Annotated in this window: 49 protein-coding genes and 1 tRNA gene (1 of these 50 running past the window's edge); 29 read left to right on the top strand and 21 right to left on the bottom strand. The window is 68.0% G+C overall.

Going from position 1 to position 49,123, the window contains the following annotated elements:
* The 3 genes from AC1RU4_RS18125 to AC1RU4_RS18135 all read left to right on the top strand — a co-directional run.
* A protein-coding gene (locus AC1RU4_RS18125; protein WP_492892510.1) for an MFS transporter crosses the window boundary here: on the top strand, nt 1-861 show its 3' portion. It extends 519 nt beyond the left edge of the window; 861 of the gene's 1,380 nt are visible here — the last part of the coding sequence; its start codon lies beyond the left edge, outside the window; the stop codon is at nt 859-861.
* 116 nt (nt 862-977) lie between these two features.
* Entirely contained in the window at nt 978-1,157 is a 180-nt protein-coding gene (locus tag AC1RU4_RS18130) for a DUF1328 domain-containing protein (RefSeq protein ID WP_492892511.1), read from the top strand.
* A gap of 78 nt (nt 1,158-1,235) precedes the next feature.
* Nucleotides 1,236-1,367, top strand: coding sequence for a hypothetical protein (locus AC1RU4_RS18135; protein WP_492892512.1), 132 nt, complete (start codon nt 1,236-1,238; stop codon nt 1,365-1,367).
* A gap of 47 nt (nt 1,368-1,414) precedes the next feature.
* Here the strand turns inward: AC1RU4_RS18135 and mbfA are convergent, their stop codons facing one another.
* The gene (gene mbfA, locus AC1RU4_RS18140) at nt 1,415-2,392 is read right to left on the bottom strand and encodes an iron exporter MbfA (protein WP_492892513.1); all 978 of its coding nucleotides are present in this window, start codon (nt 2,390-2,392) and stop codon (nt 1,415-1,417) included.
* A gap of 230 nt (nt 2,393-2,622) precedes the next feature.
* Between mbfA and AC1RU4_RS18145 the strand changes: the two genes are divergently transcribed.
* Nucleotides 2,623-2,967 carry an ArsR/SmtB family transcription factor gene (locus AC1RU4_RS18145; protein WP_492892514.1) on the top strand — a complete coding sequence of 115 codons (345 nt, stop codon included), beginning with the start codon at nt 2,623-2,625 and terminating at the stop codon, nt 2,965-2,967.
* Complete coding sequence (locus AC1RU4_RS18150) at nt 2,964-3,446, top strand: SRPBCC family protein (RefSeq protein WP_492892515.1); 483 nt, start codon at nt 2,964-2,966, stop codon at nt 3,444-3,446. The genes AC1RU4_RS18145 and AC1RU4_RS18150 overlap by 4 nt, the downstream gene beginning before the upstream one ends.
* A 109-nt stretch (nt 3,447-3,555) precedes the next feature.
* Here the strand turns inward: AC1RU4_RS18150 and AC1RU4_RS18155 are convergent, their stop codons facing one another.
* Together AC1RU4_RS18155 and AC1RU4_RS18160 are read right to left on the bottom strand one after the other, a co-directional pair.
* The gene (locus AC1RU4_RS18155) at nt 3,556-4,167 is read right to left on the bottom strand and encodes a LysE family translocator (RefSeq protein ID WP_492892516.1); all 612 of its coding nucleotides are present in this window, start codon (nt 4,165-4,167) and stop codon (nt 3,556-3,558) included.
* Nucleotides 4,168-4,278: 111 nt separating this feature from the next.
* Entirely contained in the window at nt 4,279-4,728 is a 450-nt protein-coding gene (locus tag AC1RU4_RS18160) for a hypothetical protein (RefSeq protein ID WP_492892517.1), read from the bottom strand.
* Between the two features lie 319 nt (nt 4,729-5,047).
* Here AC1RU4_RS18160 and AC1RU4_RS18165 point away from each other — a divergent pair, with 319 nt between their 5' ends.
* A complete protein-coding gene (locus tag AC1RU4_RS18165; protein WP_492892518.1) occupies nt 5,048-5,755 on the top strand; it encodes an NlpC/P60 family protein in 708 nt (235 codons plus the stop codon).
* A gap of 74 nt (nt 5,756-5,829) precedes the next feature.
* Here the strand turns inward: AC1RU4_RS18165 and rpoD are convergent, their stop codons facing one another.
* The 4 genes from rpoD to AC1RU4_RS18185 form a co-directional block, all read right to left on the bottom strand.
* On the bottom strand, nt 5,830-7,830 hold the full coding sequence (gene rpoD / locus AC1RU4_RS18170; protein WP_492892519.1) for an RNA polymerase sigma factor RpoD: 2,001 nt from the start codon (nt 7,828-7,830) through the stop codon (nt 5,830-5,832).
* A gap of 247 nt (nt 7,831-8,077) precedes the next feature.
* Complete coding sequence (gene dnaG, locus AC1RU4_RS18175) at nt 8,078-10,024, bottom strand: DNA primase (protein WP_492892520.1); 1,947 nt, start codon at nt 10,022-10,024, stop codon at nt 8,078-8,080.
* Between the two features lie 248 nt (nt 10,025-10,272).
* Nucleotides 10,273-11,028, bottom strand: a complete 756-nt coding sequence (locus AC1RU4_RS18180; RefSeq protein WP_492892521.1) for a transporter substrate-binding domain-containing protein — start codon at nt 11,026-11,028, stop codon at nt 10,273-10,275.
* An 89-nt stretch (nt 11,029-11,117) separates the two neighbouring features.
* Nucleotides 11,118-11,573 carry a GatB/YqeY domain-containing protein gene (locus AC1RU4_RS18185; RefSeq protein WP_492892522.1) on the bottom strand — a complete coding sequence of 152 codons (456 nt, stop codon included), beginning with the start codon at nt 11,571-11,573 and terminating at the stop codon, nt 11,118-11,120.
* A 234-nt stretch (nt 11,574-11,807) separates the two neighbouring features.
* Between AC1RU4_RS18185 and carA the strand changes: the two genes are divergently transcribed.
* Nucleotides 11,808-13,037, top strand: coding sequence for a glutamine-hydrolyzing carbamoyl-phosphate synthase small subunit (carA, locus tag AC1RU4_RS18190; RefSeq protein ID WP_492892523.1), 1,230 nt, complete (start codon nt 11,808-11,810; stop codon nt 13,035-13,037).
* A 58-nt stretch (nt 13,038-13,095) separates the two neighbouring features.
* Here carA and AC1RU4_RS18195 read toward each other — a convergent pair whose 3' ends face one another.
* Complete coding sequence (locus AC1RU4_RS18195; protein WP_492892524.1) at nt 13,096-13,851, bottom strand: SDR family oxidoreductase; 756 nt, start codon at nt 13,849-13,851, stop codon at nt 13,096-13,098.
* 135 nt (nt 13,852-13,986) lie between these two features.
* Here AC1RU4_RS18195 and AC1RU4_RS18200 point away from each other — a divergent pair, with 135 nt between their 5' ends.
* The 5 genes from AC1RU4_RS18200 (at nt 13,987) to AC1RU4_RS18220 (ending at nt 20,203) form a co-directional block, all read left to right on the top strand.
* Complete coding sequence (locus tag AC1RU4_RS18200) at nt 13,987-14,394, top strand: winged helix-turn-helix transcriptional regulator (RefSeq protein WP_492892566.1); 408 nt, start codon at nt 13,987-13,989, stop codon at nt 14,392-14,394.
* 55 nt (nt 14,395-14,449) lie between these two features.
* Nucleotides 14,450-14,947 carry a cupin domain-containing protein gene (locus AC1RU4_RS18205; RefSeq protein WP_492892525.1) on the top strand — a complete coding sequence of 166 codons (498 nt, stop codon included), beginning with the start codon at nt 14,450-14,452 and terminating at the stop codon, nt 14,945-14,947.
* A 203-nt stretch (nt 14,948-15,150) separates the two neighbouring features.
* Nucleotides 15,151-18,486, top strand: coding sequence for a carbamoyl-phosphate synthase large subunit (carB, locus tag AC1RU4_RS18210; RefSeq protein ID WP_492892526.1), 3,336 nt, complete (start codon nt 15,151-15,153; stop codon nt 18,484-18,486).
* Between the two features lie 135 nt (nt 18,487-18,621).
* Nucleotides 18,622-19,095, top strand: a complete 474-nt coding sequence (gene greA, locus AC1RU4_RS18215; protein WP_492892527.1) for a transcription elongation factor GreA — start codon at nt 18,622-18,624, stop codon at nt 19,093-19,095.
* A gap of 13 nt (nt 19,096-19,108) precedes the next feature.
* Nucleotides 19,109-20,203: a glycosyltransferase family 4 protein gene (locus AC1RU4_RS18220; protein ID WP_492892528.1), complete on the top strand. Its 1,095-nt coding sequence runs from the start codon at nt 19,109-19,111 to the stop codon at nt 20,201-20,203.
* Here AC1RU4_RS18220 and AC1RU4_RS18225 read toward each other — a convergent pair.
* Genes AC1RU4_RS18225 through AC1RU4_RS18240 form a run of 4 tightly spaced genes read right to left on the bottom strand, consistent with a single transcriptional unit; the run spans nt 20,179 to nt 23,448 of the window.
* A complete protein-coding gene (locus AC1RU4_RS18225) occupies nt 20,179-21,006 on the bottom strand; it encodes a hypothetical protein (RefSeq protein WP_492892529.1) in 828 nt (275 codons plus the stop codon). The two genes, AC1RU4_RS18220 and AC1RU4_RS18225, sit on opposite strands and share 25 nt — an antisense overlap.
* Nucleotides 21,006-22,055, bottom strand: a complete 1,050-nt coding sequence (locus tag AC1RU4_RS18230) for an ELM1/GtrOC1 family putative glycosyltransferase (protein WP_492892530.1) — start codon at nt 22,053-22,055, stop codon at nt 21,006-21,008. The genes AC1RU4_RS18225 and AC1RU4_RS18230 overlap by 1 nt, the downstream gene beginning before the upstream one ends.
* Nucleotides 22,052-22,960 carry a glycosyltransferase family 8 protein gene (locus AC1RU4_RS18235; RefSeq protein ID WP_492892531.1) on the bottom strand — a complete coding sequence of 303 codons (909 nt, stop codon included), beginning with the start codon at nt 22,958-22,960 and terminating at the stop codon, nt 22,052-22,054. The genes AC1RU4_RS18230 and AC1RU4_RS18235 overlap by 4 nt, the downstream gene beginning before the upstream one ends.
* The gene (locus tag AC1RU4_RS18240; RefSeq protein WP_492892532.1) at nt 22,957-23,448 is read right to left on the bottom strand and encodes an Lrp/AsnC family transcriptional regulator; all 492 of its coding nucleotides are present in this window, start codon (nt 23,446-23,448) and stop codon (nt 22,957-22,959) included. Before AC1RU4_RS18240 ends, AC1RU4_RS18235 begins: the two co-directional genes overlap by 4 nt.
* 268 nt (nt 23,449-23,716) lie before the next feature.
* Here AC1RU4_RS18240 and trxB point away from each other — a divergent pair, with 268 nt between their 5' ends.
* Together trxB and AC1RU4_RS18250 are read left to right on the top strand one after the other, a co-directional pair.
* On the top strand, nt 23,717-24,706 hold the full coding sequence (gene trxB / locus AC1RU4_RS18245; protein WP_492892533.1) for a thioredoxin-disulfide reductase: 990 nt from the start codon (nt 23,717-23,719) through the stop codon (nt 24,704-24,706).
* A gap of 32 nt (nt 24,707-24,738) precedes the next feature.
* Entirely contained in the window at nt 24,739-25,632 is an 894-nt protein-coding gene (locus AC1RU4_RS18250) for a LysR family transcriptional regulator (protein WP_492892567.1), read from the top strand.
* 330 nt (nt 25,633-25,962) lie between these two features.
* Here AC1RU4_RS18250 and AC1RU4_RS18255 read toward each other — a convergent pair whose 3' ends face one another.
* From AC1RU4_RS18255 to AC1RU4_RS18270, 4 genes are all read right to left on the bottom strand, one after another.
* On the bottom strand, nt 25,963-27,618 hold the full coding sequence (locus tag AC1RU4_RS18255) for a cation:proton antiporter domain-containing protein (RefSeq protein WP_492892534.1): 1,656 nt from the start codon (nt 27,616-27,618) through the stop codon (nt 25,963-25,965).
* Between the two features lie 191 nt (nt 27,619-27,809).
* Nucleotides 27,810-28,796 carry a protein-methionine-sulfoxide reductase catalytic subunit MsrP gene (gene msrP / locus AC1RU4_RS18260; RefSeq protein WP_492892535.1) on the bottom strand — a complete coding sequence of 329 codons (987 nt, stop codon included), beginning with the start codon at nt 28,794-28,796 and terminating at the stop codon, nt 27,810-27,812.
* Between the two features lie 173 nt (nt 28,797-28,969).
* Nucleotides 28,970-29,461, bottom strand: a complete 492-nt coding sequence (locus AC1RU4_RS18265; RefSeq protein ID WP_492892536.1) for a DUF992 domain-containing protein — start codon at nt 29,459-29,461, stop codon at nt 28,970-28,972.
* Between the two features lie 90 nt (nt 29,462-29,551).
* A complete protein-coding gene (locus AC1RU4_RS18270; protein WP_492892537.1) occupies nt 29,552-30,754 on the bottom strand; it encodes a pyridoxal phosphate-dependent aminotransferase in 1,203 nt (400 codons plus the stop codon).
* A gap of 147 nt (nt 30,755-30,901) precedes the next feature.
* Between AC1RU4_RS18270 and AC1RU4_RS18275 the strand changes: the two genes are divergently transcribed.
* The 3 genes from AC1RU4_RS18275 (at nt 30,902) to AC1RU4_RS18285 (ending at nt 33,269) form a co-directional block, all read left to right on the top strand.
* Nucleotides 30,902-31,546, top strand: a complete 645-nt coding sequence (locus tag AC1RU4_RS18275; protein ID WP_492892538.1) for a glutathione S-transferase family protein — start codon at nt 30,902-30,904, stop codon at nt 31,544-31,546.
* A gap of 142 nt (nt 31,547-31,688) precedes the next feature.
* Nucleotides 31,689-32,000, top strand: coding sequence for a hypothetical protein (locus AC1RU4_RS18280; protein ID WP_492892539.1), 312 nt, complete (start codon nt 31,689-31,691; stop codon nt 31,998-32,000).
* A gap of 114 nt (nt 32,001-32,114) precedes the next feature.
* Nucleotides 32,115-33,269: a PQQ-dependent sugar dehydrogenase gene (locus tag AC1RU4_RS18285; protein WP_492892540.1), complete on the top strand. Its 1,155-nt coding sequence runs from the start codon at nt 32,115-32,117 to the stop codon at nt 33,267-33,269.
* A gap of 15 nt (nt 33,270-33,284) precedes the next feature.
* On the opposite strand, the gene AC1RU4_RS18290 is transcribed toward AC1RU4_RS18285, so the two are convergent.
* From AC1RU4_RS18290 to AC1RU4_RS18300, 3 genes are all read right to left on the bottom strand, one after another.
* On the bottom strand, nt 33,285-33,647 hold the full coding sequence (locus AC1RU4_RS18290; protein WP_492892541.1) for a DMT family protein: 363 nt from the start codon (nt 33,645-33,647) through the stop codon (nt 33,285-33,287).
* Between the two features lie 98 nt (nt 33,648-33,745).
* Nucleotides 33,746-34,429, bottom strand: a complete 684-nt coding sequence (locus AC1RU4_RS18295; protein WP_492892542.1) for a Fe2+-dependent dioxygenase — start codon at nt 34,427-34,429, stop codon at nt 33,746-33,748.
* 109 nt (nt 34,430-34,538) lie between these two features.
* Nucleotides 34,539-36,776, bottom strand: coding sequence for a TonB-dependent receptor (locus AC1RU4_RS18300; RefSeq protein ID WP_492892543.1), 2,238 nt, complete (start codon nt 36,774-36,776; stop codon nt 34,539-34,541).
* A gap of 273 nt (nt 36,777-37,049) precedes the next feature.
* On the opposite strand from AC1RU4_RS18300, the gene AC1RU4_RS18305 reads away from it, so the two are divergent.
* Together AC1RU4_RS18305 and AC1RU4_RS18310 are read left to right on the top strand one after the other, a co-directional pair.
* The gene (locus AC1RU4_RS18305) at nt 37,050-38,042 is read left to right on the top strand and encodes a tetratricopeptide repeat protein (protein WP_492892544.1); all 993 of its coding nucleotides are present in this window, start codon (nt 37,050-37,052) and stop codon (nt 38,040-38,042) included.
* 208 nt (nt 38,043-38,250) lie between these two features.
* A complete protein-coding gene (locus AC1RU4_RS18310) occupies nt 38,251-39,396 on the top strand; it encodes a hypothetical protein (protein ID WP_492892545.1) in 1,146 nt (381 codons plus the stop codon).
* A 105-nt stretch (nt 39,397-39,501) separates the two neighbouring features.
* On the opposite strand, the gene AC1RU4_RS18315 is transcribed toward AC1RU4_RS18310, so the two are convergent.
* Nucleotides 39,502-39,894 (bottom strand): hypothetical protein, encoded by a 393-nt coding sequence (locus AC1RU4_RS18315; RefSeq protein ID WP_492892546.1) that lies wholly within the window; start codon nt 39,892-39,894, stop codon nt 39,502-39,504.
* A 271-nt stretch (nt 39,895-40,165) separates the two neighbouring features.
* Between AC1RU4_RS18315 and AC1RU4_RS18320 the strand changes: the two genes are divergently transcribed.
* Nucleotides 40,166-41,155, top strand: a complete 990-nt coding sequence (locus AC1RU4_RS18320) for a diacylglycerol/lipid kinase family protein (protein ID WP_492892547.1) — start codon at nt 40,166-40,168, stop codon at nt 41,153-41,155.
* Here AC1RU4_RS18320 and AC1RU4_RS18325 read toward each other — a convergent pair.
* Entirely contained in the window at nt 41,134-41,856 is a 723-nt protein-coding gene (locus tag AC1RU4_RS18325) for an SIMPL domain-containing protein (protein ID WP_492892548.1), read from the bottom strand. The genes AC1RU4_RS18320 and AC1RU4_RS18325 overlap by 22 nt on opposite strands.
* A 187-nt stretch (nt 41,857-42,043) precedes the next feature.
* Between AC1RU4_RS18325 and AC1RU4_RS18330 the strand changes: the two genes are divergently transcribed.
* The 9 genes from AC1RU4_RS18330 to AC1RU4_RS18370 form a co-directional block, all read left to right on the top strand.
* Nucleotides 42,044-42,119 (top strand) — tRNA-Ile (locus AC1RU4_RS18330).
* Between the two features lie 105 nt (nt 42,120-42,224).
* Nucleotides 42,225-43,511: a tyrosine-type recombinase/integrase gene (locus tag AC1RU4_RS18335; RefSeq protein WP_492892549.1), complete on the top strand. Its 1,287-nt coding sequence runs from the start codon at nt 42,225-42,227 to the stop codon at nt 43,509-43,511.
* A 52-nt stretch (nt 43,512-43,563) separates the two neighbouring features.
* Nucleotides 43,564-44,217 carry a hypothetical protein gene (locus AC1RU4_RS18340; protein WP_492892550.1) on the top strand — a complete coding sequence of 218 codons (654 nt, stop codon included), beginning with the start codon at nt 43,564-43,566 and terminating at the stop codon, nt 44,215-44,217.
* Nucleotides 44,218-44,307: 90 nt separating this feature from the next.
* Nucleotides 44,308-44,517 carry a helix-turn-helix domain-containing protein gene (locus AC1RU4_RS18345; protein ID WP_492892551.1) on the top strand — a complete coding sequence of 70 codons (210 nt, stop codon included), beginning with the start codon at nt 44,308-44,310 and terminating at the stop codon, nt 44,515-44,517.
* Nucleotides 44,518-44,528: 11 nt separating this feature from the next.
* Nucleotides 44,529-44,681 carry a hypothetical protein gene (locus AC1RU4_RS18350; protein WP_492892552.1) on the top strand — a complete coding sequence of 51 codons (153 nt, stop codon included), beginning with the start codon at nt 44,529-44,531 and terminating at the stop codon, nt 44,679-44,681.
* A 107-nt stretch (nt 44,682-44,788) separates the two neighbouring features.
* Nucleotides 44,789-45,463, top strand: coding sequence for a hypothetical protein (locus AC1RU4_RS18355; RefSeq protein WP_492892553.1), 675 nt, complete (start codon nt 44,789-44,791; stop codon nt 45,461-45,463).
* Nucleotides 45,464-45,465: 2 nt separating this feature from the next.
* Complete coding sequence (locus AC1RU4_RS18360) at nt 45,466-45,918, top strand: hypothetical protein (protein WP_492892554.1); 453 nt, start codon at nt 45,466-45,468, stop codon at nt 45,916-45,918.
* A complete protein-coding gene (locus AC1RU4_RS18365) occupies nt 45,918-48,863 on the top strand; it encodes a M15 family metallopeptidase (protein ID WP_492892555.1) in 2,946 nt (981 codons plus the stop codon). Before AC1RU4_RS18360 ends, AC1RU4_RS18365 begins: the two co-directional genes overlap by 1 nt.
* Nucleotides 48,860-49,123 (top strand): hypothetical protein (locus AC1RU4_RS18370; protein WP_492892556.1); only part of this gene is annotated, 264 nt, incomplete at its 3' end. The genes AC1RU4_RS18365 and AC1RU4_RS18370, both read left to right, overlap by 4 nt.

Raw genomic sequence — 49,123 nt, forward strand, 5'->3', positions numbered from 1 at the left:
CCGGTGGCGATGACCAGCGCCGGCCAGCCGGCACCGATCGAGACCGCGCGCATCCGCCCGATCCGGCTGATGCGCGCCGCGCCGGTGGGGGTGGTCGGCTGCTTCGTGGTCGGGCTGACCAACGGCTCGCTGTGGTCGCTCGGGCCGATCTTCGGCATCGGGCGCGGGCTCACCGCCGACGGCGCCGCGACCTTCATGAGCGCCGTGGTGGTGGCGGGCGCCGTGGCGCAATGGCCGGTCGGCTTCCTGTCCGACCGCATGGACCGGCGGCGCATCCTCGCCTGGATCCTCGCCGGCGCCATGGTGGCCGGCATCGTGCTGGGGGCGATGCCGCTCGGGCTGATCGGCCTCAGCGGCCTCGGGCTGCTCTACGGGGCGCTCGCCCTGCCGGCCTATTCGCTGGCCGCCGCCCATGCCTATGACCGCACGCCGCCGGCCGAGGCGGTGGAGACGGCGGCGGGGCTGCTGCTCGCCTATGGCGTCGGCTCGGTGGTCGGCCCCTCGCTCGCCTCGGTCGGGATGATGCATTACGGGCCGGGGGCGCTGTTCTTCTTCACCGCCGCCAGCCACCTGCTGCTGCTGCTCTTCGTGCAGTGGCGCATCGCCTGGCGGCCGGAGACGCCGCTCGCCGCCAAGACCAGCGAGACGGTCGCCTGCTCGCCGACCGGCATGGTGCCGACGCCGGAGGCGCCGGCCGCCGCGCGGGCGGAGATGGCGACGCAGGGCACGGGTGCACATGGCACGGGTGTGCATGCGGGCGATGCCGAGGACACGGGCGAGGAGGAGCTGGCGGCGCCCTCCCCGGCCGTGGCGGACGATCCGGTGCTGGCGGCGCAGGACGGGCGATCGGACGGCGCGTGAACGGAACCTCCGCGCCGGCGCGGGGTTACCTCCCGGCGGGCTTTGCGCTTGAAACCTTGCAGCCGGACGCCTTGCGTGCGGCGGGCTTGTACCCGGCGGGGGTGGGAAGGATTCCGATGCTGAAATACGCCGTGATCTTCCTGGTGATATCGCTGCTCGCCGGCGGCGTCGGGCTCACCGGCATCTCGACGCTGGCGCAGCGGATCGCCTTGGTGCTGTTCGGCCTGTTCTTCCTCGGCTTCCTGCTGCTGGTCGGGCTTGCCGTGGTGGTCGACAACGCGATGACGGTACCTTGAGGCACGATTGACGCAGCGCAAGGAAACCGCGGCGATGCGGGGCTAGCCTTGCTCCATCACAAGGAGATGGAGGACGCCATGCCCCTCGAGACCATCCTGTTCCTCGCTTTGACGCTGACCGTGTTTTCCGGCTTCGCCGGCACCCTCGCCTATGTCGAGGTCTCGACCCGCGCGGTGCGCCGGGCCAACCACCGGATTCCGGGCGAGTGAACCCTGCGACCTTGCCGGCCGGATGAATCCGTCCGGCCGGAGAGGGCCTAACTGCCGCCGATGAGGATGCCGGCGGCGAGCACCAGCGCGCCGCCGACCACCACCTGCACCACCGCCCGCCAGAACGGCGTTTCCATGAAGCGGTTCTGGATCCAGGCGATGGCCCAGAGCTCGACGAACACCACGCCCACCGCGATGGCGGTCGCGGTCCAGAAATCCGGGATCAGATAGGGCAGCGCGTGGCCGAGGCCGCCGATGGCGGTCATCACCCCCGAGGCGAGGCCGCGCTTGAGCGGTGAGCCGCGCCCGGAAATCACGCCGTCATCATGCGCCGCCTCGGTGAAGCCCATGGAGATGCCGGCGCCGATGGCGGCGGCGAGGCCGACCAGCAGCGTGGTGGTCGAATTCTGGGTGGCGAAGGCGGTGGCGAAGATCGGCGCCAACGTCGAGACCGAGCCGTCCATCAGCCCGGCAAGGCCCGGCTGCACCCAGGTGAGCACGAATTGCCGGCGGGCGCGGTCGTCCTCCTCGGCGCGGGCGTCGCTCGTCCTGTGGCTCGCCTCCATGTGCTCGGCGAGGTCGTAATGCCGGCGCTCCTCCATGGCGAGGTCGCCGAGCAGCTTGCGGGTGGCCGGATCGGTGCTCGCCTGCGCGGCGCTGGTGTAGAAATCCGCCGCGTCGTCCTCCATGCGGGCGGCCTCCTGGCGGATGCGCTCGATGCCGAGATTCTCCACCAGCCAGACCGGCCGGCGTGAATAATAGCCGGCTACATGTTCCCGGCGGATCAGCGGGATGACCTTGCCGAAACGGGACTGGAACATCTCGATCAGGCGGCCGCGATGCACGTCCTCCTCGCCGGCCAGGGCGTCGAACGTGGCGGCGGTGTCGGGATAATCGTGGCGCAGCTTCTCGGCATAGGTGGCGTAGATGCGCCCGTCATCCTCCTCCGAGGAGATCGCCAGCGCGAGCACTTCCGCCTCCGACAGATCGGAAAAGCGGCGGCGATTGGCGAAGGAGGAGAACATGGCTCACCTTATTAGAATTATTCTAAACATTGAATAACGCAGGAATAGCGTAGGATCCGCGGGACTGCAACAGGCCGGCGCATGACCGGCCTCGCCGCCTGCCGCGGGGCGGCAGGGCGGAGTCGCCGTCCGTCGTGATCTCCCGTATCGCGCATGAATCCAGGGCTGGACTTCCCGCCATTCATCACTTAGGTATCTACCTAAGTATTTCGCTGATCCCAGGGAAGACCATGACTGCCACGCCCGCGGCCCTCGACGGCACGTTCCGCGCCCTTTCCGATCCGACCCGGCGTGCCGTGCTGGAGACGCTGGGACGCGGGCCGGCCTCGGTCAGCGACCTGGCCCGGCCGTTCGCGATGGCGCTGCCGAGCTTCCTCCAGCATCTGAAAGTGCTGGAGGACAGCGGGCTCGTCGCCACGCGCAAGGTGGGGCGGGTGCGCACCTGCAGCCTGCGGACGGAGCCGCTGACCGCCGCCGGCACATGGCTGGACAGCCAGCGCACGCTCTGGACCCGGCGGCTCGACCAGTTGGACGGGCTGCTCCTGCAACTCAACAACCGCGAGGAACCATCATGACCCTTCTGCCGACGACCGTGTTCGACCCGGAGCTCGACCTGGAGCTGAAGCGCGAGGTGGATGTGCCGCCGCATCTGGTCTGGCGCGCCTGGACGGAGCCGGAACTGCTGAAGCAGTGGTTCACCCCGGCGCCGTGGAGGACCACGGAATGCGAGCTGGACCTGCACCCCGGCGGCAAGTTCCGCACGGTGATGCGCGGCCCGGCGGGCGAGGAGCACGACAGCACCGGCTGCGTGCTGGCCGTGGTACCGCAGACGCTGCTGGTGTTCACCGACGCGCTCGGCCCCGGCTATCGTCCGCTCGCCACCGGATTCATGACCGCGTCGGTCTCCATCGCTCCGACGGCCACCGGCACGCTCTATATCGCCCGCGCCGTCCACAAGGACGCGGCGGGAAAGAAGCAGCATGAAGAGATGGGCTTCCACCAGGGCTGGGCCACCGCCCTCGACCAGCTGGTGGCGCTGGCCAGGACGCTCTGACGCCCCGCCAACCGGGACCGGCGAGGCGGCACGGCCCCGCCTCCTTCGGTTCCCCCCTGCCGGGCAGGCCGGCGGGACGATGCGTCGGGGGCGGCGCACGCCGCTCCCCTCACCGCTCGGTGAGCGCCAGCCGGGCGCCGAGCACGAGGAAGGCGGCGGCGAAACTGCGGCGCAGCCATGCCATCACCGCCGGGCGGGCGATCACCCGGTCGCGCACCGAGGCGGCGAACAGCCCATAGGCGGCAAAGACCACGAAGGTCATCGCCATGAACACGCCGGACAGTTCCATGAGGCGCGCGAGCGGATGCGCCTCGTCGGCCGCGATGAATTGCGGCAGGAACGACACGAAGAAGATCGACAGCTTCGGGTTGAGCAGATTGAGGAGGATGCCGTCGGCGATGATGCGCAGCGGCCGGCGGCGGCGGGTGTCGCCCTCCACCCGCAGCGGCCCGTCGGCCTTCAGGCTCCGCCACGCCATGTAGAGCAGATAGGCGACGCCGGCATATTTCACGCTTTCATAGGCAAGCGCGCTGGCATGGAGCAGCGCCGCGAGCCCCATCATCGCCGCGGCGAGATGCGGCACGATGCCGAGCGTGCAGGCGAAGGCGGCGAGCACGCTGGCGCGCCCGCCCTGCCCCAGCCCCGTCGACAGTGTGTAGACGGCGCCGATGCCCGGCGAGGCGACGACGATCAGCGTGACGAGCAGGAATTCGACGGACATGGGTGCGCTCCCGGTCGGCTATGCGCACACTATCGGCGGGAACAGGCGGATGCGACACCCGATAGCGCCGGCGATGGCCGGGGACGCCCCGCGGCTTCCGCCGCGAGCGGCTCAGGTGTCCGGGTCTTCGGTCTCGACATGGAAGGCGTGCAGCACATGGTGGATGATCGGCGCCATCACCACGCCGGTCGCCAGCACCACGACAAGGCCGGAGAAGATCGCGTAGCAGCCGGCGAATATCTTGCCTTGCGTCGTGGCCAGCGGCGCGAGCGGCCCCATGCCGGACAGGATCATCGCCGCATTGGCGAAGGCGTCCACCAGGTCCATGCCCTCGAAGCCGCGATAGCCGGCCATGCCGATGGCGAGACCGCCCAGCATGATGCCGAACCAGATGAGGATCGACCATGCCATGCGCCGCAGGAAGATGCGGCGCGAGATCAGCGGCTGGGTGATGCGCTCGAAGGGAAAGAAGCTCAGGCGCGACGCGGACCGGCTTTCCGGCGGAGCGGCTGAGACGGGACCGGCCTTGCGGCCGTTGCGTGCCATGCTCTTGCGCGCCATGAGGTTTTGCCTGCCAGAACGTTTGCCCGACGGTGCCGCCGACGGTGCAGCCGGCCCGATTCAGCTATAGCACGTCGGCGGCGGCGCGGGCGCAGGCACAGGCACAGGCGCACCGGGCCGGTGGCGTCTCCTATCCGGCAGCAGGTTCGGGCCGGCCCGCCGGCGCCGGCGCCGACGGAAGACGGCCACGTAGCTGCCTTTCCCAGGATGGCCGCCTTTTCCAGACAGCCGACGCCGCACACGCTGGCGTTGCAATTCTTGCTGACAACACCCTCATATGTTGCAATTATTAACAATACAACCAAAACGGGAGGGTGGCATGTCGAGTGAAAATACCAAGCGCATCCAGCAGGCCCTGAAGAATCTCGGCTTCAATCCCGGCGAGATCGACGGGATCTGGGGCCGGACGACCATCGGCGCGGTGAAGCGGTTTCAGGCCAAGGCCGGGCTCGAAGTGGACGGCGTGGTGGGACCGGCCACCAAGGCGGCGCTGTTCGGATCTCCCGCGCTGGCTCCGGTCGAGACCGACATGTCCGACCTCGTCTGGTTCCAGGAGGCGCTGAACCTTATCGGCACCGCCGAGGATCCCGGCCCCGGCAGCAACAAGAAGATCATCAAATGGGCCAAGGGCCTCGATATCGACTATGCCAGCGATGACATTCCCTGGTGCGGCCTGTTCGTCGCCCATTGCGTGGGGGCCACCCTGTCGGACGAGCCGCTGCCGGCGGCCCCGCTCGGGGCGCAGAACTGGAAACGCTTCGGCGATCGCTGCGACCCGACCGTCGGCGCCATCCTGGTGTTCTGGCGCGGCTCCCCGAGCAGCTCCCTCGGGCATGTGGGCTTCTATCGCGGCGAGGACGCCAGCGCCTACCACGTGCTGGGCGGCAACCAGTCCGACATGGTCAACACCACGCGCGTCGCCAAGAGCCGGCTGCTGGACGCGCGCTGGCCGAAGACCGGCCGCTTGCTGAAGAGCGAGATCCTCCTCGCCGATGCCGAGGGCGACCTGAGCCACAACGAGCAGTAGCCGCGTCGCAGCCCGCAACGACAAAGGCCGCGCGGTTTCCTGCGCGGCCTTTCATCATGTCGGAACAGCCGGCCTCAATTGTCGAGGAAGGACCGGAGCTTGCGGCTGCGCGAGGGGTGCTTGAGCTTGCGCAGCGCCTTGGCCTCGATCTGGCGGATGCGCTCGCGGGTGACCGAGAACTGCTGGCCGACCTCTTCCAGCGTGTGGTCGGTGTTCATGCCGATGCCGAAGCGCATGCGCAGCACGCGCTCCTCGCGCGGGGTGAGCGAGGCGAGCACGCGCGTCGTGGTCTCGCGCAGGTTGCTCTGGATCGCCGCGTCGATCGGCAGGATGGCGTTCTTGTCCTCGATGAAGTCGCCGAGATGGCTGTCCTCCTCGTCGCCGATCGGGGTTTCGAGCGAGATCGGCTCCTTGGCGATCTTCAGGACCTTGCGGACCTTTTCCAGCGGCATGCCGAGCTTCTCGGCCAGCTCTTCCGGGGTCGGCTCGCGGCCGATCTCGTGCAGCATCTGGCGCGAGGTGCGCACGATCTTGTTGATCGTCTCGATCATGTGCACCGGGATGCGGATGGTGCGGGCCTGATCGGCGATCGAGCGGGTGATCGCCTGCCGGATCCACCAGGTCGCGTAGGTCGAGAACTTGTAGCCGCGGCGATACTCGAACTTGTCGACCGCCTTCATCAGGCCGATATTGCCTTCCTGGATGAGGTCGAGGAACTGCAGGCCGCGATTGGTGTATTTCTTGGCGATGGAGATGACGAGGCGAAGGTTCGCCTCCACCATTTCCTTCTTGGCCTGGCGGGCTTCCTTCTCGCCCTTCTGCACCATCTGCACGATCTTGCGGAACTCGAGGATTTCGAGCCCGGTCTCGGTCGCCAGCGCATGGATTTCCGAGCGCAGGTCCTTGATGCCGTCCAGCTCCTGGCCGACGAAGCCCTTCCAGCCGCGCGAGGTGAGGTTCTTCACCCGGTTGATCCACTTGGGATCGAGCTCGTAGCCCTGGTACTGCTTGAGGAAGTCCTCACGCACAACGCCGAAGCTCTCGGCGAGGCGCATCAGCCGGCCTTCCAGCGACACAAGGCGCTTGTTGATGTCGTAGAGCTGCTCGACGAGGTTGTCGATGCGGGCCTGGTTCAGCGACAGCGACTTCACGTCGCCGATCAGCTGGTCCTTCAGCGTCTTGTACTTGCGGTCCTGCGAGGGCGAGAGGCTCTCGTTCTTGAGCTTCGACTCGACGTTCTGGTCCTGCAGGCGGCGCAGCTTCTTGTAGGCGTCGGCGATGCTGTCGAAGGTCTCCAGCACCTTCGGCTTGATCTCCGCTTCCATGGCGGCGAGGGAGAGCGAATTCTCCATGTCGTCGTCGTCATCGGCGGCGATGGTCTCGCCGAGAGTCGGCTCGCGGCCCTCGTCGGCGTCGGGCGCGATGGAGCCGCCCTCGACGATCGGGCCGTTCTTCGCCTCGGGACCGGCATAGGTCGCTTCGAGGTCGATGATGTCGCGCAGCAGGATCTTGCCTTCGACGAGTTCGTCGCGCCAGATGATGATGGCCTGGAAGGTGAGCGGGCTCTCGCACAGGCCGGCGATCATCGCCTCGCGGCCGGCCTCGATGCGCTTGGCGATGGCGATCTCGCCCTCGCGGGACAGCAGCTCGACCGAGCCCATCTCGCGCAGATACATGCGCACCGGATCGTCGGTGCGCTCGCCGGGCTCGGACTTGGTCTCGGAACGGATGACCGCGCGGGGCGCCGCCTCGGCGATCTCGCCGCCGCTGCTCTCCTCGTCGTCCTCGCCGCCGCCGCTCTCGCCCTCTTCCTCGCCATCCGCCTCGGCCTCCTCGGCCTCGACGACGTTGATGCCCATCTCGTTGAGCATCGCGTAGATGTCCTCGATCTGGTCCGAGGTGTTCTGCTCCGAGGGGAGGACCTCGTTCAGTTCGTCATAGGTGACATAGCCGCGCTTCTTGGCGAGCTTGATCATCTTCCGGACCGCGGCGTCCGAAAGGTCGAGCAACGGGCTGTCCGGGGTATCGCCATCCTTTTCGGGGGCTTCGGTCGCTTCCGCTGCCTGCTTCGCCATGCGCGTGCTCCTTCGACCACCGGGGCCAAGCCCCCGGCCACGAGCGGCCCCGAACCCGGTGCCGCCTCACGAAATCCCGCCTGTCGAGAGACATCGGGCCGGACCTGCTCCGTTTACGACGCCAACCGTAAACGACCGCTTGCCCTGTCCGCCCGTCCCCCGCGCCGGCCGGGACAAAACCGACGCAAACAAGGGCCTCTCGCACCACGGCGACTTCACGCTCGCGGGCGGGTGACCCCTGATCTTCTCACATCGTCCGCGCCGGGCGACCCGACGCAGCGCCGAACCCCTCTACCAAAGCTTCGGTCCCGTCAAGTGCCGCGAGCTGTCTTTGTACGTCGAGGAACCGGGCCCAATTGATCTCGTCGGGCTCGTCGGCGAGGCGTTTCTCTGCCTCTTTCATGTCCTTAGATAGAGCGTGGGCGCGCCGGTGCAAGACCAGGCGCTGATGCCACCACAGCTCCACATCGGCCGGCGCCGCCTCGGCAAAGGCCGGCCAGTCGTGGCGCGGCACCGCCAGCGCGGCGAGCCGGCGGGCGAGATCGGCGAGCCCCTCGGCCTCGATGCGGGCGGCGAGGCTGGCCGCGTCGTCGGTCGCGCCGTCCATGTGGGCGGCGAGCAGCGCCCGGCGCAGCCGGTCGGTCTCCTTGTTGAGGAACGGCATGGCGGCCAGTTCCTCGGCGGCGCGGTCGAGCAGCCAGGGATGGTTCATCAGCGCGAACAGCAGCAGCGCCTCGTTGCGCGGCACCGCGGCGATCGCGCCCTGCATCAGCGCCGAGCGGCGCACGGATTCGCCGGAGACGGCATCGCGCGCCGGCGCGCCGCGATCGCCCCAGCTTTTTCCGCCCCAGTTCTTGCCGCCCGCATCCCGGCCCGGCCCCTTCCGTCCCTCGAACGGACGGCGGAAGCCGCCGGTCGCGGCGGCGGGCGAGACCAGCTTGCGGAAGCGCTCCATCAGGTCGGCGCGGTAATGCTTGCGCACCGTCTCGTCGCCGATCAGGCGGGCGATCTCGCCGATGCGCGCCTCCAGCGCGGCGCGGCGCTCGGGGGTGTCGTAGGTCGCGGTCTCGAGCTCGCGCGCCCACAGCACCTCGGCGAGCGGGCGGGCCTGCGACAGCACCGCCTCCATCGCCTCGCGCCCGCCGGCCCGTACGAGGTCGTCCGGGTCCTGCCCCTCGGGGAGCATGCCGAAGGACAGGCTCATGCCGGGCTTGAGATGCGGCAGCGCCAGGTCGACGGCACGGTAGGCGGCGCGGCGGCCGGCCTTGTCGCCGTCGAACAGCAGCAGCGGCTCGGGCGCCATGCGCCACAGCAGCGCCAGCTGCTCCTCGGTGAGCGCGGTGCCCAGCGGGGCGACCGCGCCCTCGTAGCCGGCCTCGACCATGGCGATGACGTCGACATAGCCTTCCACCGCGATGACGCGGGCACCCTTGTGCGCGGCGGCGCGGGCGTGGAAGCCGTTATAGAGCAGGGCGCCCTTGTGGAAGAGCGGCGTCTCGGGCGAGTTCAGGTATTTGGCGGAGACGTCCTTCTCCAGCGCCCGGCCGCCAAAGGCGACGACGCGCCCGCGCAGGTCGTGGATCGGGAACATCACCCGGTCGCGGAAGCGGTCATAGGGGACCGGGATGTCCTCGGCGGCGATCAGCAGGCCGGCCTCGACCATGTCCTCGACCGGGATGCCGCGGGCGCCGAGCGCTTCCTTGAGCGCGAAACGCTCCGGCAGCGCGTAGCCGAGGCGGAAGCGCGCCTGCGTCGACGGGCCGAGGTCGCGATCGGCGAGATAGCCGCGGCCCTTGGCGCCGGTGCGGCCCTGCAGCATCGCCTCGAAATATTTCGCCGCGAGCTCCATCACCTCGTGCAGCGTCTTGCGGCGGACCTCCTTCGCCTCCTCCTCGCGGGAGACGACGGGCATGGGAACGCCGGCCATGTTGGCGAGCCGCTCCACCGCCTCCGGGAAGGCGAGGCCCTCGGTCTCCATCAGGAAATCGAATTGGTCGCCGTGCTTGCCGGAGGAGAAGCAGTGATAGAAGCCCTTCTGATCGTTGACATAGAAGGACGGCGTCTTCTCGGCGTTGAACGGGGAGAGGCCGCGCCATTCCCGCCCCTGCTTCTTCAGCCGCACGCGCTTGCCCACCACCTCCGACAGCGGGAGGCGTTGGCGGATCTCGTCGAGGAACGAGGGCGGGAAGCGCATCGGTCGGTATCGCTGAACGGTGGACGTCACGAGTGACAGGCAAGAGCCGGGCCGACTGACGCTAGAGTCTACGCCGGAAAGGTCGATTCGCCGACCCGGCTTCGCGCGCGAAGGCCGACTCACCGGAGTGCCGCCCCCACTGTCCCCGTTATCCACGGTGGAAAAAAGGCGGAGAGCCGTCAACCGACCGGTTGATGATCCGGGCAAGCGCCCTGCGGGGAGCGCCTTCCGGGGGCGACCGGCATGCCTCAGCCGGCGGGGGCGACGCTCAGCTTGCCCTCGACGCCGTGCCGGGCGATCAGCCCGGCGACGAAGCCGGACGCCTTGGCCGCCTCGACGAAGCGGACGATCTCGCCGAGCGCGGCCTGCTTGGCCTTTGGCGTGCCGATGGCCTGCTGCACGCAAGCATACCGGCCGGGCAGCACCCGCCCTCCCGGCACGCGGGCGAGATCGGCGAGGAGGCCGGGACGCAGCCCGGCCAGCGCGTCGCGCCTGCTGGCGATGAAGTCGCCCAGCGCGTCGGCCATGCTGTCGGACGGCGCCAGCGTGGCATGGGCGATGTTGCGCTCCAGCCACAGGCCATAGGCGGTGCGGCGGGTCACGGCGATGCTGATGCCCGGCGCATCGACCTCGACGACCGACTGCAACGGCGATCCGGGCGGCACCAGATAGGTCGCCTCGATCTCGCAATAGGCCGGGGAGAAGCCGATCACCTCGGCCCGCTGCGGCTCGGCGCCGATGAGGGCGATGTCCCATTCGTCGCGCACGGCCGCGTCGGCGACGAGACCGGGCGAGGCATAGGGCACCAGCTCGAGCGCCACGCCGAGATGATCGGCGAAGGCACGCGCCATGTCGGGCGACACGCCGACCGGATCGCCCGTCTCGGTGCGTGCGGTCACCAGCAGGAAATTGGACAGGTTGATCCCGGCGCGCAGGACCCCGCCGGGGGCGAGAAGGTCGCGCGTGGCCGGCGACGGCGGATCGAGGTCGAGGCGAGAATTCATGGATCACCCGTGCCGGCAGGAAACGCCCGGAAAGCGAACGGCCGGAAAGCGAACGGCCGGCTGGGCACCCTGCCCGGCCGGCCCGCGCCTCAGGCGGTGAGCAGCGTCTTCACCGTGCCGCTGGCCTTGCCGAAATCCATCACGCCGGTATAGCGCTCCTTCAGCGCCGCCATGGTGCGGCCCATGTCCTTCAGCCCGTGCGCGTCGATCTCGGCGATCACCGCGGCGATGGCGGCCTGCGATTCGGCCTCGGTCATCTGCGTCGGCAGGAAGGACTGGATGACCTTGATTTCCTCGCGCTCCTGGGTGGAGAGGTCGGCGCGGCCGGCTTCCTCGTAGACCTTGGCGGATTCCTCGCGCTGCTTGATCATCTTGGTGAGCAGGCCGAGAATTTCGTCGTCCGAGAGCGGGTCTTTGCCATGGCCGCGCGCCTCGATATCGCGGTCCTTGATCGCCGCATTGATCAGGCGAAGCGTGCCGAGGCGCAGCTTGTCGCCGGCCTTCATCGATTCCTTGAGCGAAGTATTGATGGTGTCGCGCAGCACGTCTGCCCCTCTTAATTCCTGTGTTCGGGCGGCGACGCACCGCTGGCGCGCCGGCTCCAATCGCCCGAGACCTGTCAAATCCGCCCCGGCGGCCAGTATCGGCCGTCCTTGCCCCTGCTGCGCGCCGCGTTGAAGCAGCTCCGCGCTACAGGAAGAACCGATACGCAGCGTTGAGGCTGGCATCCGGCGCGGCAAGCGACTAATTAGGCCACACTCAAGCGAGGAACAAGACACATGAGCGGCAACGCAGCGGATGCGGCCAGCAGTGCGGCCACGAGTGCGGGTACTGGCGACGTGTGGGCCGAACCCCTTCCCACCGCGCTTCTCGTCCTGGCCGACGGCACCGTGCTGGAAGGCTTCGGGCTGGGCGCCACCGGCCATGCGGTCGGCGAGGTGTGCTTCAACACCGCGATGACCGGCTACCAGGAGGTTCTGACCGATCCCTCCTATGCCGGGCAGATCATCACTTTCACCTTCCCGCATATCGGCAATGTCGGCACCAACGAGGACGACATCGAGACCATCTCGATGGCCGGCGCCTCCGGCGTGCGCGGCGTGGTGGTGCACTCCGCCATCACCGATCCCTCCAACTATCGCGCCACCCGTCATTTCGACAATTGGCTGAAGGCGCGCGGCATCGTCGCGATTTCCGGCATCGACACCCGCGCGCTCACCGCGCTGATCCGCGACAAGGGCATGCCGAACGCGGTGATCGCCCATGCGGCGGACGGGAAATTCGACCTCCCCGCGCTCAAGCAGGAAGCCGCCGCGTGGCCGGGCCTCGTCGGCATGGACCTGGTGCCGATGGTGACCAGCGCCCAGCGCTTCGGCTGGGACGAGACGCCGTGGCAGTGGCCGGAGGGCTTTGGCCAGCAGACCGCGCCGGCGCACCACGTCGTCGCCATCGACTACGGCATCAAGCGCAACATCCTGCGCCTGCTCGCCCGCGTCGGCTGCAAGGTGACGGTGGTGCCGGCGACGACGTCGGCGCAGGAGATCCTGGCGCTGCAGCCGGACGGCGTGTTCCTCTCCAACGGCCCCGGCGACCCGGCGGCGACGGGGGAATATGCGGTGCCGGTGATCCGCGAGATCATCGAGCGCGGCGTGCCGACCTTCGGCATCTGCCTCGGCCACCAGATGCTCGGCCTCGCGGTGGGCGGGCGCACCATGAAGATGCACCAGGGCCATCACGGGGCGAACCACCCGGTGAAGGACATGACCACCGGCAAGGTCGAGATCACCTCGATGAACCACGGCTTCGCGGTCGACCGCGACAGCCTGCCGGCCACCGCGCAGGAAACGCATGTCTCGCTGTTCGACGGCTCCAATGCCGGCATCCAGCTGACCGACCGGCCGGTGTTCTCGGTGCAGTACCACCCCGAGGCGAGCCCCGGCCCGCAGGACAGCCACTACCTGTTCGACCGCTTCGTCGAGATGATCGCCAGGAACAAGAAGGCGGCGTGACGCCGCCTTCCATCACATGCCGGAACGCGTAAGGCGGGGCTGAGCCCCGCCTTTTTCGTCAATGGGTGCCGTCGTTGAGGATGGCGAAGACCTTCTCGTAGTCCCCGCGCGCCTCGGCGCCGCGCAGGAAGCCGACGCGCTGGACGCAGATCTCCGGCCCATGCGGATGCGCCTTCAGCAATTCGACCGTCTCGGCGATGAAGGCGTCGAGCGGCATCGAGTTCGGGTTCCGCGACTGGCCCGGCATGAGCTCGGTGGCAACCGCCGGCGGCGCGATCTCGATGACGCCGACCGAGCTGCCGGCAAGCTGGGCGCGCAGGCTCTGGCTCCAGGAATGGATCGCCGCCTTGGTGGCGTTATAGGTCGGCGTGATCACCAGCGGCACGAAGGCGAGGCCGGACGATACCGTCACCACCGTCGCCGAGGGCTGGCGGCGAAGATGCGGCAGCAGCGCCGCGGTGAGCCGGATCGGCCCGAGCAGGTTGGTGGCGATGATCGCCTCCGGCGTCGCGAGGTCCACCGGGTCGGCGGTGAGGTCCTCGGCGATCATGATGCCGGCATTGTGGATGACGACGTTGAGATCAGGAAAATCCGCCGTCACCTCGCCGGCGAAATCGGCGATCGCCCGCGCGTCCGCCACGTCGAGCACCCGGTACTCCATGCCGGGATTCGCGGCCACGGTCGCCTCCAGCGCCTGCTTGCGGCGGCCGGTGACGATGACCTTGTTGCCCTCGGCCTGCAGCGCCTCGGCGAGCGCCCGGCCGATGCCGGCATTGCCGCCGGTGATCAGGATGGTGTTGCCGCTGATATCCATTTTCGCCTCGCGAATGCTGGTGTTTCGGTCGGGCCCGGTTATAAGAGTTACACTTACCAATCGAAAGTAGGCACCTTTAAGTGCTGTAGTTACCCGAAGGAGAGTGTCGACATGAGCGCCCCGGCGACAGGCCCGATGCAGCCCGCCGCCCCGCCCCGCAGCGAGGCGGACGCACGCACGGCGGAGCTCGATCCCCGCGTCGAGGCGCTGGTGAACGAAGTGATCGGCCGCGTCGCCGATAAATGGACGATGATCGTGCTGGAGGTGCTGGCCGAGCACGGCGAATTGCGTTTCACCCGGATCGGCGAGCTCGCCGGCGGCATCAGCCAGAAGATGCTGACCCAGACGCTGCGGCAGATGGAGCGCGACGGGCTGGTGGTGCGCACCATCCACCCGGTGATCCCGCCCAAGGTCGAGTACCGGCTGACCGATCTCGGCTTCAGCCTCAGCGAGGCGTTCTGCGGCGTGTGGACATGGGCGGAGGCGAATCTGCAGCGCATCGAGCGCTCCCGCGCGGCGTTCGACGCGGCGAAGGCGGGATGAGACGGAACCGCCGGCCCGGCGCACGGTTCTGTTGGTGACCCGCCGGGAGCCTCGCATGACCACGCCCGAGCATCTGCGCTTTTCACCCTCCGCCGGGGTGCCGAACCATCCCGACCTGCCGGTGCTGATCTATCGCGCCGCCCTGCCGGCCGATGCCGCCCGTATCGAGCGGCGGCTCGGCGACAATGGCTGGGATTGCCGCTGGCGCGACGGCATCTTCGACTATCACCACTTCCACACCACGGCGCATGAGGCGCTGGCGGTCGCCCGCGGCACCGCGCGGGTGCTGATCGGCGGCGAAGGCGGCGCCAGATTGCGGCTCGGGCCGGGCGACGTGCTGGTGCTGCCGGCCGGCACCGGCCACAGGCGGCTGGAAGCCAGCGCCGATTTCCTCGTCGTCGGCGCTTATCCGCCGGGGCAGGACTACGAGATCGAAACCCCGGTGGCGACGGGGCTGGATGCGGCGCTGGCGCGCATCCGTGCCGTCAAGCTGCCGGAGAGCGATCCGGTGGAAGGAAGCGAGGGCCCGCTGATGCAATTGTGGAAGGGCTGACCCGCTCCATGCCCCGCGCGCGCGGCCGCAAGCCGCGGGACAACCCACAGCCGCCCTTCCCCCTCGCGGGAATCTGGTTTAAGGGAAGCCCCCAATTGCGGGGGAGCCCTCCGCCAACAAACTGATCCGGGTGCACCCAGGACGCGTCGCAAACGGGTCCTTTTTCGTGCGCCCGGTCAAATGCGCGAGCCGCACGGGATCCGATGCCGAAACGCACAGATATTTCCACCATCCTCATTATCGGCGCCGGCCCCATCGTCATCGGCCAGGCCTGCGAGTTCGATTATTCCGGCACCCAGGCGTGCAAGACCCTCAAGGCCGAGGGCTACCGCGTGGTGCTGGTGAACTCCAATCCGGCGACCATCATGACGGACCCGGATCTCGCCGATTCCACCTATATCGAGCCGATTACCCCCGAGATCGTCGCCAAGATCATCGCCAGGGAGCGCCATGTCGCGCCCGGCGGCTTCGCGCTGCTGCCGACCATGGGCGGCCAGACGGCGCTGAACTGCGCGCTGTCGCTGCGCAAGATGGGCGTGCTCGACGAATTCGACGTCGAGATGATCGGCGCCACCGCCGAGGCCATCGACAAGGCCGAGGACCGCGAGCTGTTCCGCGACGCCATGACCAAGATCGGTCTCGACACGCCGCGCTCAAGACAGATCAAGACGTTACCGCAGGCTCTTGAAGCTTTGGATGAGATCGGCCTGCCGGCGATCATCCGCCCGTCCTTCACCATGGGCGGCCAGGGCGGCGGCATCGCCTACAACAAGTCCGAATATATCGAGATCATCGAGCGCGGCATCGACGCCTCCCCCACCAACGAGGTGCTGGTGGAGGAAAGCGTGCTCGGCTGGAAGGAATACGAGATGGAGGTCGTCCGCGACAAGGCGGACAACTGCATCATCGTCTGCTCCATCGAGAACATCGACCCGATGGGCGTGCATACCGGCGATTCGATCACCGTCGCCCCGGCGCTGACGCTGACCGACAAGGAATACCAGATCATGCGCGACGCCTCGCTGGCGGTGCTGCGCGAGATCGGGGTGGAGACCGGCGGCTCCAACGTGCAGTTCGCCGTCGACCCGGAGACGGGCCGGATGATCGTCATCGAGATGAATCCGCGCGTCTCGCGCTCCTCGGCGCTGGCCTCCAAGGCGACCGGCTTCCCGATCGCCAAGGTCGCCGCGCGGCTCGCGGTCGGCTACACGCTGGACGAGATCGCCAACGACATCACCGGCGGCGCCACCCCGGCCTCGTTCGAGCCGACCATCGACTACGTCGTCACCAAGATCCCCCGCTTCGCCTTCGAGAAGTTCCCCGGCGCCGACCCGGTGCTGACCACCTCGATGAAGTCGGTCGGCGAGGCGATGGCCATCGGCCGCACCTTCCAGGAAAGCCTGCAGAAGGCGCTGCGCTCGCTGGAGACCGGCCTCAACGGCCTCGACGAGATCGAGATCGAGGGCCTCGGCCAAGGCGACGACAAGAACGCCATCCGCGCCGCCATCGGCACGCCGACGCCGAACCGGCTGCTGCAGGTGGCGCAGGCGATGCGGCTCGGGCTCACCAACGAGACCATCCACGCCGGCTGCAAGATCGACCCGTGGTTCCTCGACCAGATCCGCGAGATCGTCGACACCGAGGCGAAGATCCGCGCCCATGGCCTGCCGAAGACCGCCGGCGCCTTCCGCCGGCTGAAGGCGATGGGCTTTTCCGACCAGCGCCTCGCCACCCTCACCCGCCAGCACGAGGCGGACGTGTCCGGGCTCAGGCGCTCGCTCGACGTGCGGCCGGCCTATAAGCGCATCGACACCTGCGCCGCCGAATTCGCCGCGCCGACCCCCTATATGTACTCGACCTACGAGACGCCGTTCGCCGGCGTGCTCGCCGACGAATCGCGCCCCACCGACCGGACGAAGATCGTCATTCTCGGCGGCGGGCCGAACCGCATCGGCCAGGGCATCGAGTTCGACTATTGCTGCTGCCACGCCGCCTTCGCGCTGAAGGATGCCGGGTACGAGACCATCATGGTCAACTGCAACCCGGAGACGGTGTCCACCGACTACGACACCTCGGACCGGCTGTATTTCGAGCCGCTGACCGCCGAGGACGTGATCGAGATCCTGGAGCGCGAGCGCGCCAACGGCACGCTGCACGGGGTGATCGTGCAGTTCGGCGGCCAGACGCCGCTCAAGCTCGCCCGCGCGCTCGAAGAGGCCGATATCCCGATCCTCGGCACCTCGCCGGACGCCATCGACCTCGCCGAGGACCGTGACCGCTTCAAGACGCTGCTCGACAAGCTGAAGCTGAAGCAGCCGGCCAACGGCATCGCCTATTCGGTGGAGCAGGCGCGCCTCGTCACCGCCGATCTCGGCTACCCGCTGGTGGTGCGCCCCTCCTATGTGCTGGGCGGCCGGGCGATGCAGATCATCCACGAGGAGGCGCAGCTCGGCGACTACCTGCTCGGCACGCTGCCCGAGCTGGTGCCGAACGAGGTCAAGGCGCGCTACCCGAACGACAAGACCGGGCAGATCAACACCCTGCTCGGCAAGAACCCGCTGCTGTTCGACCGCTATCTCTCGGACGCCATCGAGGTCGACGTCGACTGCCTCGCCGACGGCACCGACACCTTCGTGTGCGGCATCATGGAGCATATCGAGGAGGCCGGCATCCATTCGGGCGACAGCGCCTGCTCGCTGCCGCCGCATTCGCTGTCGGCGGAAACCATCGCCGAGCTCGAGTCGCAGACGCGCCGGATGGCGCTGGCGCTCGGCGTCGGCGGGCTGATGAACGTGCAATACGCCATCAAGGACGGCGTCATCCACGTCCTCGAAGTCAACCCGCGCGCGTCGCGCACCGTGCCGTTCGTCGCCAAGGTGATCGGCGAGCCGATCGCCAAGATCGCCGCCCGAATCATGGCCGGCGAGAAGCTGGCAAGCTTCGGCCTGAAGCCGGCGGTGCTGGGTCATGTGGCGGTGAAGGAGGCGGTGTTCCCCTTCGCCCGCTTCCCCGGCGTCGACACGGTGCTCGGCCCGGAAATGCGCTCCACCGGCGAGGTGATGGGCCTCGACCGCTCCTTCGAGGTGGCCTTCGCCAAGAGCCAGCTCGGCGGCGGCACCAAGGTGCCGAAATCCGGCACGGTGTTCATCTCGGTGCGCGAGGACGACAAGCCCCGCATCCTCGACACCGCGCGGCTGCTGGCCTCGCTCGGCTTCAAGGTGCTCGCCACGTCCGGCACCCAGCGCTATCTCGCCGAGAACGGCATCGCGGCGACCAAGATCAACAAGGTGCTGGAAGGCCGGCCGCATATCGTCGACACCATCAAGAACGGCGACGTGCAGCTGGTGTTCAACACCACCGAGGGCGCGCAGGCGCTGGCGGACAGTCGCTCGCTGCGGCGCGCCGCCCTCTTGCACAAAGTGCCGTATTACACCACGCTGTCCGGAGCCATCGCAGCGGCGCGCGGGATCAAGGCCTATATCGGCGGCGATCTTGAGGTGCGGGCGCTGCAGGACTATTTCAAACACGACCGGGCCTGACATCGCGCCTCGCGAGACAGCTCCGGCCGACAACAGACAGACACCAGCCCGACGCGAAGGCCCTTTCGCCGAACCGAGGCGGCAGGACCTTTCGCGGGGGCTGCGTTTGCTTTTTTGGGAGGTCAGACAAGACCTATGGAAAAGTTTCCGATGACCGCCGGCGGCTTTGCCGCGCTCGAAGTGGAGTTCAAGCATCGCCAGCAGGTGGAGCGCCCGCGCATCATCGCCGCGATCTCCGAGGCGCGCGCGCATGGCGACCTTTCCGAGAACGCCGAATATCACGCCGCCAAGGAACAGCAGGCGCTGAACGAAGGCCGGATCGCCGAGCTGGAAGACAAGCTGTCCCGCGCCGAGATCATCGACGTCGCCAAGCTTTCCGGCGACGTGGTGAAGTTCGGCGCCACGGTGAAGCTCATCGACGAAGACACCGACGAGGAGCGGGTGTGGCAGATCGTCGGCGACATGGAAGCCGACGCCAAGGCCGGCCGCATCTCCATTTCCTCGCCCATGGCCCGCGCGCTGATCGGCAAGAAGCAGGGCACCTCGGTGGAAGTGGTGACGCCCAAGGGCGCCCGCTCCTACGAGATCGCCGACGTGCGCTTCGCCTGACATCCCCGCCACGATGCGCCGCGACCTCGATCCGACGCCCGATCCGGCGCAATTCCCGGATCCGGCGCTCGTCGAGGCCGTCGCGCCCAATCTGAAGCGGCGGCTCTCCGGCGTCACCTCGACGCTGGAGCGCGTGGTGCCGGTGCAGGCGCGGCGGATCCGCATCGCCGCGCTGGGGCCGAAGCTCGCCGCCGGCGTGCCGCGCATCGGCTGGACGGGGCTGGCGCATTTCTGGCGCGCTCCGCCCGGCCGGCCGGCGCGGATCTGGCACGCGCGGCGCAATATCGAGATGCTGACCGGCGTCGTCCTGCGCGATCTGCTGCGCATGAAGCTGCGGCTGGTCTTCACCTCGGCCTCGCAGCGCCACCATACCGGCTGGACGCGGTTCCTGATCTCGCGGATGGATGGGGTGATCTCCACCTCCGCGCGCACCGCCGCCTATCTCAGATGCCCCTCCACGATCATCCATCACGGCATCGACGCGCAGGTGTTCCGCCCGGCGGAGGACCGCGCGGCGGCGCGGGCGGCGCTGGGGCTGCCGGATCTCAGGATGATCGGCTGTTTCGGGCGCATCCGCGCGCAGAAGGGCACCGACGTGTTCGTCGACGCACTCATCCGCGTGCTGCCCGGCCATCCCGGCTGGGGCGGCGTGGTGCTCGGCCGCGCGCTCGGCAAGGACCAGGCCTTCCTCGACGGGCTGAAGGCGAAGGTGGCGGCGGCGGGGCTGGCCGATCGCCTCCTGTTTCCCGGTGAGGTCGAGACCTCGGCGACGCCGGACTGGTATCGCGCACTCGACCTCTATGTCGCGCCGCAGCGCTGGGAAGGCTTCGGGGTGACGCCGATCGAGGCGATGGCCTGCGGGGTGCCGGTGATCGCCACCCGCGTCGGCGCCTTCGAGGAGCTTATAATCGAGAGCATGACCGGCGCGCTGGTCCCACCCGGCGACGGCGAGGCGATGGCGGAGGCGGTGGCGGACTATCTTTCCAGGGACGAGGCCGGGCGGGCGGCGATGCAGGCGGCGGCGCGGGCGCATGCGGTCGCCGACTTCTCGCTGGAGCGCGAGGCGGCCAGGATCAACGCCGTCTACGAGGCGGTCTGGCGTTCCTGATCACGCTTGGCGAAAGCCGCGCGCGTGCCTTCCAGCCCGCGCTCCCAATAGGCGCGCACCCAGTCGACCGGGCCGTAGCCGGGCCGGTTGCGGGTGCCCCAGGCGCCGACATCGGCGCGGGCGACCTCGCTCGGCTTCGGCACGCCGTGGAAGACCACCAGCGGCGCGGTGGCCGGCTTGCGGGCGGTCCTGAAGACGAGATTGAGCGGCCGGTGCGGCACGCAATGGCGGCGGAAGGAGACGGCGAAGCGCTCCGGGAAATAATGCCGCCCCTGCGCCTTGATGCCGATATAGAGCTGGTCGTTCTTGGCGAGCGCATAGGCGCGCTCGGGATCGGCCATCGCCTCCAGATAGAGATGGTCCTGCTCGCCCGGCCGCCAGGCGACCATGGAACTCTGCGCGCCGCGGTCCGGGCGCAGGGAGACCGGCAGCAATTCCCAGATGCTCGGGTTCCATTCGCGCAGGATGTGCAGGCCGGGAGTGGCGCGCGCATGGGCGATGATCGGGTCGAGCGACCCCAGGATCACCACGTCGAGATCGAGATAGAGCGCGAGATCGACGCCGGCGAGCAGGCCGGGCGCGAACATGCCGAGCTTCGGCCAGCAGCCGCGCCAGCGCAGGGCGAGCGCGCCGGTGCCGGGCAGGTCGGCGGTCTCGACCTCGGGGCGCAATCCGTCCGGCCGGTCGGTGAGGCAGATGAAGCGGAACGGCTCGCCCACATGGTCGCGCACGCCCTGATAGAGGATGTTCACATCCTCCGCCGGGTAGGCCTCTCCCCATTTCAGGCAGATGACGGCGAGCATCAGGCACGGCTCCGGGGTTCGGGAACGGGCAGGTCCGGCAAATCCAGCCCAAGGACCGGGGCGATGGCGCGGGCAAGAATGTCGCGCGCATCCTCGGTCGGCGGCGCCAGGCGGGTGAGCGTCGCGGCGAACTGCTCGGGAGTGACGCTGGCCATCGGCAGGATGGCGAGGTGCGGACCCGTCATGCCGGCAATGATCTCGTTGGCGTAGTGCTTGTGCACCACGCGGGACTTGAGCCCGACCACCGGCCGGCGCGCCGCGAGCCCCTCGGCGAGCATGCTCATCGAATCCTCGGTGACGACGACGGCGTCGGCGCCGAACAGCGCCCGCACCGAGCCGGGGCCGGCGCTGCGGTAGTCGACATATTCGGCAACCGCTCCGGTGGCGGCCAGCCGGGCGAAGCGGTCGGCCACCGCCTCCGGCGTGCGGCGCGAGGTGGAGACCCGCCAGCGCACGCCGTAGCGCTCGGCGACCGCCGGCACGAAGGCGAGCAGCGCGTCCCATTCAGTCTCGGGGAATTCGCGGCGATAGGCCGAGCCGCCGACCAGCAAGGCGAGCGAGGCACCCTGCAGCGACGCGACATCGGCCAGGAGGCGCGGCGGCGGATAGGCGTCGGGATCGACGGTGCAGGGGATCGGCGCATAGGCGGCGCCGCGATCGCCGGCCTGCCGCGGCGAGGAGACGATATTGAGCGCGACGGCGCTCGCGTCATAGCCGTCGATGCCGCCGGAGACGATGAAGGGCGCGTTGTCGAAATGACGCGAGAGGAGGATGCCGGCGGCGATGGTCGGCCGGCCGGAGGCGACGATGATGTCGGGCCGGGCCACCGCCGACAGGTCGATGCCGTACAGCCAGTTCAGCCAGAAGCGGGCGTCGCGGCCGGCACGGCGCATGACCAGCTTGCGGATATCGTCGCGCGCCCAGCCGGCCGGGCGCACCTCGACGCGCTGCACCTCGGTGGCGGTCAGACGGGCGACGGCGAGCGCCAGCCCCTCGGCCTGGTTGGAATGGCCGGGCTTGACATCGCGCAGGATGAGAACCCGTTTCACGCCGCCCGCCCCGCGCCGAGGAAGCGGCGGCCGAACCAGGTGCGCAGCCGTTTCAGCCTGCGCACCCGCTTCTCGATCTTGCGCGACAGCCGGGTCTTCATCCGCGCATTGGCGAAGGGGGTTCGGGCGCGGTGGGCGAGGAAGCGGCCGCGGGCGGGATGGTCGCAATCGGCGTAGTTCGGCTTCACCTGGCCGATGAAATGGATGATGGCGGCCTCGTCCCAGTCGACCGCATCGCCCTCGTAGCGGCCCTTGACCAGCCGGCGATGCAGGTTCCAGCGCTCGTCGAGCGCCAGCCACTGCCCGCGCAGGGTGCCGTTGAGCGCATCCTGGTCCATCATCGGCAGGTTCGGATGCGCGGCGGCGAAGGCCATCACCTTGTCCGACAGGTCGGCGCGCCGCCAGGCATCGAGATCGATCAGCAGCACGCCGCTGTTGAAATAGCGCATCTCGCCGGGCAGGCCGATGGCGCGGTTGCGCTCGGCATGACGCTCGGGATCGAGCCGGGCGATGTCGTCCACCGCCGCCACCGCGAAACCCTGCATCGGCAAGGCCTCCAGCGGCGCGAGCGGGGCGTTGACGAGGGTGTCGCAATCGACATAGAGCAGCCGCCCGGTCGCCTCCGGCAGCAGCAGCGGCATCAGGATGCGGGCATAGGCGGTGCGCGAGAGATGGTGGTTGACCGGCCGCGCCCCGAAATGGCGGGCCATCTCGTCGGCGAGCTCGACGAATTCGATATCGGCGCGGCCGTAGCTGGCGCGCATCCGCTCGCGGTCCTCCGGGCTCACCTTGTCGCAGAACACCACGACCCGCTCGACCTCCGCGCCCGCATTCGCCGCCAACGAGGCGAGCAGCACCGCGGTGAGCTCGACATAGGCGGCATCGGTCGCGGTGGCGAGGATCACGACGACGACCCGTCCATGGGGACGATGGCGGCGTCCTTGGTCTGCTTGAGGGTGAGCGCGGTCTTCACCTTGCTGACATTCGGCGCGCTGGTCAGCTCCAGCACGAAATTCTGGAACGAGCGCAGGTCCGGCGCGACGCAGAGCAGCAGGAAATCGGTCTCGCCCGACAGCATCCAGCAGGAGCGCACCAGCGGCCAGCGGTCGACCTGCTCGGCGAAGGCGGTGAGGTCGGCCTCGGCCTGGCTGACCAGATGCACCATGGCGAAGCCCTGGAGGTCGAAGCCGAGCGATTTCTCGTCGAGCAGGGCGCGGTAGCCCTTGATGATGCCCTCCTCCTCCAGCGACCGCACCCGGCGCAGGCAGGGCGGAGCGGAAATGCCGACCCGCTGCGAGAGCTCGACATTGGTGATGCGGCCATCCCCCTGCAGTTCGCGCAGGATGTTCCAGTCGATCGTGTCGATGCGGCGCGCCAAACCGGCCTCCTTCATGGGGCGGGATCCGGCCCGCACCCGGCGCGCACCATAGAGGAGCGGCCGGACAGCGCAATAATGTTTCAAGATGCGACACGCAATCTTACCATTGGACAACTTTGGGATAAGCTACGAGCCGCTTGCAGAGCAGGGGGCGAGCCCCTACATTTTCGCATGGCTGGCGGATGCGTCCGGCACGCCTCTTGCGGCCGAGGCCGGTACAGGCCAGATGCAGCATCCTGAAGGAGCGGCCGGTGCCGCTCCACGCGAATTGCGAGTGCTTTCCATGTCGGCGGCCCTTTCGTCCGCATCCAGCCCGGCAACCCGAGCGAAGGTGGTGATCATCGGCTCCGGCCCGGCCGGCTACACCGCCGCGATCTATGCCGCGCGCGCCATGCTCGAACCGGTGCTGATCCAGGGCATCCAGCCCGGCGGCCAGCTCACCATCACCACCGATGTCGAGAATTATCCCGGCTTCGCCGACCCGATCCAGGGTCCCTGGCTGATGGAGCAGATGCAGGCGCAGGCCGAGCACATGGGCACGCGCATCGTCAACGACCTGGTGACGAAGGCGGACTTCTCCTCGCGCCCGTTCCGGCTGGAGACCGATTCCGGGCAGGTGTGGATCGCCGAGACGGTGATTCTCGCCACCGGCGCACAGGCGCGCTGGCTCGACCTGCCCTCCGAGCAGGCCTATCGCGGCTTCGGCGTCTCCGCCTGCGCCACCTGCGACGGCTTCTTCTATCGCGGCAAGGAGGTCTTCGTGATCGGCGGCGGCAATACCGCGGTCGAGGAAGCGCTGTTCCTCACCAATTTCGCCTCCAAGGTGACGGTGGTGCACCGGCGCGACAGCTTCCGCGCCGAACGCATCCTGCAGGACCGGCTGTTCGCCCATCCCAAGGTCGAGGTGGTGTGGAACTCGGCGCTGCACGAGGTGAAGGGCGAGGACGAGCCGACCAAGGTGACCGGCGTCGTCCTGAAGAATGTCGAGACCGGTGCCTTCAGCGAGCGCAAGGCGGACGGCGTGTTCATCGCCATCGGCCACGCGCCGGCCACCGAGCTGGTCGCCGGGCAGCTGAAGCTGAAGCCGAGCGGCTATGTGTGGACCGCCCCCTATTCCACCGCCACCTCGGTCGAGGGCGTGTTCGCCGCCGGCGACGTGGCGGACGATACGTTCCGGCAGGCGGTGACCGCCGCCGGGATGGGCTGCATGGCGGCACTGGAAGCCGAGCGCTTCATCGCCGCGCGCCACCCCCTCGCGCACGCCGCGGAGTGACAATGGACGGATCGAAGGCACGGGCGCGCGACATGGACTGGGACAAACTCAAGGTCTTCCACGTCGCGGCGGAAGCTGGGTCCTTCACCCATGCCGGCGAGGTGCTGGGCCTGTCGCAATCGGCGGTGAGCCGCCAGGTCTCGGCGCTGGAGCAGGAACTCAACATCCCGCTGTTCCATCGCCATGCCCGCGGGCTGATCCTGACCGAGCAGGGCGATCTGCTCTACCGCACCGCCCATGAAGTGTTCATGAAGCTGGAGGCGGCCCGCGCGAAGCTCACCGACAGCCGCGAGAAGCCGAACGGCGAATTGCGCGTGACCACCACGATGGGCCTCGGCACCCATTGGCTGACGGCGCGCATCGGCGAGTTCCTCGAACTCTATCCCGACATCCGCATCACGCTGATCCTGACCGACGACGAGCTCGACCTTGCCATGCGCGAGGCCGACGTCGCCATCCGCCTGCGCCAGCCGGTGCAGCCGGACCTGATCCAGCGCAAGCTGTTCACCGTGCATTTCCACGCCTTCGCCTCGGCGGAATATCTCAAGCGCAACGGCCACCCGCGCACGCTGGACGAGCTGGAGAAGCACCGCATCATCCTGCTGGGCGGCCCGATCCCCTCCTATTTCCAGGCGCTGAACTGGCTGGAGCGGGCCGGCATCGAGGACGGCCAGGAAGGGCGCATTCCGGCGCTCTCGGTCAATAACGTGCTCGGCCTGAAGCGCGCGGTGGAGCGCGGGGTCGGCATCGGCATCGTGCCGGACTACCTGCTGGAGGATTCCGCGACGCTGGTGCAGCTCTTCGCCGAGCGGCCGACGCCGACGCTGGAAGCCTATTTCGTCTACCCCCAGGAAATGCGCTCGGTGGCGCGAATCCAGGTGTTCCGCGACTTCCTCGTCGCCAAGGCGCAGCGCTGGAATTTCTGACGGCTTCCGATATCGCCCGATTTTTGTGCACCCGCCGCGCCTGGCGCGCGGAAGAGGCAGGCCTCATTATGACCGAAAGTACAAAAACAGGCGCAAACTGCGCCGGGTTTGTTAGAAAAACGTCATAGATTACCGTTTTGCGACCGATAATTGCCGCTGCCCGCTAAACGCATGCCTGCCATGCGGGCATACTTCATTGCCAAATGCCTCATGAACAGTCATATCACGTCGTGACGCTGCAGCACTGAGTGCTTCAGCTGTTCCCCTCTGGAAGGTCGTCGCTCAGGCGACGAAACTCAGCCGGGCTCTTTTGAGCCCGGCTTTTTTCTTTCAGACGCCGAGAATGTTCTCGATCATGCGGCCGGCGACCTCGCGCTCGGCATAGACCACCAGATCGGCACCGCGGGCGCGCAGATGCTCCACGCCGTCCTCGCTATGGGCGCGGGCGGTGATGAACAGGTCGCGGCGCATGCGACGGGCAGCCTCGATGAAGGCCCCTCCCTGCAGCTCGTCCGGCACGGTGACCATCAGCATGCGCGCCCCGGCGATGCCGGCGCCCTGCAGCACCTCGACGGGCGTGCCGACGGCGACCACGCCGCGTCCTCCCTGGCGCCGCCAGCCCTCGATCTTCAGCCGGTCCTGGCCGACGACGACCAGCGGCACCTTGGCATCCATGAGCTGGCCGGCAATGGCCGATCCGACCCGCCCGAGGCCGATCAGGATGACCGGGCCGTCGCCATGCGGCTGGTGCGGGCCGTAGACCTCGTCGGCCAACGGCGATTCGGCCTGTTCGCCGCCGGCCTCGCTGCGGCGCAGCCAGAGCTCGGCGACCTTGAAGGCGAAGGGATTGAGGGCGATGGAGATCATCGCGCCGGCGACGATGAGGTCGCGCGCCTCCTTCGGCACCAGCCCCTCGTCGATGCCGAGGCCAACCAGGATGAAGGAGAACTCGCCGATCTGCGCCAGGCTCGCCGCCACCATCGCCGCCATGCCCCGCGACCGCCCGAGCTGCCGTACCAGCACCATCGCCGCCGCCGACTTGATGAACAGGATGACGGTCAGCACCGCCGCCACGTCGAGCGGCCGGCGCAGGAGGATGCTCGGGTCGAACAACATGCCGACCGAGACGAAGAACAGCACCGCGAACGCGTCGCGCAGCGGCAGCGAGCCTTCCGCCGCGCGGTGGCTGAGGTCGGATTCCCCCAGCACCAGCCCGGCGAAGAAGGCGCCGAGCGCGAAGGACACGCCGAACAGCAGCGCCGAGCCATAGGCGATGCCGAGCGCGGTGCCGAGCACCGACAGGGTGAACAATTCGCGCGAGCCGGTGCGCGCGACCCGCTCCAGCATCCAAGGGATGACCCGCCGCCCGACCACCAGCATCAGCGCCACGAACAGCGCCACGGCCCCGAGCGTGGTGCCGATGGAGGCGGACAGGCCGGCGAGATCCGTCCCCTCCCCCTGCGCGATGCCGGCCAGCGCCGGCAGCAGCACCAGCACCAGCACCATGGCGAGATCTTCCACCACCAGCCAGGCGACGGCGATGCGGCCGTTCTCGGTCTCCACCGCCCGCTGCTCCTCCAGCGCGCGCAGCAGCACCACCGTACTCGCCACCGACAGCGACAGCCCGAAGACGAAGCCGCCGGCGACGCTCCAGCCCCAGAGCACGGCAAGGCCGAGGCCGACGAGACTGGCGACGGCGATCTGCGCCACCGCGCCGGGCACGGCGACGCGCCAGACGCGGAGGAGGTCGCGCGGGGTGAAGTGCAGCCCGACGCCGAACATCAGCAGGATGATGCCGAGTTCGGCGAGCTGCGGGGCGAGCGAGGTGTCGGCGACGAAGCCGGGCGTGTAGGGGCCGACCGCGAGGCCGGCGACGAGGTAGCCGACAAGGGGCGACAGCCGCAGCCGCGTCGCCAGATAGCCGAAGATCGCCGCCAGAACGAAAGCCAGGCAGACGGTGGCGATCAGCGGCACCTGATGCGGCATTGCGCGGCGGCTCCCTTGCGCGTGACGGTGGAGGGGAGCCCGGCGGCGATGGCCGGAACGCGGTCGGCCGGGCGGTTGCGGACAGGCGCTCCGAAGCGGTCCGCCACGCAAGGTGGCCGCCCGCGGCGCCGGAGGCAAGCGCCGCGGGACGGGGAGCCGACGATTTCCGGCGGAAGCGCCGGCCGTGCCGGCTACATGAACAGCTTCTCGGTCTTCTCCATGCCGGCATAGAGGCCGGCGACCTGCTCGCCATATCCATTGTAGATGACGGTCGGGCGGCGCTCGCCGGTGCCGATGTCGCGCTCGGTGGCCTGGCTCCAGCGCGGATGCGACACGGCCGGGTTCACATTGGCCCAGAAGCCGTATTCGCGGCCCTGGACCTGCTCCCACAGCCCGACCGGGCGCTTGTCGACGAAGGAGATGCGCACGATCGACTTCACCGACTTGAAGCCGTATTTCCACGGCAGCGCGAGACGCAGCGGCGCGCCGAACTGATTGGGCGCCGGCTTGCCATAGACGCCGGTGACGAAGAAGGCGAGGTCGTTCATCCCCTCCTCCATGGTCACGCCCTCGATATAGGGCCAGGGATAGACGAAGCTGTTCTGGCCGATCGCCACCTTCGGGTTCACGAAGGTCTCCATGCGGATGAACTTGGCGCCGGAGAGCGGCTTGGCCCAGGAGATCAACTCGCGCACCGGAAAGCCGGTCCACGGCACCGCCATCGACCACGCCTCGACGCAGCGGTGGCGGTAGAGGCGCTCCTCCAGCGGCATGGCGCGGATGATGTCGTCGATGCCGACCTCGCGCTCCTTCTCGACCATGCCGTCGATCTTCACCACCCACGGACGGCGCGGCATGCGCTCGGCGATGTCGGCGACCTGGTAGTTGCGGCGGTCGGAGCCGAATTCATAGAAATTGTTGTAATTGCTGGAAATGTCTTCCGGCGTGACCGGCCGGTCGAGGGTGAAGGCCTCATTACGCCGGGCGGGATAGAGATCCCTGGTCGGGTCATTGGCCGGATCGCCGGGCGCCGTGGCGGCCGCGGCCGGCCCGCCGAGCCCGGCGGCGGCGAGGAGGCCGGCGCCGGCGCCGAGCAGATGCCGGCGCGACAGATAGACGGATTCCGGGGTGGCGGCACTCTCCGGCAGTTCCCACGAGCGGCGGCGGCGGATCAGCATGGTTGTCTCCCATCGGCTGCGATACCGAAGATACGTCCGCCGGCGCCCGATATTACAGCCCCGCCCTTCAACTCCTCGTGCGATGGCACGCAGGACCCGGGCACGCAGGACCCGGAAACGCAAACGGCCCGGCGTCGGGTGACGCCGGGCCGTCGCGCACGAGGCGGAAAGGATCAGTTGGAGCGGAGCACCAGGCTGCCGACGCCGACGGCGAGGTTGACGCCGGTCTGGCCTTCGACGCTGAAGGGCTGCAGCGCGATGGTGTTCTTGGAGCCGCCGAGCAGGGCGTTGCCGCCGATGCCGACGCCGAGCGCGACGCTGCCCGACACGCCGGCATATTTGCCGGCGAGGTCGCTGAAGGCGACCTGGGTGGTCGGCGCGAACACCGCCCAGACCAGCGAGTTGCGGCCGGTCACGCCGATGTCGAGGCCCCAGCGGCGGATGGTGCCCTCATAGGCGAAGCGCACGCCGCGGCGGGTGACGAACCAGCAGTCGAGGGTGCGCTTCGAGCCGATGACGAAGCTGACCGACTTGGAGCCGGTGCACTCGAGCGTGCCGACCTGCACGCGCTGGATCTCGGCCGAGGCCGGGGTGGCGAAGAGGCCGGCCATGCCGGCCGCGAGAGTGGCTGCGACGGCGCCGAGCATGACATATTTACGGATCATGATTGATCTCCTTGAGCAGAGCGCGGACGCGCCCCCCATGCGGGTCATTCGAGACGGCTGACCCCCGCCAGCCTGCCGCCTATTGATACCTCAGCGAAGCGAGCCGCAGAAGCGCTGGATACGCAGGCACGCCTCTTCCAGATCCTTGGTGGCGGTCGCGTAGGAAATGCGGAACGCCGGGCCGAGGCCGAAGGCCGAACCGTGCACCACCGCCACGCCCTCGGCGTCGAGCAGCTCGGTGGCGAACACCTCGTCATCGGTGATCACCTTGCCCGACGGCGCCGTCTTGCCGATGACGCCGGCGCAGGAGGGATAGACGTAGAAGGCGCCCTCCGGCTTCGGGCAGGTGAGCCCGTTGGCCTGGTTGAGCATCGAGACCACGAGGTCGCGGCGCTCCTTGAACACCTTGTTGTTGGCGGCGATGAAGTCCTGCGGCCCGTTCAGCGCCTCGACCGCCGCCCATTGGGCGATGGAATTGGGGTTCGAGGTCGACTGCGACTGCAGCGTGCCCATCGCCTTGATCAGTTCCTCCGGGCCGCCGGCATAGCCGATGCGCCAGCCGGTCATGCAATAGGCCTTGGAGACGCCGTTCATGGTCAGCGTGCGGTCGTAGAGCGAAGGCTCCACCTGCGCCGGGGTGACGAACTCGAAATCGTCATAGACGAGATGCTCGTACATGTCGTCGGTGAGGATCCACACATGCGGATGCTTCACCAGCACGTCGGTGATCGCCTTCATCTCGGCGCGCGAATAGGCGGCGCCCGAGGGATTCGAGGGGGAGTTGAAGATCAGCCACTTGGTCTTGGGGGTGATGGCCGCTTCCAGCGCCTCGGGGCGGAGCTTGAAATTGTCCTCGAGCGTCGTCTCCACCGGCACCGGGGTGCCGCCGGCGAAATTGACGATGTCGGGGTAGCTGACCCAGTACGGCGCCGGGATGATCACCTCGTCGCCGGCATCGACGGTGGCGAGCAGGGCGTTGAACAGCACCTGCTTGCCGCCGGTGCCCACCGTGATCTGGCTCGGCTTGTAGGTGAGCCCGTTCTCGCGCTTGAACTTGGCGACGATGGCGGCCTTCAGCTCCGGGATGCCGTCCACCGCGGTGTAGCGGGTCTGGCCGTCGCGGAGCGCCTTGATCGCGGCTTCCTTGATATTGTCCGGCGTCTCGAAATCCGGCTCGCCGGCGGCGAGCGCGATGATGTCGCGGCCTTCCGCTTTCAGCACCCGCGCCTTGTTCGAGATGGCGATGGTCGCCGAGGGCTTGATGCGCTTCATGGCGGCGGAAACGAGGCTCATGGCCGGACTCCGTTTGGGATGTTTTGCGCGCGACAACTAATCGAGCCCTTGCACGGCGGCAAGTGCTTACCCACCTCATCGCCCGTCGATCGATGCGATATGCTGCCGCGATCCGCCCTCGACCGCCGCCAAGCCGGGATTTTCGACGTGCTCAAGCTCCACGCGATGCAGAGTTCCGGCAATTGCTACAAGGTGCGGCTGCTGCTCGCCCGGCTCGGGCTTCCCTTCGAGCTCGTCGACGTCGACCTGCTGCGCGGCGAGAATCGCACGCCGGAATTCCTGATGAAGAACCCGGAAGGCCGCGTGCCGCTGTTGGAAATGCCCGGCGGACGCTTCCTGCCGGAATCGAACGCCATCCTGTTCTATCTCGCCGACGGAACGCCGCTGCTGCCCAATGACCGGCTCACCCGCGCCGAGGTGCTGCGCTGGATGTTCTTCGAACAGCATTCGCACGAGCCCGCCATCGCCGCCGCCCGCTTCTGGCTGAAGCTGGTGCGCGGCGGGCGCGACTTGCGCACCCACGACATCGACCGCTGGCTGGAGGAAGGCTATGCCGCCCTGGGGGTGATGGACCGGCATCTCCAGCGCCGGCCGTTCTTCGTCGATTCGGCGATGACCATCGCCGATCTCGCGCTCTACGCGCATACCCATGTGGCGGAGGAAGGCGAATTCGACCTCTCGCCGTTCCCGGCGGTGCGCGACTGGCTGGCGCGGGTCGCGGCGCAGCCCGGCCATGTGTCGATGGACTGGCGTCCGCAGGCCAGCAAGCCGCTAGTTTCTGCCACTGGTTAACGCCGGTTAACCTCCTGCCGCGAAATCGCCTCGAAATGGCGCGGCATCGCCCAAGTACCGTCGAAGGCGAGCCGCGTTCGGCACCGAAAGTCCCCACCATCGGAACGGAATGATCCGCCGCTGGACCGGAAGGGATGTCGCCATGCCGCATAACGATGTCGTCGCGAACGCCGACGTGAAGCACACCGCCGGGCGCCGCTTTCGCCGCGCGCTGCTGGAAGCCGGTGTCGTGCTCACCCTGACGCTCGCCATCGTTGCGGTACTGTGCCTGTTCGGCCTGCAGGCGGCCTCCGCCATGGAGATCGAGACGCTCGGCGCCGCCGACCCCAGCGGCCGTCTGACCATCGGCGCGATGCTGCTGGCCGCCTTCGTCGCCCTGTGCGGCCTGTCGGGCTACATGCTGCGCAATACGCTGCAGCCGGCCCGTCCGCGCAGCCACCGCCGGCAGGGCTGAGCCGACCTTCTCCCGCCGGTGACGCGGGTGTGACCGCGCCGCCGGCGGCTTGCGGTTGCCGGCCCTGCCCCGGCTGATCTAACGATGCGTCAGGCCGACTACCCGGAGAGCATCGTGATCCGTCCTTTTCGCTGCGCCGCCCTCTCCCTCGCCTTGCTGGCGGCCCCGGCGATCGCCTCGGCGCAGGCGCCCGTCACCTTGAAGACCTCGGCCGGTACGATGTCGCTGGAGACCGTCGCCGGCGGCTTCGAGAATCCGTGGAGCCTCGCCTTCCTGCCGGACGGACGGATGCTCGTGACCGAGCGGCCGGGCCGGCTGCGCATCGTCACCCGCAGCGGCACGATCTCCGCCCCGGTCGCCGGGGTGCCGCCAGTCTATGCCAACGGCCAGGGCGGGCTGCTCGACATCCTGCCGGCGCCGGATTTCGACATGAGCCGGCTCATCTATTTCTCCTATGCCGAGCCGCGCGAGGGCAGCTCCGGCACCAGCGTGGCGCGGGCCAGGCTGGTGGAGAGCGGCGGCGGCGCCCGGCTGGAAGGCGTCGAGGTGATCTTCCGCCAGCTCCCGGCCGTGGGCGGCAGCAGCCATTATGGCTCGCGCCTGGTGTTCGGGCGCGACGGCACGCTGTTCGTCACGCTCGGCGACCGCTATTCGCAGCGCGACCAGGCGCAGGTGCTGAGCAATCACCTCGGCAAGATCGTGCGGATCGCCACCGACGGCGCGGCGCCGGCGGACAATCCCTTTGCCAGGACCGCCAATGCGCGGCCGGAAATCTGGAGCTACGGCCATCGCAACGTGCAGGGCGCGGCGCTCGACCCGCAGACCGGGCGGCTCTGGACCATCGAGCACGGCGCGCGCGGCGGCGACGAACTGAACCACCCGGAAGCCGGCCGGAACTACGGCTGGCCGGTGATCACCTATGGCCGCGACTACACGTTCCTGCCGATCGGCGAAGGCACCGCCAAGGAAGGCATGGAGCAGCCGGTGAAATATTGGGACCCGTCCTTCGCGCCCTCCGGCCTCGCGTTCTATACCGGCGGCCTGATCCCGCGCTGGAAGGGCGACCTGTTCGCCGGCGGGCTCGCCGGCACCCGGCTGGTGCGGCTGCGGCTCGATCCCGAGCGCGGGCGCGTGGTCGACGAAGAGGTGATGCTGGTCGATCTCGGCGAGCGCATCCGCGACGTCCGCCAAGGGCCGGACGGGGCGCTGTGGCTGCTCACCGACGATCCGGGCGAGGGCCGGCTGCTGCGTCTCGCGCCCGGCGACTGACAGGCGCGCCCTCGCCTACCATTTCTGGAAGATGAACCACGCGCCGAGCGCGATGAAGGCGAAGCCGATGGCGTGGTTCCAGCCGAGCGGCTCCTTCAGCCAGAACACCGAGAAGCCGGCGAAGACGACGAGCGTGATCACTTCCTGCATCGTCTTCAGCTCGGCCGTCGCATAGACCTGCGAGCCGATGCGGTTGGCCGGCACCGCCAGGCAATACTCGAAGAAGGCGATGCCCCAGCTCACCAGGATGGCGATCAGAATGGGCGACGACTTGTGCTTGAGATGGCCGTACCAGGCGAAGGTCATGAAGACGTTCGACAGGGTGAGCATGACGAAGGGCAGCAGCGCGGGCGGAATGAACGACGTGAGCACGGGCATGAGCGGATCTCTGGGCGGGATTGCCGGCGGGACTAGCTGGAAGGTGGGCGACAGATAGCGCCCTCGCCGCCCCCGTCAATGCGCCGGCGCCCGCCGCCTCACATCTCGACCCATTGCCGCAGCAGGTTGTGATAGACATTGGTCAGCGACAGCACGGCCGGGGAATCGATCGGCACCGCGTCGCGGGTCTGCACGATGGCGACGTCGAGATCGTAGAGCAGCGCCCGGCGGCCGTCGTCCTTGATCATCGACTGGGTCCAGAAGAAGCTCGACCAGCGGCTGCCGCGGGTGATCTCGCGCACCGCATGCAGGCTGCTCGCGGGATAGACCACCATGTGGCCGGCCGGCAGCTTCACCTCATGGCCGCCGAACGTATCCTCGATGACCAGTTCGCCCCCGTCATAATCCTCCGGGTCGGTGAGGAACAGCGTGCTCGATACGTCCGCCCGCATCCGCGTGCCGGTGCCGGGAATGGCGCGGATGGCGCTGTCGACATGGGCGCCGAAATTCATGCCGACATCGTAGCGATTGAACATCGGCGGCAGGACCCGCAGCGGCATGGCGGCGGAGTTGAACACCGGGTTGCGGCCGAGCGCCCGCAGGACGAGGTCGCCGAGGTCGCGGGCCTCCCGGGAGTCCTCGGGGATCTGCAGGTTCTTCTTGGCCTTGGCCGCCTGCACGCCGGCCGTGGCGCGGCCGTCGATCCATTGCGAGCTCTCCAGCACCTTGCGGCAATGGGCGACCTCGTCGCGGGTCAGGATGTCGGGGATGGTCACGAGCATGGAAGGCCTCGAACGGAAGCGGCCCCGCGTCGCGGGGCCGGCATGGAACGGGCGACCCGTCCAGGGTCGCCCGCCGCACAGGGAATGAAGCGGACCGGGTCCGCCCGGCTCAGAAGGTGGCGCCGAGCGTGAGCACCACGCTGCGACCGGCACCGACGACGGCACGATTATTCGTGGCCGCCACATAGTTGATCTCGTCCGTCAGGTTGTAGCCGTTGACGGCGACGCGATAGTTGCCCTGCTTGTAGGAGACGAGCGCGTCGAGCGAGAAAGTCTCCGGCACCCAGTAGGTGTTGGCGGTGTTGGTGTAGTAGCCGTCCGCATAGGTGATGCCGCCTCCGACCAGCAACTCGCCGGGGATCTGGGTGAGCCAGTGCTTGGCCACGTCATAGGTGGTCCACAGCGAAGCCGAGTTCCGCGGCACGTAGTTGACCTCGTTGCCGACGGTGGACGCCGTGGCGGAAGCGGTGATCTCGCTGTCGAGATAGGTGTAGGCGGCCTGCATGACCCAGGCATCGGTGATGTTGCCGGTCATGCCGAGCTCGACGCCCTGCACCCGCTGCTCGTCGCCGGTGACGATGGAATCGCCGGTGATCGGGTCGGTGTAGTAGGAGTTGCTCTTGTCGGTGCTGAACAGCGCGCCGGTAAGGCCGAGCTTGCCGTCGAGCAGCGAGATCTTGGCGCCGATCTCGTAGGTCTCGTTGTCCTCGGGCTGCAGGTCGGGCTGGTTGGCGAGCGGGTTCGGGGTAGCCGCCACATTGGCGCCCGGCGGGCTGAAGGACTTCGACCAGGAGACGTAATAGGTCTGGGTCTTGGTCGGCTCCCAGATCAGCGAGATGTCCGGGCTGAAGAAGCTGGTATGCGAATCGTAGCTGGTCCAGTCCCCACCGCCATTCGCCGAATTCCGGTAGTTGATGTTGTAGTTGTCGAACCGGCCGCCTGCCTTCAGCGACAGCTGCTCGGTGAACCAGAAGCGATCCGCGGCGAATATCGCGGAGTCCGTGGCCTCGGAATAGCGCAGCGACGTGCCGGGATCATAGACGTAGAAGCCGGCCTGGTTGTCGTAGAGCGGATCGGCCATCGTCCCGGCGACCTTGGACGCCGAATTGCTCAGATAGCTGCGCTGGTCGTTCTGGAAGTAGAAGTCGGTGCCGGCCACGAACTGGTTGCGGAAGCCGCCGATCGTCACGTCGGCGATGATGGTGGTGAGGTTCTGCGCGCCGTAGGTGTCCTGCACGAAGCCGGCCGGACCGCCGAACGTGTAGGGCACGTTGAAATTGCCGCCGATGACGGGAACGCCGCAGGTCGCGGCCGCGCAACTGGTGACGGTCTGCGCGAAGTAGCGGTTATAGCCGGCCACGCGGGTGTCGTTGGTGACGGTCAGCCAGTCGTTCACTTCCTTGCGGTACTTGGCGGTGAACATGGTGACGTCGTAATTGTCCTCGTCCGTCTCCTTGCCGAAGAAGTTCGAGCGCGACACGCCATATTCGGTCGCCGGCAATGCGACGCCACCGTCGCTGCGCTGGGCGAAGGGGGTGCCCATGTCCGGCTTGCTGTTGCCGTTCTGGTAGAACAGGTTGAGGTGCAGCGTCTCGTCGGTGCCGAGGCCGAAGCCGACCGAGCCGAGGAAGCCGAAGCGGTCATTGTACATATAGTCGCGATCGACGATGTCCTGGTCGGTGTACATGCCGACGATGCGTACCGCCGTGGTGTCGCTCAGCTGCTTGTTGACGTCGCCGACCACCCGGTAGAACGGCCCGTTGCCGAGCTGGCCCTCGAAATCATACTTGTCGCCCAGATGCGCCTCCTTCTGGGTGATGTTGATGGCGCCACCGGTGGTGCCCATGCCGAAATCCTCGGACGAGGAGCCCTTGAAGACCTCGACGGATTCGAAGGCGAAGCTGTCGCGCACATAGGTGCCGAAGTCGCGCAGGCCGTCGACATACATGTCGCCATTGGCCTGGAAGCCGCGGATGCGGAACTGGTCGCCATTCATGCCGCCATTGCCCTCGCCGGCCGAGGCGGTGACGCCCGGAACGTTGCGCAGCGCCTGCTGGAGCGTGGTGACGCCCTGCTGCTCCATCGTCTCCTGCGAGATGACGGTGATGGTCTGCGGGGTGTCCTGGATGGTTCCGGGCATGCGCGACAGGCCGGTGGTGGCCTCCAGCGCATTGGCGGGAGCGGTCTCTCCCTCGACGGTGACGGTGGGAAGCTCCTCCTCCGTCGCCGCCGGTGCAGTAGCCGCCTGCTGGGCCAGTGCATCCACCAGCGGAACCGCCGACATCGTCATCGCCAGACCCGTGGTCAAGGCGGCTCCCGACATCGAGGGCCTGAGCGTCTTCATCATGGTCATTCGTCCGAACCCCTTCTGAGCACGTCTACGAATGCCGGATAGAATAAGAGTCCAACTCAATTCAAACGCTATGTTTTTTAGATATTCAAAAGTATATCGACTCACAAGACGAATATATAGCTTGTTTTTAATTATTAAAAATTGAATCGTTTTATAAATCCTTGCCATTGCATGTTTCTCTGCCCTATTTCCGTCCCAGTCTGACCATGATCGACGCTGTGTTACCCTAACGACACATTGTGCTCATTAGCGAGATTGTGACCTTGAATGCCCGATGAATGGATCTCCCTCGCCGCCTTGAAGCGGATGGGAGCGGACGACCTGTCGGCCCGCGTCGCCGAGGGACCGGAGACGGCGGCGCGCTGGATTCAGGCCGGCGCGCTCAACGGGTTGACCAATGCCCAGATCGCCTGGGGCCGGATGCTGCTGGCGGGAACCGGCACCGCCCGCGACGAAGCGGCGGCGCTGCGCTGGTTCTCGATCGCCGCCGATGCCGGCAGCGCCGAAGCCGCCAATATGGCGGGACGCTGCCACGAGCGCGGCTGGGGCACGCGGGCCGACCCGGCGCGGGCGGCGCTTCTGTACCGCCGCGCCGCCGAGGCGGGCGACGCCTGGGCGCAGTTCAACCTCGCCGGGCTGCTGCTCGCCGGCGCCGGCCTGCCGGCGGACCGCCCGCAGGCGCTCGTCTGGTATGTGCGCGCGGCACGCGGCGGCAATGCCAAGGCGGCGACGATGATCGGGCGCTATCTCGAGAACGGCTGGGAGCGGCCGGCCCGCCCGCAAGCGGCGCAACGCTGGTTCCGGCGCGGGGCCGAAGGCGGCGACTATCGCGGGCAGTTCGACTACGGCCGGCTGCTGCTCAAGACCGGCGACACCGAGACGGGGCTCGACTGGATGCGCCGTGGCATCGAGGCCGGGGTGCCGGAGTTCTGCCGGCAAGCCGGCTACGGGCTGCGCCACAGCGCCGATCCGGCCATCGGCAAGCTCGCCCTGCTGGCGCTACGGCGGGCCTGCGAAACCGGATCGGCGCAGGACCTGCGCGCCTATGCCACCGCCCTCGCCGAGGGCGTGGGAGGTACAGCGCAGCCGGAAGCGGCGAAAGCCGCCTTCGCCCAGGCGCGTGCACGCGAAGTCCCGACGAGGTCGACGGAAGAAATGACGGGTCGGCATTGCATGGATCGACTCTCTACACTTGCCGCCACAGGGAACCGCATCATGCGACGAGCCATCCGGCTGTTCCTCGGATCGCGAGCTCTCTGAGCAAGATCACAATGGTCGATGTTTACTTCCAATCCCAATAATCGAATGAATAAATATTCAATATTGTACAATTTGTGGCATGCATTATTACAGATAAAAACTAAATTTTACATGCCGACAGAACTTCTTCCCAGTAAGCTAGTTGCATAAGAGGCTTCATACACCGGCAAGCCGTCGGCATGGGGCCGCAACCAAAGGGAGCGAAACCATGAGGCCCATGTATCAAGCAAGACGGGCGCGCTATCTCGTCGGCACCGGACTGGTCGCCGCCTGCCTCGCCCTTTCCACCCTGTCCGCCGGCGCCCGCATAGCCGGCGGTTCATCGGATGATGGCGGACGTCTCGGCGGCGTCGTCGGCAGCGCGACCGACGCCGTGGGCGGCACGGTGAGCGGTGTCGGCGATGCGGTGGACTCGGTGGGCGATCGCCTGGGTGGCGGGGTCGGCGGCGCGGTGAGCGGTGTCGGCAATACCGTCAGCGGCGTCGGCAGCGCGGTGAGCGGGATCGGCGAGCGCGCCACCACGGCGAGCAGCAGCACCGGCACCTCGTCCAGCTCCAGCACCGCCTCCACCACCGGCGGCACGAGCGGCGCCGGCAACACGGGCGGCACCGACGCCAGCAGCACGGCCAGCGCCAGCGACGCCGGCTCGGCGCGTTCCGGTGGCCGCGGCACCAATGCCGGCGTCAATGTGTTCGGCTTCCAGCTGAACCTGCTCAAGCACCGCAAGCTGGTGAGCACCGAGCGCCGTCCCACCGGCAATGTGGCGACAGTCGATGCGCAGGTGCTGGGCCGGCGCGGCGTCACCGCCGATGCCACGGTCGGCCTCGATCGGCGGCGCGGGCTCGACGTCGACGCGCGCGTCGGTGCCCTCGGCCCGCGCGGCGTGAAGGCGACCGCGAACGCCAATGTCGGCGGCAACCGGCAGCTTGCCGATGTCGACGCGAGGGTGACGGTGGGCGGCCCGCGCGGCCTGCGTGCCAATGGCGCGGTCGACGTGCTCGGCCCGAGCGTCGCGGCGGTCAGCCTCGATATCGGGCTCGGCAGCGGGCGCGGCACCCTTCCGGGCGGCGGCACCCCCGGCGGAGGCGGCACGACGCCCGGCGGCGGCTCCACCAGCGGCAGTAGTGGCGGCACCGTCATCACCGGGTCGTCCGGCAGCGGCGGATCCACCGGCAGCGGTTCCGGCGCCACCGGAACCCCGCCGAGCGGCGGATCGTCGATCACCGACAACCGGCTGGGCAATGGCAGCAGCGACATGGCGGCCAAGAAGACCCGCTGCATCGGCGTGCTGTCCGATCCGCGCTCCTATGATTCCGGCATCGTCGCGCTGTGCCGCGACCTCGCCGGCGGCTGAGACCGTCCTTTCCCGCCGTCCGGCTCCACCGGGCGGCGGCCCCTTTGCCGGCAATGCGCCTCGCTGGCGCGATCTCGGCACGGCAAGTCCCGGCGTTGACAAATCTCAGCGGCGGCTTTCCGCCCAGGCGCGGAATTCGCGCAGCAGATTGGCGAAATCCCACAGCGCCGCCGCCAGCAGCAGCCCCGCCACCAAGGCCAGCGCCGCCGCCCAGCCTTCCGACCAGTCGACCGGACCGCGGGCGAAATCATAGGCGGTATAGGCGCCGAACAGCGTCACCACCGCCGCGATGCTCAGATAGGCGATGCGATCGAGGCGGCTGATCGCCAGCGCCACCAGCGCGGCGACCACGATGCCGACGCATGTCGCCCCCAGCAGCCCCAGCGGAAACAGCGCCGCCGCCCAGCGTCCGGCAACGAAGGACAGGAAGGCGAGCGCGGCCAGCACCAGCAGGCCGGCGCGCAGCCGCAGGACGGATACCTTGCCGATCTCAGCCATTGCCCGCCGCCCCGCGCCTTGCCATTGTGGCAGCCTAACGGCTCTTGCCCGTCCGCGTCGAGCGCGCCGCACCGGCGCACGCGACACGACGCCGTTGCAGGCTCGTGCCACGCCGCGGCGGAACTTCTTCGGGCACGCGACCGTTGGCGCTTTGCCCGACCCCGATACTCCCGAATCTTCGAATGCCGAGCCAGATATTGCCGAGCCCGATATTGCCCTGTCAGAATCTCCCCGCCGCCGAATTCCCGCCTCGCCGGCCCAGGATGGCACGATGAAGCATGTTCTCGTCCTGCTGAACGCGAAGGCGGGCACCCTGCAGAGCCGCGACGGCGATGCGGTGTGCGTCGAGGTCAACGAGCGACTGGCGCGCAACGGGCGCAAGGTCGAGGTGCATCTGCTCACCGGCGACGCTCTGGTGCGCGCCATCCGCGCCAGCGGCCGCGGCCCGCACGACACGGTGATCGTCGGCGGCGGCGACGGCAGCGTCAGCCTGGCGGTGCGGTCGCTGGAGAATTCCGGCAAGGTGCTCGGCATCCTGCCGCTCGGCACCCTGAACCTGCTCGCCCGCGACATCGGCATGCCGACCGATCTCGCCCAGGCGCTGGACGTGCTGGACGACGCCCGGCCGGTGCGCATCGACATGGCGACGCTGAACGGGCGGCGCTTCCACACCATTTCCGGCTTCGGCTTCTTCAGCCAGATGGCGCGGGCGCGCGAGACGGCGCGGCGCTGGCCCCTCGGCCGCTTCTTCGCGGTGGCGATCGCCGCCTTCCACGCCATCCGCCGCACCGGCCGCATCCATGTCGACGTCACCGTCGACGGAAGCAGCCTGCATTTCGATGCCTTCGCGGCACTGGTCACCGTCAACCGCTTCAGCGGGCCGGGCTGGCGGCGGGCGAAGCTCGATGAGGGCGTGCTGGAAGTGCACATCGCCGAGGAGCGCGGGGCGCTGGCCAAGCTGAAGGCCGGCGCCGACATGGTGACCGACAGTTGGCGCGGCAATCCCGGCATCGTCAGCCTGAGCGGACGCGAGATCGTCATCGGCCGGCGCGGACGCAACCGCACCTGGGTGTCGACCGATGGCGAGCTCGCCCGCGAGCGCCTGCCGCTGCATTACCGGATGGTGCCGCAGGCGCTGGAGGTGCTGGCTCCCGCAGGCACCGACCGGCAAGCCACCGATCGGCAAGGTACGAATCGGCAACCCGCCGATCGGCAAGCGGGCGATCGGGAAACCGCCGATCAGCGCGGCTCGATCTCGTAGGTGACGGTGACGCCGGCCGCGACCTCGGTCTCGCCGGCCTCCACCGGCACCGAATCGGCCTTCATCAGCATCGGCGCCGCCATCGCGCGGGGCATCGGGCGCATGCCGCCCTCGCCCGTCACCGTGAGCACCCGCACCAGCCGCACGCCGCTCGCCTGCGCGATCAGCTCGGCCTGGTGGCGTGCGTCCTGCACCGCGGCGATGCGGGCCTGGTCCTCGAGCTTCGACGGATCGGCGATGTCGAAGGCGATGCCGCCGATCTGGTTGGCACCGGAGGTCACCATTTTGTCGAGCAGGTCGCCGAGCCGGGCGAGATCGCGCAGCCGCACCGAGACGGTGTTGCGCACCTGATAGCCGGACAGGCGCGGCGCCTCGGTCGAATCCTTTTTCGGCGGGGCATATTGCGGCTGCACCGAGAAGCCGGAGGTGGCGATGTCGCGCGCCTCGATGCCGGCCTCCTTGAGGGCGGCGATCATGTCGGCGACCGCCTTGCTATTGGCGTCGAGCGCCTCGCGCGCGGTCTTGGCGTCGCTGACGACGCCGGTGGAGAAGCGGGCCATGTCGGGGGTGCCGGTGGCGCGTCCCTCGCCGGTGACGGTGAGCGTCGGGCGGCGCAGGACATTCGAGGCGTCCTGGGCCGCAAGGGGCGACAGGCTGCCGATCAGGCTGGCGGCGACGAGAGCGGCATAGGCGAATTTCATGATGCGCATTCCCCGGGGAGGATGGTTCGGCGCCGACGCAGCGGCACGTCGCGCAAAGCACCGCCCAATGGCGGCGGCAATACGGCGGTGGACGGGCTTTGCGAGCCGGCGGGGGAGTGTTGGCGTCGCGGCGGGTATTTGCTAGCGTGCGCCGCTCGCGCCGGAATGGCCCGCCACGCCGCGCAACGGGCCTGTAGCTCAATGGTTAGAGCCGGCCGCTCATAACGGTCTGGTTGCAGGTTCGAGTCCTGCCGGGCCCACCATTTTACCGTCGCAGGCGTCCACTGAGATGCACACAAGGACGGTAAGCCACTGATAAATCACGACCCGTTTCGTTACTGGCATCCGCCATCGTCCGCAGGAGTGTGTTGGCATCCAGAAAATCTGTTGGTACATATGAGGGCATCAAATCCAACGGCCCCGCAGATACCAACAACATGCCGCTGACTGATACCGCCGTGCGGACTTCCAAGGGCAAAGAGAAGCCCTACAAGCTGTCAGATGGCGGTGGGCTTTACGTCCTCGTCAATCAGGACGGCTCCCGATATTGGCGCCTCGCCTACCGCTTTGCCGGGAAGCAGAAGACATTGGCACTCGGCACCTATCCCTCGGTCACTCTCGCTGGTGCGAGAAACCGGCGAGATGAAGCGAAGCGTGTCCTGGCATCGGGAACCGACCCGAGCGAGAAGCGACGCGCCGACAAGCAGGCAGTGGCTATTGCGGCAAAACGCTCCCTGGAGCCGATAGCCCGCGAGTGGTTCGAGACCAAACTGCCGGGCTGGGTTCCGTCGTACTCCGATCGACTGATGAGCCGTCTCGAAGCAGATATCTTTCCGAAGCTGGGGCATCGGCCAATCTCGGAGATCGAGCCTCCCGAGGTGCTGGAAGCCATTCGCGCGGTCGAGAAGCGCGGAGCCATAGAGCTCGCAAAGCGGGAAATGCAAGTCGTCGGGCAGATCTTTCGATATGCCATCGCGACCGGCAGAGCCAAGCGGGATCCAACCCAAGACCTCCGAGGCGCTCTAAAATCGCCGGGTCGGCAGAAGCACCATCGCGCGCTTCCGCGTGAAGAGCTTCCGCAATTTCTGGGAAGCCTTGCCGCGTATGATGGCGAACCGACGACACGTCTCGCCCTTCAATTGATGGTTTTGACGTTCGTTCGAACGACTGAGCTCCGTGCGGCGACCTGGGCGGAATTCGAGGGTTTGGATGGAGCCGAGCCGCTTTGGCGCATCCCGCCGGCCCGAATGAAAATGCGCTTCGAACACCTCGTGCCGCTCACACCCCAAGCCGTCAAGGCTCTGTCAGAGCTTCACCAGTTGGCGGGTCGCAATCGCCATGTTTTCCCTTCTCCCGGCAAGGAGGGCTTCATGTCCAGTAACACCATGATCTTCGCGATGTACCGGATGGGTTATCACGGTCGGGCCACGGTCCACGGGTTCCGGGGCGTCGCATCCACATGGCTGAATGAATCGGGCTACCCCCCGGACTGGATCGAGCGACAGCTGGCTCACGATGAGCGCAACGAGGTGCGCGGTGCCTACAATTCTGCCCAGTATCTCGCCGGCAGGCGGGAGATGATGGAGGCATGGGCCAACCACCTTGACGCCATTCGAGGTTCCGTCGGCGTCGAGGGCACAAAAGGTGCGTCCTGAACGGCAGGCCGCATTTGCGGCACTTACGCCTGGCAAGGCGCCGGCGCCTTGGATGTGGCCTGAGCTACTTGCTGACCCGTCACTGGGGGCACCTTGGCCGTATACCTCGGACCAGATCGACGCGATCGGCGAGCATTTCCCCAAAGACGGGCGAACCGCAAGGCAGCGGCAGATTGTTCATCTCGCGCGGCAGTATCTTGCAAAACAATACGCGCGGCGTCGATTGCCACGAAAGCCGAACCCAGCTGCTGAGATCGACGCGGTTCGTACAGGCATCAAGAGCCTTCTGACGGCGCTCGAGGAGCTATCGCTGGAAGCGTTCGACCTTCTGCGTCCCACCGCCTCCGCACCACTCGCCGCCGATGCATCGACGCCCGCGCTCTATCGGTCTCTTGTCGCATTTCGTTATGCCAGCCCGGCTTTCGTTAAGGTTCGGACTGCGTCCGATTCAGGCCAGTCATCGTGCGGCCCAGCGACAGAGCCAACGCGCCGCGGGCGACCGCAAAACCTGCTTCGTGATGGCTTTCTGCGCGTTCTCCGATCGCTGTTCGAAGATGCGCACGCAGCAGCGCGACGCAAGAGGGGCTTCCCGGCGCTCCAGCAGATTACTATGGAGCCACTTCGGCTTCCGCCCGTTAGCCCGAAAGCCTTGGAAAAGGCTCGCAGTAGCGACAAACGCCGAAAAAAATCGACCGAAAAAGGCTGATTTGTTTCGGGCGAAATCCAGCGCCCGGCCATGCAGTGTCCTCGTCAGCAACCGAGCAAGTCCGCTCGTGTCCGCTTCCGGAGGACAGAAATGCCGACGACTCACACCGGAGAACATCCTGTCGCCTTCGACGTCATGGGTGCGGCCCGCATCCTGAGCGTCGGCCGTTCGACCGTGTTCGAAGAAATCCGAGCTGGCCGATTGGAAGCTCGAAAGATCGGTCGCCGCACCCTAATCACCCGTGCAGCAATCGAGGCATGGCTTGCCGCCCTCCCCGTTCGCAATCCGACCGCGGCCTGAGGGTGGCCAGCATGAACGCCCCCTCTCCCGCCTTTCCCGTCGAGATCACCGAGCCCCGCCTCGTCGTCGAGATCGACGATACGATCATCCATTTTTTCGACGCCCCTGGCGGCGAGGATTGGCCGCATCTGGCCCTCGCAGACGTCATCGCGCTCATCCGGTAGGGCGCAGCGCGATCTCCGAATTCCGAGCTCCCATCGGCACCGGCGATCGCTTCCCCGATCACCGCCTCGCGCTCGGTCCTGCCGGGCCGGTGCCGATGGAGACCATGATGACCGACCCGACCGACAAGCACCCCGCCCCACACGTCGCAGCCGATGCCATCGACGGTTGGGACCAGATCGTCGCCGCGCTGCCGGGCTTCGGCCTGCGCGCTGCCGCCGCCGCCCTGCTCGACGGCAAGGTCGAGGGCATCGACCCCGTCACTGCTGCCCAGGCGGCCGACATCGCGGTGGCGCTGGCTGACGTGACCCACCCCCTGGCAGGCCTTCTTTCAGTCGGCCCCGACGCGGGGTGTGGGGGGGCAAAAATCGAGCCGGCGCGTCCGGGTGGGCCTCTCGCCCTCTACATTTCCGAGATTATCCCAGGGTGTCCTGATACTCCCTTCGCGATGCTCTCCCGCGAAGAGGTCCGCGCCACCATGGAGCGGATCGACGCCATTTGCGCGCCTGGTCAGCGTACCCTTCCGCCGCCTCCGCTGCCGGATGATCGGCTGGCGGCTCTGCTGGAGAACGCCGAGCTCCTCCGTGCGATCCGCGAACTGGAGGCGACCGCGCCGGCGGCCAGCATTGCGCCGTTGCGAACGCTGTGGAGCATCCTCGACTTCCTGTCGCATGGAACGCCGGTCGACGGCGTGAAGGCGGTCATCCGCCACGCCCTGCATTGCCATATCGCCGACCTCGGAGCCGGCGCGCTGGCGGACCTCGCGCCGGAAGGGAGCGCCTGACCATGGGCATTTCTGCGGTATTCGCTGCAGTTGGCACGGCGCTGTCGGCGGGCGGCCAGCTCATGGCGGCGTCTGAAGCCTCGCGCGCCGCCAAGGCCGAACAGCAGCAGTACGAGCGCGAAGAGCAGGCCCAGCGTACCGCTGCCGCACAAGAGACCGCCCGCCGGCGCGAGGAACTGACCGCGGCGCTCGGAACCATTCAAGCCACGCGCGCCGGGCGCGGCGTGGGCATGTCCTCCCCGACCGGTCTGGCGATCCTGACCAGCGTAGCCGAAGACGGCACGCGCGACGCGCAGCAGGCGGAGCTGAACCATTTGCTTAAGGCCGATTCCGCGCGGATGTCGGCGGACGCTTCGGGGCGCAAGGCGAAATACAGCCTGCTCGCCGGCTACATGGGCGCGGGCGCGACGCTGGCGGACCGCGCCTACAGTTACGCAAAATACAGGGGCGTGTGATGGCTGGCACGGGTCTTCCCATTCCCCAGAACGGCGTGCTCGCCCAAGGCCCCGGCGTCGTGGACGGCGACAATTTTTCGTCGGCGTCGGCTTGGCTGCAGATGGCGCGCGCGGGGGACAAGCTCGCCGGCATCGGCTTCGACTCGATGGAGCGAGACCATCTCGCCCGTCGTGCCGGTGCGCTTGCCGATGAAGATAGCGCCACGCGAGCGAAGGCGCTGGAACTTGAGACGCAGTTTCGGGATAACCCGGCCGGCTTTCAAGCGGCGTGGAGGGGCTATAGCGACGGCACGCTCGGGAATGCCGATCCCAAGCTTGTCCCCTTCGTGAAGAAAAATATCAGCGAGACGGGCGACGCCGCCCTGCGCCGGATCACCGAACGTCGTATTTCGCTCGACCGTGCGGCGGATGCCGAGAAGGTTGGGGTGCTGTTCGATAGCGCGGCTTCGGACCTCTCGGCGGTGGCGATGCGCGGCGGCCTCGGTGGTCCGGACGGCGAAGCGCTTCGGCTGAAAATGCAGGGCGCGCTCGATACCGCGGTCGCTGCCGGTCTGATGACCAAGGAAAAGGCCGATCTGCGGTTTCAGTCGGCGATCGGCGACGCGCGGGCGGAAGGCGTGCTGTTCGCGGCACAAAGGGCATATGAGGCGCGCAGGGCGGAGGGGGGTGATGCCTATGCTGCTGCGCTGAAGGTCGTCGACGACGGGATAATCAACGATCCGTCCATGCCATTGAGCGCGGACGAGCGGAGGGCGTTTGCGGGCAAACTGCGCAGCGAACTTGGCGCAATGGAAGCCGAACGCCGACAGGATCTTGCAATCGCTCGGCAGGCCTCGCGGGACGCGATGACGGCGATGCAGGGCGGCGTCAAGGTCAGTCCCGACGTCGTCGATTCGCTCAGCGATCAGTTGCGTGGGGCGGGAGATCAAGCCGGCGCTGCTCGGCTGCAAGCCGCCGCGCTGCGTGCCGATCGGACTCGCGATTACGGCCGCCTTTCCCTCAGCGGCCAAATCGACGGCCTGCGCCGTGAGACGCTGGGCGTGGTACCGCCGACGCGCGCGGACGAAGCGCAGTCGAAGGGCTTCCTGCGCACGCGGTTGGCGGCGGGCCAGTCGCCGGAGGCGGTGTACGGCATGTCGCCCAATCTATCGACGCGGGTGGCGAGCCTGATCGCGGCGGCGCCGCCCGGCATTCAGGAGAAGCTGGGCATCTATTCGGGCTATCGGACGACCGAGCGTCAGCAGCAGCTGTGGGAGGCTGAGGTTGCCAAGCGCGGCTCTGAGGCGGAGGCGCGGAAGTGGGTCGCGCCGCCGGGCCGGTCCAACCACAATCACGGGGACGCGGCGGACCTGTCCTATGACGGCCAGAGCCTGAGCAAGGCGCCGAAGGAAGTGGTGGACTGGCTGCACGCCAATGCCGGCGCCTATGGACTGAAATTCCCGCTCGGCAATGAGAATTGGCACATCGAGGTCGCCGAGACACGCGGCGGCGGGGCTGGCGGCAATGTCGTCGACAAGATCGTCGGCGCGGAATCGTCGGGCGATCCGAACGCCAAGAACCCGCTTTCCTCAGCCTCCGGTCTAGGCGGATTCATCGATTCGACATGGCTTGCCACCGTACAGGCGAACCGCCCGGATCTCGCGCAAGGCAGGACGCCCGAGCAGGTGCTCGAGATGCGGAGCGATCCCGCCCTCGCACGCGAAATGACCGGCCACCTGATCCGGCAGAATACCGAGTTCCTGACCAATCAAGGCGTGCCGATCCGCGACGGCACGGTCTATCTCGCTCATGTGTTCGGCGGGCGGGGCGGATCGCAGATCTACAAGGCCGATCCGTCCACCCCGGTCGATAGCATCCTCTCGCCCGAGGTCATTGCGGCGAACCCGCATATTCGCGGGATGACCGCCGGGCAGGTCGTGGCCTGGGCCGACAAGAAAATGGGTGACGCCGGCGGAGCCGGAGCGCCCGACCTGCGGCTCGCCAAGGACATGACGACCGAACTCGGCAAGACCGTCGAGCGCCAATGGACCAAAGTCCGCGCCGACCTCGACGCGGGCAGCCTCGACGACCTGGCGGAGGTAAATCGTCCCCTCGCCAACTTCCTGCAGCGCCACCAGATCAGCGCCGCCGAGTGGGATAGGATTCGCGCCGGCAAGCCGCTGACCGTGGAAGGTGCCACCTTCCTCGACACCGACGCCATCGGCGACCGTGCCCTTGCCGAGAAGCTCCTCGGCGCCATCGTCGAGGAACGCGCCTTCGCGGTGCTGGAGCCCGATGCGCGCATCCGCGCCGTCATGACCGGCGGAACGACGGCCGGCACTTTTTGGGGTGAAATGGTCCGCTCGGCGACGCTGTTCAAAAGCTTCAGCGTGACGATGATCAGCACGCACATGATGCGAATCGCGACGCAGGGCCCGATCGAATCGCGGCTCTGGAGTGGGGCGGCGTTCGTTGGCTTCAGCCTGCTGGCCGGCGCGGCGGGGATGCAGGCCAAGAGCCTGCTCGCCGGCAAGGAGCCGGAGCCCATGGGCAACGCGTCTTTCTGGGCGCGAGCGGGTCTCCAGTCCGGTTCGCTGGGGGTATATGGCGACCTGATCAACGCCAGTTCATCCCGCACCGGGCGCAGCTTCATCTCGGATATGGCCGGCCCAGCCATCGGAGCGGCAGAGGATGTGGCCCGCCTGACGTCGCAGCAGGCACGCCGGCTGATGGAAGGCGCGGACACCACCTTCGGCGCCGAGGCGGTGCGCACGCTGTCCCGATACGACCCGACCACCTGGTACACGCGGATTGCCGTGGATCGCGTTGTTTGGGATCAGTTGCAAAGCCTTGTTGATCCGGACTACCGAGCGTCCTTCCGTCGGCGCGAACAGGCGGCACAGCGCGACTTCGGGCAATCGTTCTGGTGGGCGCCGGGCGACGTGCTGCCGGGCGGTACCCGATGACGCGGCTCAACTGGAACCGCGGCCGCCACAGCGGCGGCTGGTCGATCGAGCGCTCGCCGTTCCGCCCGTTCACGCCGAGCGAGTTGCTGCGCGGCCGAACGCAGCACGCGCCGAAGAGGCCGACCACACTGCCGGGCGCTGCGCCGATGACCTTGGAGCACCTCATTCCGCACGGCATCAACCGGCTTTCCGTGTGGTGCCCGGCTTGCCGTCGGCCGGAGCATCGGGACGTCGCCGCGTTGTCCGCGGAGGTGCTGGGA

This window comes from Ancylobacter sp. GW821-FHT10E12 (assembly GCF_058809335.1).

What these genes read in the sequence shown, in the direction of transcription:
- AC1RU4_RS18250 (WP_492892567.1), top strand. Translation starts at nt 24,739, where the DNA reads ATGGACTGGGACAAACTCAAGGTCTTCCACGTCGCGGCGGAAGCTGGG.
- AC1RU4_RS18360 (WP_492892554.1), top strand. Translation starts at nt 45,466, where the DNA reads ATGGGCATTTCTGCGGTATTCGCTGCAGTTGGCACGGCGCTGTCGGCG.
- AC1RU4_RS18225 (WP_492892529.1), bottom strand. Translation starts at nt 21,006, where the DNA reads ATGCTCGCCGTCATCTGCCTGAAATGGGGAGAGGCCTACCCGGCGGAG.
- trxB (WP_492892533.1), top strand. Translation starts at nt 23,717, where the DNA reads ATGTCGGCGGCCCTTTCGTCCGCATCCAGCCCGGCAACCCGAGCGAAG.
- AC1RU4_RS18265 (WP_492892536.1), bottom strand. Translation starts at nt 29,461, where the DNA reads ATGATCCGTAAATATGTCATGCTCGGCGCCGTCGCAGCCACTCTCGCG.
- AC1RU4_RS18300 (WP_492892543.1), bottom strand. Translation starts at nt 36,776, where the DNA reads ATGATGAAGACGCTCAGGCCCTCGATGTCGGGAGCCGCCTTGACCACG.
- msrP (WP_492892535.1), bottom strand. Translation starts at nt 28,796, where the DNA reads ATGCTGATCCGCCGCCGCCGCTCGTGGGAACTGCCGGAGAGTGCCGCC.
- carA (WP_492892523.1), top strand. Translation starts at nt 11,808, where the DNA reads ATGAGCGGCAACGCAGCGGATGCGGCCAGCAGTGCGGCCACGAGTGCG.
- AC1RU4_RS18205 (WP_492892525.1), top strand. Translation starts at nt 14,450, where the DNA reads ATGACCACGCCCGAGCATCTGCGCTTTTCACCCTCCGCCGGGGTGCCG.
- AC1RU4_RS18270 (WP_492892537.1), bottom strand. Translation starts at nt 30,754, where the DNA reads ATGAGCCTCGTTTCCGCCGCCATGAAGCGCATCAAGCCCTCGGCGACC.
- AC1RU4_RS18345 (WP_492892551.1), top strand. Translation starts at nt 44,308, where the DNA reads ATGCCGACGACTCACACCGGAGAACATCCTGTCGCCTTCGACGTCATG.
- AC1RU4_RS18135 (WP_492892512.1), top strand. Translation starts at nt 1,236, where the DNA reads ATGCCCCTCGAGACCATCCTGTTCCTCGCTTTGACGCTGACCGTGTTT.
- AC1RU4_RS18220 (WP_492892528.1), top strand. Translation starts at nt 19,109, where the DNA reads ATGCGCCGCGACCTCGATCCGACGCCCGATCCGGCGCAATTCCCGGAT.
- AC1RU4_RS18160 (WP_492892517.1), bottom strand. Translation starts at nt 4,728, where the DNA reads ATGGCGCGCAAGAGCATGGCACGCAACGGCCGCAAGGCCGGTCCCGTC.
- AC1RU4_RS18310 (WP_492892545.1), top strand. Translation starts at nt 38,251, where the DNA reads ATGAGGCCCATGTATCAAGCAAGACGGGCGCGCTATCTCGTCGGCACC.
- AC1RU4_RS18320 (WP_492892547.1), top strand. Translation starts at nt 40,166, where the DNA reads ATGAAGCATGTTCTCGTCCTGCTGAACGCGAAGGCGGGCACCCTGCAG.
- AC1RU4_RS18240 (WP_492892532.1), bottom strand. Translation starts at nt 23,448, where the DNA reads ATGAAGGAGGCCGGTTTGGCGCGCCGCATCGACACGATCGACTGGAAC.
- AC1RU4_RS18130 (WP_492892511.1), top strand. Translation starts at nt 978, where the DNA reads ATGCTGAAATACGCCGTGATCTTCCTGGTGATATCGCTGCTCGCCGGC.
- dnaG (WP_492892520.1), bottom strand. Translation starts at nt 10,024, where the DNA reads ATGCGCTTCCCGCCCTCGTTCCTCGACGAGATCCGCCAACGCCTCCCG.
- greA (WP_492892527.1), top strand. Translation starts at nt 18,622, where the DNA reads ATGGAAAAGTTTCCGATGACCGCCGGCGGCTTTGCCGCGCTCGAAGTG.
- AC1RU4_RS18295 (WP_492892542.1), bottom strand. Translation starts at nt 34,429, where the DNA reads ATGCTCGTGACCATCCCCGACATCCTGACCCGCGACGAGGTCGCCCAT.
- AC1RU4_RS18355 (WP_492892553.1), top strand. Translation starts at nt 44,789, where the DNA reads ATGACCGACCCGACCGACAAGCACCCCGCCCCACACGTCGCAGCCGAT.
- AC1RU4_RS18305 (WP_492892544.1), top strand. Translation starts at nt 37,050, where the DNA reads ATGCCCGATGAATGGATCTCCCTCGCCGCCTTGAAGCGGATGGGAGCG.
- AC1RU4_RS18340 (WP_492892550.1), top strand. Translation starts at nt 43,564, where the DNA reads ATGTGGCCTGAGCTACTTGCTGACCCGTCACTGGGGGCACCTTGGCCG.
- AC1RU4_RS18150 (WP_492892515.1), top strand. Translation starts at nt 2,964, where the DNA reads ATGACCCTTCTGCCGACGACCGTGTTCGACCCGGAGCTCGACCTGGAG.
- AC1RU4_RS18155 (WP_492892516.1), bottom strand. Translation starts at nt 4,167, where the DNA reads ATGTCCGTCGAATTCCTGCTCGTCACGCTGATCGTCGTCGCCTCGCCG.
- AC1RU4_RS18165 (WP_492892518.1), top strand. Translation starts at nt 5,048, where the DNA reads ATGTCGAGTGAAAATACCAAGCGCATCCAGCAGGCCCTGAAGAATCTC.
- AC1RU4_RS18315 (WP_492892546.1), bottom strand. Translation starts at nt 39,894, where the DNA reads ATGGCTGAGATCGGCAAGGTATCCGTCCTGCGGCTGCGCGCCGGCCTG.
- AC1RU4_RS18200 (WP_492892566.1), top strand. Translation starts at nt 13,987, where the DNA reads ATGCAGCCCGCCGCCCCGCCCCGCAGCGAGGCGGACGCACGCACGGCG.
- mbfA (WP_492892513.1), bottom strand. Translation starts at nt 2,392, where the DNA reads ATGTTCTCCTCCTTCGCCAATCGCCGCCGCTTTTCCGATCTGTCGGAG.
- AC1RU4_RS18195 (WP_492892524.1), bottom strand. Translation starts at nt 13,851, where the DNA reads ATGGATATCAGCGGCAACACCATCCTGATCACCGGCGGCAATGCCGGC.
- AC1RU4_RS18290 (WP_492892541.1), bottom strand. Translation starts at nt 33,647, where the DNA reads ATGCCCGTGCTCACGTCGTTCATTCCGCCCGCGCTGCTGCCCTTCGTC.
- AC1RU4_RS18255 (WP_492892534.1), bottom strand. Translation starts at nt 27,618, where the DNA reads ATGCCGCATCAGGTGCCGCTGATCGCCACCGTCTGCCTGGCTTTCGTT.
- AC1RU4_RS18280 (WP_492892539.1), top strand. Translation starts at nt 31,689, where the DNA reads ATGCCGCATAACGATGTCGTCGCGAACGCCGACGTGAAGCACACCGCC.
- AC1RU4_RS18350 (WP_492892552.1), top strand. Translation starts at nt 44,529, where the DNA reads ATGAACGCCCCCTCTCCCGCCTTTCCCGTCGAGATCACCGAGCCCCGC.
- AC1RU4_RS18365 (WP_492892555.1), top strand. Translation starts at nt 45,918, where the DNA reads ATGGCTGGCACGGGTCTTCCCATTCCCCAGAACGGCGTGCTCGCCCAA.
- AC1RU4_RS18325 (WP_492892548.1), bottom strand. Translation starts at nt 41,856, where the DNA reads ATGAAATTCGCCTATGCCGCTCTCGTCGCCGCCAGCCTGATCGGCAGC.
- rpoD (WP_492892519.1), bottom strand. Translation starts at nt 7,830, where the DNA reads ATGGCGAAGCAGGCAGCGGAAGCGACCGAAGCCCCCGAAAAGGATGGC.
- AC1RU4_RS18180 (WP_492892521.1), bottom strand. Translation starts at nt 11,028, where the DNA reads ATGAATTCTCGCCTCGACCTCGATCCGCCGTCGCCGGCCACGCGCGAC.
- AC1RU4_RS18145 (WP_492892514.1), top strand. Translation starts at nt 2,623, where the DNA reads ATGACTGCCACGCCCGCGGCCCTCGACGGCACGTTCCGCGCCCTTTCC.
- carB (WP_492892526.1), top strand. Translation starts at nt 15,151, where the DNA reads ATGCCGAAACGCACAGATATTTCCACCATCCTCATTATCGGCGCCGGC.